We start from the raw sequence: 41,935 nt of genomic DNA, 5'->3' as shown, positions 1-41,935 counted from the left end.
GGGCGGGCGCGGCCGGGGCCGCCGGTGCCGGAGCCGGGGCGGGCTCCGGAGGCGCCTGGCCGCTCGCGGCGGCCGGCGCCGCCCCCGCGCCCTGGGCCGCGCCGGGCCGCCGGCGCGGGCGCCGCTGGGTGGACGCCGCCTTCTCGCCGTAGCCCACCAGCGGCTTCTCGCGCACCTCGGTGTCGGCGCCTGCGTCGGCGTCATCCTCGCCGGTGGCGACGCTGATGATGGCCGTGCCCACGTCCACCGTGCGCCCCTCGGGCACCAGCAGCTCGCGCACCGTCCCCGCCCACGGGCAGGGCAGCTCCACGGCCGCCTTGGCGGTCTCGACCTCGCAGATCACCTGGTTGACCGCGACCTCGTCGCCGGGCTTGACGTGCCACTGGAGGATCTCGGCGTCGACGAGCCCCTCGCCGACGTCGGGCAGCCGGAAGTGGCGCACGCCCGACTGCGCGGTGTTCGCTTGCGCTGTGTCTGCCTTGCTCACGTGTGCTCCCCGCCCCCTCAGAACGCGAACGCGCGGTCGACGCCGTCGAGAACCCGGTCGAGGTCGGGGAGGTAGTGCTCCTCCAGCCGCGACTGGGGGTAGGGCGTGTCGAACGCCCCGACCCGGATGACGGGTGCCTCCAGGTGGTAGAAGCACGACTCCGTGACGCGCGCGGCGATCTCGGCGCCCACACCGCCGCTGACCGGCGCCTCGTGCGTGATCACCAGCCGCCCGGTGCGCCGCACCGACTCGGTCACGGTGTCGTAGTCCACCGGCGAGATGGAGCGCAGGTCGATGACCTCGATGGAGTGGTCGTCGTCGGCCTCGGCCGCCTGGAGCGCGGTCTTGACCATCGGGCCGTAGGCCAGCAGCGTGACGTCGGTGCCCGGCCGGGCCACCCGCGCCGCGCCCATGGGGTAGGCCGACTCCAGCGCGGCGTCGGTGTCGACGTCGGCCTTGTCGTAGTAGCGCCGCTTGGGCTCGAAGAACACCACGGGGTCGGGCGAGGCGATGGCCTGCTGGATCATCCAGTAGGCGTCCACGGCGTTGGCCACCGTGATCACCCGCAGCCCGGCGGTGTGGGCGAAGTACGCCTCGGGCGACTCGCTGTGGTGCTCCACCGCGCCGATGCCGCCGCCGTAGGGGATGCGCAGCACGACCGGCATGCCCAGCGCGCCCGCCGAGCGGCGCCGCAGCTTGGCGAGCTGGGTGAAGGTCTGGTTGGTGGCCGGGAAGAAGAACCCGTCGAACTGGATCTCGCACACCGGGCGGTAGCCGCGCATGGCCAGGCCGATCGCGGTGCCCACGATCCCCGACTCCGCCAGCGGGGTGTCGATCACCCGGTCGGCGCCGAAGTCCTTGTAGAGCTGGTCGGTGACGCGGAAGACGCCGCCGAGCTTGCCGACGTCCTCGCCCATGACGAGCACCTTGGGGTCGGCCTCCATGGCGCGGCGCAGGCCGGCGTTGATGGCCTTTCCGATGGTCAGGTTGACGCTCATGTCACCGGCCTCCCTCGGCGCCGGCGTCCTCGAAGGACGCCAGGTAGTCGGCGAACTCGGCCCGCTGGAGGTCGAGTTGGGCATGGGGTTCGGCGTAGACCTCGTGGAAGATGTCCAGCGGGTCGGGGTCGGGCAGCGCCCGGCACTCGATGCGCACGCGCTCGCCGAGCTTGTCGGCCTCGGCGTCCACGGCGGCGAAGAAGTCGTCGTCGGCCACCCCGTTGGCGGCCATGTAGGCGCGCAGCCGCAGGATGGGGTCCTTGCGCTTCCACTCCTCCAGCTCGGCGGCCACCCGGTAGCGGGTGGGGTCGTCGTTGGTGGTGTGGGCGCCCATGCGGTAGGTGAACGCCTCGATGAGCATCGGGCCCTGGCCCTCGCGGGCGTGCTGGAGGGCGCGGCGGGTCACCGCCAGCGAGGCGAAGACGTCGTTGCCGTCGACGCGCACGCCCGGGAACCCGAACCCGGCGGCGCGCCGGTACAGCGGCACCCGGGACTGGCGCTCCAGCGGCTCGGAGATGGCCCACTGGTTGTTCTGGCAGAAGAACACCACGGGGGCGTTGTTGACGGCGGCGAAGTTGAACGCCTCGTTGGTGTCGCCCTGGCTGGTGGCGCCGTCGCCGAAGTAGACGATGACCGCGGTGCCGTCGTCGCCGCCGGTGGCGCCGTCGCGCTGGACGCCCATGGCGTAGCCGGTGGCGTGCAGGGTCTGGGAGCCGATGACGATGGTGTAGAGGTGCAGGCCGTGCTCGGCGGGGTCCCACCCGCCGTTGGTGACGCCGCGGAACATGCCCAGCAGCTCGCGGGGGTCGACCCCCCGCACCCAGGCCACGCCGTGTTCGCGGTAGGAGGGGAACGCCATGTCCTGGGGGCGCAGCGCGCGGGCCGAGCCGATCTGGGCGGCCTCCTGGCCCAGCAGCGACGCCCACAGGCCGAGTTCGCCCTGCCGCTGGAGGGCGACGGCCTCGGTGTCGACCCGGCGCACCAGGACGAGGTCGCGGTAGAGGCCGCGGACCTCCTCGGCGCCGAGGTCCAGCGGGTAGTCGGGGTGGTGCCGCAGCTCTCCCTCGGGGGTCAAGAGCTGGACGAGTTCGGGTTCGTCATGCGCGGTGTTGTCCGACACCTGTCGCTCCTCGGGTTCTCGGGGCCGATTTCGCGGGGTACCACTCCGTCGGCCGGACCTCTGCCGCTCACCCGGGGTAACGGGTTTCGAGTCGGCAGCCCTACCGACATCGTGACAGAACTCACCACGGACGGCGCAAGTGCTGCGGGCAACCTTTCGCCTGCCGACCATCATGTCCGAGAACGGGAAAAGCGCAACTACCAGGACTACCTAGCATTTTCAAGGGCGTCCGACGAAAAATTCGGACGACCGACGACCCGGTGCGCGGCACCGGCGGGCGGCGGCCCGGATCACCCGGGCGCGCACGGTCGGTCACGCGGAGTAGTCGAAGGTGGGGCGCTGAGGAGACCCGGCGGCCCAGCGGCGCGCGGCCGGGGCCGGTGCGGATGGGAAGCGGGGGTGCGGCCGCCGGGTGCGCGGGGCACCGGGCTCGGGCGGGCGGCCGGAGAGGGAGCGCGGCGGTCAGGCCGCCACGCGCATGCCGCGCTCGCGGGCGTAGTCGGCGAGCTGCTCGCGCAGTTGGCGCCGGGCGCGGTGGAGGCGCGACATGACGGTGCCCAGGGGTGTCCCCATGCGGGCGGCGACCTCCTTGTAGGTGAACCCCTCGACGTCGATCAGGTACACGACCAGGCGGAACTCCTCGGGGAGCTGGGCCAGGGCGTGGCGGATGGCGGAGTCGGGCAGGCGCTCCAGCACCTCCGACTCGGCCGAGCGCGAACCGGTGGAGGCGTGCGCGTCGGCGGCGGCCAACTGCCAGTCCTTGATCTCGTCGGTGGAGTCCTGTCGGGGCTCCCGCTGCTTCTTGCGGTAGCCGTTGATGAACGTGTTGGTCAGGATGCGGTACAGCCAGGCGCGCAGGTTGGTGCCGGCGCGGAACTGGTGGAAGTTGGCGAACGCCTTGGCGAAGGTCTCCTGGACGAGGTCCTCGGCGTCGGCCGAGTTGCGCGTCATCCGCAGCGCCGTGGGGTAGAGCTGATCGGCGTACGGGGTGACGGCGGTGACGAAGTCGAGCGACTCCGCGGGTTCGGAGGTTGCGGTGGACTCGTCGGCTTCGCGCATACGCTCCAGTTCGATGGTCGTCAAATTTCCCCCTTGGGACGACCGGCGATCGTTATCAACTTGGTAGACGCTTCAACAGGCGCTCCATGATGACAACGACCCGGGTGATACGTGTCACGAAACTACCGAATCGGGCTATGCGGCGGCTCAAGATGCGGTAAAAGCGCCTCCTTCCAGCGTAGACGCCGCGGCACCCTGCCCGCGCGGCGCACCGGGGTGCCGTACGCTTTTGCCTGCCCCTCCTCCACTAGCCCGGGGAGGCGGCTTCATTCGACTGCACCCCCAGCCGACCCTCGATCGCGCCCCGAAGCACACCCGAAGCACAGTGGAGGACCCGTGGCCCGCGTCGTCGTTGACGTCATGCTCAAGCCGGAGATCCTGGACCCCCAGGGCCAGGCCATCGCCGGGGCCTGCGGCCGCCTCGGGTTCACCGGTGTCAGCGAGGTCCGCCAGGGCAAGCGCTTCGAGGTCGAGGTCGACGGCGAGGTCGACGACGCCAAGCTCGCCGACGTCCGCCGCATGGCCGAGACCCTGCTCGCCAACCCCGTGATCGAGGACTTCTCCCTGCGGGTGGAGTGACCGCGGGGGCAGCCCTCGGGCGGTCCCGCCGCCGTGGACGCCCGCCCGCCGCGCCGGACCGCCGCCCACCGGGGGCGGTCGCCCTATGGAATCACCACGCCACGTGCCGCTTCCGGCCAACTCGCGGCCATGTCCGTTTCGCCGTGCCCGCCCCGGGAAGGCTCAGAACTGTGCCGAACGGTCGTGAGGGCTTCCGATGGACGTGACATTCTCGATTGCACTCCCCCGAGAGGCGTACACCGTCGCCGTGATGCGGGACTTCCTCGGCGAGGCGCTGCGCAGCAGCGGAATCTGCGCCGAGTGCAGGTTCGCCATCCTGCTCGCCGCCTCCGAGGCGTGCGCCAACGTGGTCGACCACGGCTTCCCGGCCGTGGGCTACCAGGTCGACGCCCGGCTGCTGCCCGACACCTGCGTCCTGGAGATCACCCATAGAGGACGCCGGTTCAACCCGTCTCGGGTGCCCCTGCCGGACCTGGAAGCGGAATCCGGCAGGGGCATTCTCTTGATGCGCCACCTCATGGAGGACGTCGCCATCTCCGGCGAACCCGACGGCACCACCCGGGTGCTGCTGCGCAAGCGGCTCGCCGAGTGCGCGGCCGCGCCGCCGGACCACGGCGAGTGCGTGGCGCCCCAGCCCGTCCTCCACTGACCCGGCCCGGGGCCGCCCGGGGGTCGCCTCGGGGCCGCCCCGGGGCCCGGCCCGCACGCCGGCGCCCCGGCGCGCCCGGAGCCGCCTGTGGACGGCGCGCGCCGAGCGCCGAGGTCAGCAGGTAACCTCAGGAGCGTCGCGCGCACATCCACGGCCACCGCCGCGCACCCGCCGCGACCTGCCGGCTCCCACCGACGACCATTTTCGGAGAGTGCCCATGACAGCCCGTGTGGGCGTCGTCACCTTCCCCGGCTCCCTCGACGACAGGGACGCCGCCCGCGCCGTCCGCATCGCCGGCGCCGAGCCCGTCGCGCTCTGGCACGACGACCCCGACCTCAAGGGCGTGGACGCCGTGGTGCTGCCCGGCGGCTTCTCCTACGGCGACTACCTCCGCTGCGGCGCCATCGCCCGGTTCTCCCCCATCATGGGCGAACTCGTGCCGGCCGCGCGCTCCGGAAACCTCCCGGTGCTGGGCATCTGCAACGGCTTCCAGATCCTGTGCGAGAGCCACCTGCTGCCCGGCGCCCTCACCCGCAACAAGTCCCTGCGGTTCATCAACCGCGACGTCACCCTGCGGGTGGAGTCCACCGCCACCGCCTGGACCAACCGCTACACCGACGGCGAGGAGATCCGGATCGTCCTCAAGAGCGGCGAGGGCTGCTACGTCGCCGACACCGCCACCCTGGACGAACTGGAGCGCACCGGCCGCGTCGTGGCGCGCTACGCCGAGCCCGCGCCCAACGGCTCCCGGCGCGAGATCGCCGGCGTCACCAACGAGCACGGCAACGTGGTCGGCCTCATGCCGCACCCCGAACACGCCGTCGAGGACCTGACCGGCCCCTCCACCGACGGACTCGGGTTCTTCACCTCCCTCCTCGCACACCTGGCCGACGGCGTGCCCGCGGCGGCGGGCGCCACCGGCTGACCACCGCCGCACCGCGCGAGACCTGGGGGACGCAAATGCGCATGTTGGGCCTGCTGCGCTCACGGACGACCATCCTCGTCGTGAGCGCCCTGCTGATCCTGGGGATGGTCGCCACCGGCGCGGTTGGGCTGGTCAACGCCCTGGGCTCGCCCGGCCCCTCCGCCGGGCAGGCCCCCTCGGCCCAGCCCGACTCCCCCATGCCGGCGCCCGCACTGGACGAACTCGGCGATGCGCCCCGGGGCGCCTCCTACACCGACTTCGGCGAGCAGTGCCCCGACGTGGAGTGCGTCCGGATCGTCGGTGTCGCCACCAAGGACGGCGAGGACACCGACGAGGCCGTCGAGAAGGTGTTCGGCCACCTCCTCGACCAGGGGTGGGCGCGCATCCTGCCCAACCAGGAGGCCGACCCCGACGACGTCCCCCTCGCCGAGAGCTACCTCACCAACGGCTCGGTGATGGTGACCGCCGCGCCCGTCGACGCCCCCGACACCACCGCCGGCCTGATGCTGATGCACGCCCAGGAGCCCGACTCCTGAGCCGACCCGCCCACCGCCGGCCGCGCACCGCAGCCCGCGAGCCCCGAACGGAAGACCCGATGCCCGACGCACCCCTGCCCGACACCGTCGCCACGGCCCAGAGCACGCCCGACACCCCGCAGCCCTACGCCGAACTCGGCATGGCCCAGGACGAGTACGCGCGGGTCCGGGAGATCCTGGGCCGCCGGCCCACCTCGGCGGAGCTGGCGATCTACTCGGTGATGTGGAGCGAGCACTGCTCCTACAAGAGTTCCAAGAAGCACCTGCGCCAGTTCGGCGAGAAGGCTCCGGCCAGCGACGCCCTGCTGGTGGGCATGGGCGAGAACGCGGGTGTGGTCGACGTCGGCGGCGGCCGGGCGGTCACCTTCAAGATCGAGTCGCACAACCACCCCTCCTACGTCGAGCCGCACCAGGGCGCGGCCACCGGCGTGGGCGGGATCGTCCGCGACATCCTCACCATGGGCGCCCGGCCCGTGGCGGTGATGGACGCGCTGCGCTTCGGCCCGCTGGACGCCCCCGACACCCGCCGGGTGCTGCCGGGCGTGGTCTCGGGCATCTCCTTCTACGGCAACTGCCTGGGGCTGCCCAACATCGGCGGCGAGATCGGGTTCGGCGCCGGGTACGCGGGCAACCCGCTGGTCAACGCCCTGTGCGTGGGCGTCATGCGGCACGAGGACATCAAGCTGGCCCAGGCGCCCGGTCCGGGCAACAAGGTCGTGCTGTTCGGCGCCACCACCGGCCCCGACGGGATCGGCGGGGCCTCGGTGCTGGCCAGCGCCACCTTCGACGACGAGAGCCACGCCAAGCGGCCCAGCGTCCAGGTGGGCGACCCGTTCATGGAGAAGCTGCTCATCGAGTGCAGCCTGGAGCTGTTCGCCGCCGACCTGGTGGTGGGCATCCAGGACCTCGGCGCGGCCGGGGTGTCGTGCGCCACCACCGAACTGGCGGCGGGCGGCACCGGCGGCATGCGGATCGAACTCGACAGGGTGCCGCTGCGCGACCCCCGGCTCACGCCGGAGGAGATCCTGATGAGCGAGTCCCAGGAGCGCATGATGGCGATCGTCGAGCCCGCCAAGCTCGACGCGTTCCTGGCCACCTGCCGCAAGTGGAACATTCTGGCCAGCGTCATCGGCGAGGTCACCGACGTCACGCCCGAGGAGGCCGAACGCGGCGGGCGGCTGGTCATGACCTGGCACGGCGAGACCGTGGTCGACATGCCGCCGCGCACCGCCTCCGACGAAGGCCCGGTCTACGACCGCCCCTACGCCCGCCCGGCCGACCAGGACGCCCTCCAGGCCGACACCCCCGACCGGCTGGAGCGGCCCAAGACCGACGACGACCTGCGCGAGCAGCTCCTGCGCGTGCTGGCGGCGCCGGGGGTGTGCGACCCCACCTGGGTCACCCAGCAGTACGACCGCTACGTCATGGGCAACACCGTGCTGGCCACCCCCGACGACGGCGGCATGATCCGGGTGGCCGAGGACGCCGACACCGGTATCGCGCTGGCCGTCGACGGCAACGGCCGCTACACCCGGCTGGACCCCTACGCGGGCACCCAGGCCGCCTACGCCGAGGCCTACCGCAACGTCGCCGCCACCGGCGCGCGGCCGCTGGCGGTCACCAACTGCCTCAACTTCGGCTCGCCCGAGGACCCCGCGGTGATGTGGCAGTTCGCGGAGTCCACCCGCGGCCTGGCCGACGCCTGCCAGACGCTGGGCACCCCGGTCACCGGCGGCAACGTCAGCTTCTACAACCAGACCGGCGACACCGCCATCAACCCCACCCCGGTCATCGGCGTGCTGGGGGTCATCGGCGACGTCCGCGACCGGCTGGCCACCGCGCTGCCCGCCGGGGCCGACGGCGCCCGCATCGTGCTGCTGGGCCGCACCGCCGAGGAGTTCGGCGGGTCGGTGTGGGCCGAGGTCGTGCACGGCCACCTGGGCGGGCTGCCGCCCAAGGTCGACCTCGCCGCCGAGGCCGCGCTGGGCGAACTCCTGGCCGAGGCCGCCGAGGCGGGCGTGCTGGCGGCGGCCCACGACCTCTCCGACGGCGGGCTGGGCGTGGCGGTGGCGGAGTCGGCGCTGCGCGGCGGCGTGGGCGCCACCCTGCACGTCACCGACGCGTTCACCGCGCTGTTCAGCGAGTCGGGCGCGCGGGCCGTGGTCGTGGTGCGGCCCGAGAGCGAGGACGCGTTCGCGGCGCTGTGCGAGCGGCACGGGGTTCCGGCCGCCGAGATCGGCACGGTCGGCGGCGAGGCCCTGACGGTGACCCACCCCGAGGGCGGGTTCAGCGTCAGCCTGGCGGAGCTGCGGACGGCCTATGAGTCCACCCTGCCCGCGGTCTTCGACGCGGAGTAGCCCGGCGCCCGCGCGCGGGGGGTGACCCGGGCGCGGGGCGGGCGGCGGGGAAAAGCGCGAGGCGCGCCGGTGCGGAGTCGTTCCGCACCGGCGCGCCCTCTTTTCGCCGTCCCTGCTCGCTCCCTGCTTACTCCCCCTGCCCGCCGCCGCGTTCGCGGTCGGGGTCGACCGCGCCGGGGTTGGTGGCGGGCTCGCCGTCGTCGGTGACGGTCGGTTCGGGCTCCAGTTCCTCGCGGACGCGGGTGGGTTTGCCCCCGCGCAGCACGCCCTCGATCTCGCGTTCCATCTGGTCGTCGAGCCGGGGTCCGTGCTTGTCGCTGCCGCGTTCCATGGTGCCCTCCCTCCTGGTCGGGGTGGCCCTCAGCGGTCCCTCCGCTGGGCGGTAGGTCGGTCCGTGGTGACCGCGACTACCCGCCGCCGCCTGGGGACAAACCCCCACCGCCCCCGCCCTGACCTGGCGGCGGTCGCGGCGCGTGGCCGCGCGGCCCGTGTCGGCAACCGGCCCGCATGGCACCGGCGGTGCCGGGGCAGTGGGCAGGGCCACGGGGGACCGGCGGGCCTCCGGCGCTGCCGGTGCGGAGACCGGCGGCCGGATCGGAAGGGGTCCGCCGCGCGGTGGGGGCGCACGCGGCGCCGCGCACCGCCCCCGGGGACGGGAACCGCCAGCAGCACCGGGAGGTGAGACGGGCCGCATGCGGTGCGGTCCGGCGGTCATGGATCTGCGCTTTCTGGAACGCCTCTACCGGGCGACCGGGCCGGTCGCCACGGTGTATTTGGACACCACCCGCGCGGGGGACGACCCGGCGCGGCGCATCGAGCACCGCTGGCGCGCGCTGCGGGCGCGGCTGGCCGACGACGGAGCCGACCCCGGCACGCTGCGCGCCCTGGACGCCGCCGCGGGCGGCCTGCCGAAGGTCCCCGGCCCCCAGGGGGAGGCGCTGTTCGCGGCGGGCGGGCGGCTGGTCGCCGCCTACACCCTGTCGCGGCCCCCCGAGCGCGACCGCGCCGCGTGGCTGCCGGTGGCCGACCCCGTCGACCTGGTCTGCGACCTCGACGACGGCGTGCCCTACGTGGTGGTGGCCGCCGACGGGGAGGGCGCCGACGTCTACGCCTACGCCGCCGACGGCGCTGTTGTGGAGGAGGAGCGCCACGCCGGGGACGCGCGCCGCCGCTCCGGCGACGCGGCGGCGGGCGGGCGGCGCTACCGGCACCGCGACCGCGCCGAGCGGGTGTGGTCGGCGAGCGCGGGGGACGTCGTGCGCGACGTGGAGGCGGCGGTGCGGCGGGTGCGCGCGGCGGCCGTGTTCGTCGGCGGGGACGAGCGGACGCTGGAGGCGCTGCGGGCGCGGCTGGACGCGGCGGCCGGGGCGCCGGTGATCGAGGTTGGCGGCAGGGGCGAGGGCAACGCGGTGGCGCGGCTGCGCGCGAGCGTGGAGGAGGGGCTGCGGCAGACCGCGGCGGCGCTGCGCGGCGGGGTGCTGGCGGAGTTCACCGAGGACCTGCACCGCGCGGAGCGCGCCGTGCAGGGGTTCGCCGACACCACCCGGGCGCTGCGGTCGGGGCGGGTGTCCCGGGTGCTGCTGGCGCCCCGGGGCGGGGCCGAACCGCTGCTGTGGGCCTCACGCACGGACCCGCTGGAGGTGGCGGAGCGGCGCGGGCGGCTGACCGACCCGAGCGAGGCGTTCACCGCCCCGGCGGGCGCGCTGCTGCTGCGGGCCGCCCAGGCCACCAGCGCGGCGTTCACCCGGCTACCCGATCCGGGCGAGGCCGCCGACGGGGTGGGCGCGTTCCTCCGGTTCGCGGCGGCGCCGCGCTGAGGCTGTGGGGGCGGGCGTCCGGTGGGTGATCGGCGGGATCGGCGGCGCCGGCGGGCGATCGGCGGCGGCCGGCCGGTGACCGGCGGGCGTCGGGCGGGCGGGTGCCGCGCGGCCGCTCCTACGATGGTGCGCGGCCGCGATACGCGGCGGCGCAACCGAGGTGAGGGAGCCCGGCGATGAAGCGGCGAGGACGGCTCAAGGGCGCGCTGGGCAGCCACGACCGACCGGCCAGCCCACTGGCGTTCCGCCTGGTGCTGGCGGTGTTCGGCGCCGGGGTGCTCGTGGTGGGCACCGTGCTGTCGGTGCTGCTGGGCGGCCCGCCGCCGCTGACCATCGTCCTGGCGGCCGGGACGGTCGCCTCGGGGTTCAACGTGTACTGGGTGTGGCAGCGCTGGCGACACGAGTGACCGCCCGGCCGCCCGCGGTTCTCCTCTCCAACCGCCCGACGGCGTCGGGAAGGCGCACGCCAGGCAGGTGCTCGACCTCTCGCAGTCGCGCGTCAGCGCCTCCCCGGTGCCGGATGGGAGACGTGTACTGGGCGCTGCGTCACCCAGGGTCGTGGTCCTCCTGACGAGCGGGGGACCGTCGCCTCCCGTGATCACCTGTCCGGTGGCGCCTTCCCTGCTCGTCACGGCCGGCACCGGTGGACCGGGATCGCCCAGGGCGCCTTCCGAACCCCGTGGCGGGCCGTGGCCCAACCGCCACCCGGTGCGGGGGCGCCCGGGTGCTCGGATAGCCTCGAAACGTGCTCCGAGTCCTGCTCACCCCGCGCATGCTGGCGTTTCACGCGCTGGTGGCGCTGGTGGTGCCCTCCTTCATCTGGCTGGGCTTCTGGCAGTGGGGCCGCGGGGAGGACAAGGCCGCGGCGGCCGCCCTCCAGGAGGCCAACATCGCCGCCGACCCCGTGCCGGTCCAGGAGCTGACCGCCCCCGGCGAGGACGTCCCGCCCGAGGACCGCTGGCGGCAGGTGACCGCCACCGGCACCTACGACACCGAGCACGAGCTGCTGGTGCGCAACCGCGACGGCTCCCGGGGCGTGGGCCTGCACGTGCTGACCCCGCTGGTCACCGACGACGGCCCCGCGCTGCTGGTCAACCGCGGCTGGATCGAGCAGCCGCCCTCGGCCACCGCCCGGCCCGAGGTCCCGCCCGCCCCCGAGGGCGAGGTCACGGTGACCGGCCGGCTCCAGTTCAGCGAGACCCCCGAGAACACCGGCATCCGCGTCCGCGACGGCCTGCCCGAGGGCCAGATCATGATCGTGGACGTCGACCGCATCGCCGAGGGCCTGCCCTATCCGGTCTACGGCGGCTACGCCGAGCTGACCGAGCAGAGTCCCGAGGGCGCCGACGCGCCCGAGCCGGTGGCCGCGCCCGAGGTCGACACCGGCATGAACCTCTCCTACGCGGTGCAGTGGTGGGTGTTCACGGTCATCGCGATCGTCGGCTGGATCATCCTCATGCGCCGCGAGGTCAAAGACGCCCGCGACGCCTCGGCCGGGCCGCCCGACACGCCGGGCTCTGGCGGCGGCGGCCCGGGGGCCGGGCCGGACGGAACGGACGGCACGGACGCCCCGGGCGGCGGCCCGGACGGCGAGGCGGCCGTCGAGGACGCGGACGCCGGGGCGGCCGCCGACGCGGCGCAGTCCGCTGCCCCCTCCGACGCGGCCGATGCCGCAGCTAACCCCGACCCCGCCGACACCCCCGGCGCCCGGCCGCACTCGGGCGCGCGCCGCTGAGCCCTCACGCCGTGCCGTGCGGGTTGTCCACGGCGTAGCGCCACACTCCATCGGGGCAGCGCCGCGCCACGTCGGTGGCCGTCCCCGCCAGCGCCACCTCCTCCCCCGCCGCCGTGGTGCCCTCGATCCGCCAGTCCACGATCAGCAGGGCCACGTCCCCACTGGCGTAGACGTGCCGGGGCGCGACCCGGATGGGCAGCCCCAGCGACAGGTGTCCGGCCAGACCGCCGGCCAGGTCGGCGCCGCGCACGGGCGCTCCCGGCTCGGGCACCAGCACCGCGCTCTCGGGGAACAGCTCCAGCACCCGGTCCGCGTCGCCGGAGTCGAACCGCTCGGCGAACGCGGCGGGCACCTCGTGCGGGGTGCGGGGCAGGGACGACGTCATGGGGTCTCCGTAAGGTGTCGGGTGGCTGATCGGGGTCGCGGCGCCGCCGCGCTCCGAAGTCCGCACGCTAGGAGGCGCCCTCGTGACTCACCAAACGGTTGGCCACGCGCCGCCGCCCGGCCTGCCCGGACCACCCGGTCTGCCCGGACCGTCCGGATCACCCGAATCGCCCGGCCTGCCCGCCCACCCGATGGCGGCGGTGCCGCGCCCGGCGCCCGGGTGCCCGGTCGAGACCGCGCTGGCCGCGCTGTCGGGCCGGTGGACCACCCTGGTCGTGCGCGAACTGCTGCGCGGCCGGGAGTCCTACACCGACCTGGCCCAGGCGCTGCCGGAGCTGTCGGCGAAGGTGCTCAGCGACCGGCTCGCCCAGTTGGTCGAGGCCGGCGTGGTGGTGCGGATCCGCCGCCCCGGCTGGCCGCCGCGCGTGCGCTACGTCCTCACCGAGCGCGGCCGCGCGCTGGGGCCGGTGCTCCAGGCGCTGTGGGACTGGGGCTCGCTGCCCGCTGAGGAGTAGCCGCGCCGCCCGGCCTCAAGGGCGGGGACGGCCGCGTCCGCCGCCCCCCATCGCGGAAGCCCCCGTTCCGCGACCCCGAGGACAATCGACCCATGGCCGACACCTCGGCGCGGCTGCTGCGCCTGCTCTCCCTCCTCCAGTCCGCCCCCGACTGGCCCGGACCGCGCCTGGCCGAGCGGCTGGGCGTGACCACGCGCACCGTCCGCAACGACGTCGAGCGGCTGCGCGGCCTGGGCTATCCGGTGCACGCGGCGCCCGGGGTCGGCGGGGGCTACCGGCTGGGCGCCGGGGCGCGGCTGCCGCCGCTGGTGCTGGACGACGCGGAGGCGGTGGCGGTGGCCGTGGGGCTGCGCACCGCCGCGTCGGGCCCCATCGCCGGGGTGGAGGAGACCGCGCTGCGCGCGCTGGCCAAGCTGGAGCAGGTGCTGCCGACGCGGCTGCGCCGCCAGGTCGAGGCCGTGCACACGGCCGTGGCCACGGCCGAGGCGCCGCCGCGCACGCCGCGCGTGGACGCCGAGGCGCTGCTGCGCATCGCCCGCGCCTGCCGCGACCACGAGCTGCTGCGCTTCGACTACAGCGGGCGCGGCGGCGCGCCCGGGGTGCGGGAGGTCGAGCCGCACCGGCTCGTGCACACCGGCGACCGCTGGTACCTGGCGGCCTGGGATCCGGCGCGCGGGGACTGGCGGACCTTCCGCGTCGACCGCATGGCACTGCGCACGCCCAACGGGCCGCGCTTCACCCCGCGCCCGGTGCCCGGCGGCGACGTGCTGGAGTTCGTGGAGGCGGGCCGCGCCGAGGCGCGGTGGCGGCGGCGCGCCACGGTCCTGCTGCACACCGGTATCGAGGCGCTGCACTGGATGACACCGGAGTGGGGCGTGGCCGAGGCGCGCGGCGAGCACACCGTGCTGCTGCACACCGGCGGCCACTCCTGGGACCTGGTGGCCGCCCGGATCGGCGCGCTGGGCGTGGACTTCGAGGTGGTCGAACCGCCGGACTTCACCGAGCACCTGCGGTCGATGTCCCGCCGCTACGCGCGGGCGGCCGGTGCGGCGGCGGACGGCGGGTGAGGCGGCGGCGGTACGGTCCGACGCCCGTGCCGGGCCGTCAGGAACCGGCGCCGGTGCCCACGGCCCGCTTGACCAGGGCGGTGATCGCCTCCTCGGCCTCCGGCGTCAGCTCGGTCACCGCGTAGGCGGTGGGCCACAGGCCGCTGGGGTCGTCCAGGCCCGCCTCGGTGGTGAACCCGAACGACGAGTAGCGCTCCTTGTCCACCCGGCCGCTGCGGAAGAAGCACACCACCTTGCCCTTGCGGGCGTAGGCGGGCTGCCCGTACCAGAGCTTGGGCGCCAGCTCCGGCGCGGTCGCGGTGACGATGGCGTGGAGGCGCTCGGCCACCGCGCGGTCGGGCTGCTCCATCTCGGCGATCTTGGCGAGCACGTCCAGCTCGTCGGCCGCGGCCTTGCCGCCGCGTGGGCGGGCCGCCTCCTTCTTCAGCTCCGCCGCGCGCTCCTTCATGGCGGCGCGCTCCTGCTCGGAGAATCCCTGCGGCATCGCGGCTCCTTTCCCCGTGGTGGTGGTTCTCCCCGCTGCTTTCACCCTCGTCCGGCATCCGGTGGGAGTCCTCGACACCGTAACCGCGCCAAGAACGCGGGCGCTTCTCGATTCCTGACCGACTCCTGACCGAAAACGGCGCCGGATCCGGTGGCCGCACTTTTGCCGCCTCGCGGTGGAGGTGGTCAGGAATCAAGAAGCGCACTCGCGGGGCTGCGCCTAGCGTTGGGGACATGAAGACGACCATTCACTACACCTTCCTTCCGCACACCGACGCCGAGGCCGCGCTCGCCTTTTACCGCGACACCCTCGGATTCGAGGTCCGCAACGACGTCGGTTACGAGGACATGCGCTGGATCACCGTGGGCCCGGTCGGCCAGCCCGAGACGTCCATCGTGCTGCAACCGCCGACCGCCGGCCCGGACCTCACCGAGGACGACCGCCGCAGCATCATGGAACTGGTCTCCAAGGGCGTGTTCGCCGCGATCACCCTGGGCACCGACGACCTCGACGGCCTGTTCAAGCGGGTCGAAGCCGCCGGCGCCACGGTGGTGCACGAGCCCACCGACCAGCCCTACGGCGTGCGCGACTGCGCCTTCCGCGACCCGGCGGGCAACCTCGTCCGCATCAACCAGCTCACCTGAGCGAAGGGGGCCGGGCCGCCGCCGAAGGCGTGCGCCCGGCGCGGCCACGGCCGCCCCGGACCGGTGCGCAGCGGTCCGGGCGGCCCGCCCGCCACATCCACAGCGGGCTCCTTTTCGCGGTACCGCGTGCGGGAAGTCGCGGCACGTCCGTTTTCCCCCGCACTTTCCGGTCGGTTGCGCGGGGTTTTCGCCCACGAGAAGCGAATAACGCGCGTGTCCCGATGGAATGCGGAGCACGCGGCCACAGCGCCGGACGCCGATCACCCGTGATCGGCCGTTTGGTGTTCCTTCCCTTTTCTTGGGAAAAGGCCGCCGGTCTTTCCGACGAGGCGCGATGGCGGACAGGTCTCCCCGGGCGCGACCGGCGGCGGCGCACAGCCCGTCGCCTTCCGGGTGCGGGGGCGCCGCCGCCCCCTTTAGGGTCGGATCGTCCACTGCCCGTGCCGCTCCGCCCCCGGGGGCGGTCGCGGGCATCACCCAGAGGAGTCCTCGTGGTCGACGTTCGATCGGCGGTCGCCGCCGACATCCCGGAACTGGTGCGGCTGCGCGCGCTGTTCGCCGAACGGCCCGATAGCGGGTGGGGGCCGCCGCCCGAGGGCGACGCCTGGCGCGAGCGCTGCGCCGAGTCCATCGCCGAGCAACTGTTCCGCGACACCATGCGGATCGCCGTGGTCGACGCCGACGCCGGTCGGCTGGCCGCCTGCGGGATGGGCGTGGTCGACCAGCGGCTGCCCATGCCGCACAACCCCGACGGCCGGGTCGGCATGGTCTTCGGGCTGGTCACCGACCCCGCCCACCGGCGGCGCGGCCACGCGCGGGCGATCATGGCCGAACTGCTGGCCTGGTTCGACGGACTGGGCGTGGAGCGGGTGAACCTCACCGCCACCCCCGAGGGCGACGGGATCTACCGCGACCTCGGGTTCGTCGACAACCCCGACCCGCTGCTCACCCGGTCCCGCTGATCCGGCCGCGCCGCCTGGCAGGATGGCGGCCATGAGCGACGACGTGGACGCCGGAGCCGCCGAGCGCGTGGCGCGCCGACCGGCGGGCGCCGACGAGAGCGCCCGCGCCAGCCGCGTGTGGTGGGAGCGGGCCGCCGACGACTACCAGGCCGAGCACGGCGGCTTCCTGCGCGACGCGGGCTTCGTGTGGGGCCCCGAGGGCCTGGACGAGGCCGACGCGGGCCTGCTCGGCCCGCTGGAGCGGCTGCGCGGCGCCCGCGTGCTGGAGATCGGCTGCGGGGCCGCGCAGTGCTCCCGCTGGCTGCGCGCCCAGGGCGTGGGCGAGGTGGTGGGGATCGACGTCTCGCACCGCCAACTCCAGCACGCCCGGCGCCTTGACGAGGAGACGGGCGTGCGGGTGCCCGCCGTCGAGGCCGACGCGCAGCGGCTGCCGTTCGCGGCGGGGTCCTTCGACGCGGTCTGCTCGGCCTACGGCGGCTTCCCGTTCGTGCCCGACGCGGCGGCGGCCCTCGCCGAGGCCGCGCGCGTGCTGCGGCCCGGCGGGCGGCTGGTGTTCTCCGTCAGCCACCCGCTGCGCTGGTGCTTCGCCGACGACCCCACCGAGCGCGGGCTGACCGTCGAGCACTCCTACTTCGACCGGCGCGCCTACGTGGAGGAGGACGACGCGGGCCGCGCCGTGTACGTGGAGCACCACCGCACGGTCGGCGACTGGGTGCGCGCCGTCACGGCCGCCGGCCTGGTGCTGCGCGACCTGGTCGAGCCGGAGTGGCCCGCCGGGCACGACCGGGTGTGGGGCGGCTGGAGCCCGCTGCGCGGCCGGCTGATGCCGGGCACCGCCGTGTTCGCGGCCGACAAGCCCTGACCCCGCCGCCGCCCGCCGCCACCGCCGTCCGCGTGCGGGCGCGCCGTGCCGCCCCGTCCCCGGGGCCGCCCGGTGGGCGCCGAACCCGCTCCCGCCACGCCGGTGCGGATATTGCGTTGTGCTCGAACCCAGGTCACCGCTAGGGTCGCCGCCGCCCTGACCATGCGCTCCGTCCCGTTCCGTCCTGACCCGTAGGAGACCCGCATGCCCGACACCGCGCCCGGCCAGGCGGCCGAGATCACCGAGATCCCCGTCGCCGGCCCCGAAGACGGTCCCTACGGCATCACCGCCGGGCCGGACGGCGCGCTGTGGGTGACCCTCGTGCACTCCGGCGAGATCGCCCGGGTGGAGCCCGCGGGCACGGTCGAGCGCTACGCGATGGGTCCGGGCACGCGGCCCAGCGTCATCACCGCCGGACCCGACGGGGCGCTGTGGTTCACTCTCAACGAGTCCGACGCCATCGGCCGGCTGCGCCCCGGCGGCGACCTCGCGGTCTTCGCCCTGCCCGGCTCCGGCGGCGGCCCGTTCGGCATCACCGCCGGGCCGGACGGCGCGCTGTGGTTCACCCTGCTCACCGGCGGGCGCATCGGCCGCATCACCGTGGACGGCGACATCACCGAGTTCCCGCCGGCGGCGGGGGACGCGCCCATGCCGTCGATGATCGCCGCCGGCGCCGACGGCGCCCTGTGGTTCACGCTCAACCAGGCCAACGCCATCGGCCGGATCACCCCCGAGGGCGCGACGAGCGTCCACCCGCTGCCCACCGAGGGGGCCGCGCCGGTCGGTATCACCGCCGGTGCCGACGGCGCCCTGTGGTTCGTGGAGATCGGCGCGGGCCAGGTCGGGCGGATCACCGTGGACGGCGAGGTCACCGAGTTCCCGCTGGCCGACCGCGCCGCCCGCCCGCACGCCATCGCCGCCGGACCGGGCGGGGCGTGCTGGTTCACCGAGTGGGGCGCCAACCGCGTCGGCCGCATCACCCCGGACGGCACCATGACCGGCTACGCGCTGCCCTCGCCCGCGTCCGAGCCGCACGGGATCGCGGCGGGGCCGGACGGCGCCGTGTACGCGGCCCTGGAGACGGGCGCGGTCGCGCGCCTGCTGCCCGCCTGAGGCCGCCGCCCGACGACTGACACCCGACCGACCGTCCGCCCGACCGGGTGCGTCTCAGCGGATACGTCCGCCCGGACGCGCCCGGCCGCCCCACGCCTTGAGGAGCACTGTGCCCGCGCCCGACCCCGCCCGCCTGCACCCCACCACCCGCCCGGACCTGGACAACGTGGTCTTCCTGCGCAACCAGGTGACCTCGGAGTTCGTCGAGATCGGGGAGTTCACCTACTACGACGACGAGGGCCGCCGCGAACCCTTCGAGCGCGCCAACGTCCTCTACAACTACGGCCCCCAGCGGCTGGTCATCGGCCGGTTCTGCGCGATCGGCCCCGGCGTGCGGTTCGTGATGCCCGGCGGCACCCACCCGATGGCCGGTCCGTCCACCTTCCCGTTCACCATGTTCGGCGGCGAGTGGAGCGACAACACGCTGGAGGCGTTCCTGGCGCTGCCGACCAAGGGCGACACCGTGGTCGGCAACGACGTGTGGATCGGCCGCGAGGCGGCGGTGCTGCCCGGCGTCACCATCGGCGACGGCGCGGTCGTGGGGGCCTACAGCGTGGTCACCGGCGACGTGGCGCCCTACACGACCGTGGGCGGCAACCCGGCCAAGCCCATCCGGGTCCGCTACGAGCCGCAGGAGGTGGACCTGCTGCGCCGCGTGGCCTGGTGGGACTGGCCGGTGGAGCTGATCACCCGCCACGCGGCCGACATCATGACCGGCACGCCCGAGCGCCTGGCCGAGATCGCCGCCGGCGCCGGTGTCGGGCACGCGGCGGCCGACGAACGGTAGCCGCACGGCCGGTCGGCCGGTCGGACGCCTGGCCGGCCGGTCGGGACCGCCGGGCGCGGACCGGCCGCCCCGGCCTCAGGCGGCCTCCCCGAGCAGCCGCTCGGTGGTGCCGCGCAGGTCGGCGGGCGCCACGCCCGCGTCGGTGAGCGCCCGCAGGGCGCCGGGGTCGCCGGCGCGCAGGACGCCCAGCAGCACGTGGCCGCCGGAGATCGCGGTGTCGCCCCGGTCCAGGGCGACGCGCAGCGACTCCTCCAGCGAGCGCTTGGCCGGACGGGTGAACGGGATGTGCCCCGCGCCCCGCGCCAGGCGGCCGAACAGCCCGCGCCGGGGCCGCGACGCGGCCCCGGCCCCGGCGGCCCCGTCGGCGGCGGTGCGCCGGACGGTGTCGCGCAGGGCGGCGAGGTCCGCACCGTGCTCGGCCAGGGCGCGGGCCGCAGGCCCCCTGTCCTCGGCCAGCAGCCCCAGCACCAGGTGCGCGGCGCCGATGCGGCCGTGGCCCAGCGAACGGGCCTCCTCCTGAGCGGAGACGACGGCCAGCCGGGCGTCCTTGGCGAATCGCTCGAACATGTCACTACCTCCGGGGGGTCGGGTGTCCCTATGGCTGTCAACTTATGTTGACGCCACTGGGTATGTCAACTTTAGTTGACGACCTCGGCGGACCGCGCCCCCCGAGCGCGCCCGCGCGTGCGAGGATCCGCAGATGCCGATCGACCCGATCGCCGCCGTCGACTGGGCGGCCATCCCCGCGCCGGAGGTCCCCACCACCTCCTGGGCCGCTGCCGGGCCGCCGCGCGGCCGGCGGCTGCCCGATCCCGTCGCGCCGCTCCGGGCGCTGGCCGCCGCACGCACCCGGACGCAGGCGGCCGACGCCCTGACGCGGCTGGAGAACACCTGTGTGCTGCACGGGCACATGCGCGCCGTCTTCCCCCCGGCGGTCGCCGCCGCCCCGTTCCTGCTGGAGACCGCCCAAGCCCCCGACACCCTCCCGGCGGCCCGCGACGCCGCCCTTGAGGTGCTCGGCGCGTTCTTGACCTGGGATCCCGTGGCCGGGTTCACCCGCGTCGGCGGCACGCCGCTGTGCTGCGCGGTCGCCGACCTGGTGCGCGCCCGGGGCGACCACCTGCGCGCGCTCGGCGCGGGCGGCCGGGAACTGCTGGAGGAGGCCGCCGCGCACTGGCGGTTCGAGGTCGCCGAGTCCTTCGCCGAGCCAGACCGGCTGATCGCGTTCGGCCCGCTGGCCGGAGCGCCCCCGGCGGCCGGGACCCGGGCGGAGGTCGGGTCCGAGGGACCGGTGTGCGCCGTGACGGTGGAGTACCCGCCGACGGAGGAGTCCGCCGACGCCTGCCTGCGCCTCGTGGGCGTGGCCGAGGCTCCCCCCGGTACGGTGCTCCGCCCCGCCGAGTGCGCCGAGCGGGTGCACTAGATCCACCCGGCCCCCGAACGGCGGCGGCCCCGGAGGGCCGTGGCGCTCCGGGGCCGGGTGGACGAAAGGCGGGCGGACGCGCGGACGCAAGGCCGCGCGGTCTGGCTAGTCCTCGGCCGGTTTCCGCAGGTGGTGGATCCACGCGGGCGGGATGTTGGCCAGCACGCGCTCGGTGCCGATCCCGTAGCGGTTCACCCACTCCTCCACGACCCAGCTCGACCGCGCCTGCCGCAGGTAGTCGGCGCGCGGCGCGATGACCGCCTTGACCTCCTTGGTGTAGAGGTAGCCGAAGAACGACAGGTGCCCGCCCGGACGCAGCACGGAGAAGTAGTACTCCATGATCTCGCGGACCTCTTCGGCGGTGAAGTTCGCGAAGGGCAGTCCGGAGACGATGACGTCGTACCGCCGGTCGGGCCCCATGTCGGTCACCGGCATCTGGTGCACGGTCACCCGGTCGGCCACGCGCGACAACTCGGGGTCGACGACCAGGAGTTCGGCCAGGTGGCCGGTGAACTCCGGATTGGTCTCGACCAGGTCGAGGGTGTCGCCGGGCCGCATGTGGGAGGCGATGGCGCGGGACACCGCGCCGGTGCCCGCGCCCGCCTCCATGACGGTCAGGGGCGCGGCGGGGTCGTCGCGCTCGTCGAGGAACCGGGCCAGCCGGTGCGCCAGCGCGGGGCTGCTGGGAGCGACCGCCCCCGTGGCGCGGAACGTGCGGATTGCCTGACGGATGAACAGCCCGGCGTCGCGCAGATGGGAGTCGAGACCGGCGGGCTGCGGGGGTTTCTGTGGCGCTGCCATGCCCAAACCGTAGTGCCTGCGGTGCTAAGCGCCCGGTTAGCGGCACGGGTGTGTGGCGTGGAACACTACGGTCCGCCGCCGTGGGCGCGTGATGAGGCGGGCGTTCCCGGTCATACGGAAGCGGACAGGAGCACCGTCGGGCGACCGCGCCGCCGACCGCCCCGGCGCCCCCGCCGCCGCGCGGCGGGTCGGCCGGGCCACCGGGTTCGGGGAGAGTGGGTCCGGGCCACCAGGTCCAGGCGGGCAGGCCGCCAGGTCGCGCGGCGCGGGCCGCGCGGCGCGGAAAAGGCACGGGGAAGTGGGGTTTTTCGTGAGTGAGTCCGAGAACCGGTCCGAGCACAGAGCCGACACCGGCACCGGGTCCGGCACCGAGCACACCGGCCGCGCGGCGGGCGGCGACCGGCCCGGCGGGCGGCACCGGCGCACCGCGCTGGTCACCGGCGCGTCGTCGGGCATCGGCGAGGAGTTCGCGCGCCGGCTCGCCGAACGCGGTTACGACCTCGTCCTGGTGGCGCGGCGCGCCGAACGCGTGGAGGCGCTGGCCGCCGAGCTGGCGGAGCGGTTCGCCGTGGGCGCCGCCGCGCTGCCCGCCGACCTCGCCGACCCCGCCGGCCTGGCGCACGTGGAGGAGCGGCTGCGCGCCGACGGCTCGGGCGGCGACGCGCCCGTGGACCTGCTGGTCAACAACGCGGGCCACGGCGGTGGCGGTGACTTCGCCGGGCAGGACGTGGCGGAGGTCGAGGCCATCCTCGACCTCAACGTGCGGGCGCAACTGCGCCTGGCGCGCGCGGTGCTGCCGGTGCAGCTCGCCCGCCGCCGCGGCGGCGCGGGCCGCGTCCCGCCGCTGGGAGTGATCAACGTCTCGTCCATGGCCGGGCAGCTCACCGCCGCGCCCGGGTCCTCGGTCTACGCCGCGAGCAAGGCGTTCCTCACCTCCTGGAGCCAGAGCGTGGCACTGGAGGCCGCCCCGCACGGGGTGCACGTGACGGCGGTGCTGCCGGGGTTCGTGCGCACCGACATGACCCGGAGCCTCCAGGACAGCGGGCGGCTGCCCGAGCCCGCGTTCGTGCCCAAGGACCGGGTGGTGCTGGAGGCGCTGCGCGGGTGGGCCGCCGGACGGGCGGTGGTGGTGCCCGGCCCGGTCTACGGCGCCGCCGACCGGCTGCTGCGCCTGGTGCCGCGCGGCCTCTACCGGACGGTGGCGCGCCGGGCCGGCGCCAAGCGGGTGCTGCGCGAGCTGGACTGACCCGCGACCGAATCCCCGACCGGCCCCTCCCGTCCGAGCCCTCTCCGCGTCCCGGCCCCAACCCCCTGCGCGCGGGCCGTCCCCGCCCGGCGGCCCGCGCGTCACCGGCTGTTCGCGCGGCGCGGGGCGCGAGCGGGTGCCGCTCGGGCCTACCCTGGTAGGGCACGCCAGGCCCGAGGAAAGTGACCATGAAGACCTTCGATGAGCTGTTCGCCGAGCTGTCCGAGAAGGCGCGCTCCCGTCCCGAGGGCTCGGGCACGGTCGCGGCCCTGGACGCCGGCGTCCACGCCATCGGAAAGAAGGTCGTCGAAGAGGCCGCCGAGGTCTGGATGGCCGCCGAGTACGAGTCCGACGACTCCGCCGCCGAGGAGATCTCCCAGCTCCTGTACCACCTCCAGGTCCTGATGCTGGCGCGCGGGCTGCGCCTGGAGGACGTCTACCGGCATCTGTAGCCGGTCCGGGCGCCCGCCCGCGCTCCGGCACCGGCTCCGCCGACGTCCGCGTCCGCAGCCACGACACTCCGAGGACTGTGCACCCATGCCCGACATGCTCCGAATCGCCGTGCCCAACAAGGGCCAGCTCGCCGAGCCCGCCAGCGCCATGCTGCGCGAGGCCGGCTACCGCCAGCGCAAGGACTCCCGCGACCTCGTGCTGGTCGACCCCGACAACGACACCGAGTTCTTCTTCCTGCGACCCAAGGACATCGCCGTCTACGTCGGCGAGGGGATCCTCCAGGCCGGGATCACCGGCCGCGACATGCTCCTGGACTCCGGCGCGCCGGTCGAGGAGGTGCTGCCGCTGGGGTTCGGCGGCTCCACCTTCCGCTTCGCGGCGCGCGACGGCGCCGCAATGACGGTCGAGGACCTGCGCGGCAAGCGCATCGCCACCTCCTTCGAGGGGCTGCTGGAGCGCTACCTGGCCGAGCGCGGGATCGACGCGCGCATCATCCACCTCGACGGCGCCGTCGAAAGCTCCATCCAGTTGGGCGTGGCCGACGCCGTGGCCGACGTGGTCTCCACCGGCACCACGCTGCGCAACGCCGGCCTGGAGCTGTTCGGCGAGCCCATCCTGACCTCCGAGGCGGTGGTGATCCGCCGCACCGGCGCCGCCGAGGACCCCAAGATCGAGCAACTGCTGCGCCGCCTGCGCGGCGTCCTGGTCGCCCGCGACTACGTGATGATGGACTACGACGTCCACGCCGAGAAGCTGGACGACGCGGTCGCCCTGACCCCCGGCATGGAGGGCCCCACCGTCTCGCCACTGCACCGCGAGGGCTGGGTGGCGGTGCGCGCCATGGTGCCGCGCGCCACGGCCCAGCGGATCATGGACGATTTGTGGGAGCTGGGCGCCCGCGCCATCCTCGTCACCGACATCTACGCCTGCCGGCTGTAGGCGATCGGCCGGGGTGCGCCCGACGCGGGCGCGCCCCGGCCCCCGCCCGGCGCGCCGTCCGCTGAGCGCCGCCCGGTATGCCGCGCGCCGTCCGGTTCCGGCCGCGTAAAACGCTCGTGCGCGCGCCGCCGCGGCAGCATCATGGAAGGCGGACCCCGCGCCCCCGCACGGATCCGGTGCGCCCGCACCTCCCCGAGGGGAACCGTCCGCGCGCCGCCGTGGTCCAACCCAGCGGTAGGCAGCCGCCCCGCCCCGCGCTGCCCGCGTGCCGACCCGACCGAGCCATGGTGGTGCTGCGTTGAGCGACGGAGTCATCGATCCCAGTGCGATCCCGATCCCCCGGGTCAACCCGGAGGACCTGCGGACCGCCGGCGACGCGCTGAAGAACGACGGCACCGAGATCCAGGGTGTCGGCAACGACATCAAGAGCGAGTGGGACCGGCTCGACGGCATCTACATCGCGCCGGAGTCGGGCGTGCTGCTGTCGGCCCTCAACCAGGTGCCGACCCAGGGCGACGAGTTCAACACCGCCGTCGCGGTGGTGGGCGGTGCGCTGCTGACCTTCGCCGACCGCGCCGAGGAGATCAAGGGCCGTCTGGAGACCTTGAAGGCCGACGCCCAGGAGTTCCGCGACGAGATCGACGGCGACGACGACTGGCGCGAGGACGAGGACAAGGTCAACCGGCACAACAACCTGAACAACGACGTGCTCGCGGCCCTCAACGACTACATGGCCGCGGAACGCGACTGCGCCAACGAGATCACCCGGCACTTCGGCGGCACCACGTTCGTGGCCACCGACCCCGGCGGCGAGACCGGCCTGGGGCGCAACCAGCAGGCGTACGGCTACACCGAGGTCCCCGAGAACGTCGAGACGCCCTGGGCGACGCCGCAGCAGTATGACGCGCCCTGGTATGAGGACGTGTGGAACGGTGTGGCGGACTTCGGTGTGGGCATCGCCGAGGACCTGGGCGCGATGGTGGGTCTGTACGGCGAGGACGGCTGGGGCGTCAGCTCCTGGAGCGAGTGGGGCAACAACCTCAAGGACAACTGGGGCGACACGCTGGCCGGCCTGGGCAGCCTGGTCGGCGTCTACGGCGAGAACGGCTGGGGCGTGGGGTCCTTCGGCGAGTGGTGGGGCAACTTCTCCAGCGGGTGGACGGAGTTCGCCCACGCCATCGTGCCCTGGCGGGAGTGGGGCGACCGGCCGGGCTATGTGATCACGCAGAGCGCGCTGAACGTCGGCAGCATGTTCCTGGGCGGGGCGGGTGTCTTCAAGGGGCTGGCGCGCGGATCCCGCGCCGTCGGCGGCGGGGGCGACAACCCCGACGCCCCCGACACCGACAGCCCCGACACCCCCTCGCGCATCGACGCCGACTCCATGCCCGGCCTGGACGGGCTCGGCGACCGCCCCTCCACCACCGGCCTCCAGGAAGCCCTGGACGGCCTGGAGATCGACCCGTCCCGCCTGGACGGCCTCGACAACGCCCTGGACGACGCCGCCGGCTTCGCCGACCGCACCAGCCCGGTGGACCCGGCGGGCAACGACATCCCCGGGGGCGGCGGCACCTCGCCGCAGGGCGGCTTCCAGCCCACGGCGCTGAACAGCACCTACGACGCGCCCGACACCACCCCGGCGCTCGACGTCGACACCCCTTCGCGCCTGACCGGCGACTTCGACACCCCGGCCGACACCACCGGCTCCGGCACCACCACCCCGGTCGAGACCACCGGCCCGCCGCCGCGCGGCGGCCTGGACGACTCCCCCGGCCTCGACACCACGCCCGACCCCGACACCGCGCCGGGCGACCGGCCCACCCCGCTGGGCGACACCGACACGCCCGACACCGACCCCGTCGACACCGACCCGATCGACACCGGCGCCGACCCCGACACCTCGCGCGGCGACGACGACTCCGACGGCCCGGGCGACCAGGACGACACCGCGCCCTACGAGCGGCCCCGCCCGCGCCTGGGCGGCAGCGAGGGGCCCGGCCCGGCCTTCGACTCCGACGGCGCCGACTCCGGCGACTCCGCTCCCCCTTCGGGCGAGGACGCCCCGCGCCCCGATCCCGTGGACGACCCGCCCCTGGAGGACACGTACAAGCCGCCCGTCGGGGACCGCGCCGACCGCGGCTTCTACGACGACCACGCCCAGCACGTGCGGGTGGGCTACACCGACAGCAACGGCTACTACTACGACGACCAGGGCCGGGTCTACGTGCAGGAGCCGGACTCCCTCAACGCCCTGCGCGGCTACCAGGAGATCCGCGCGGCCGAGGGCGACACCGCGCAGATCAGCCAGAACACCGGCATCGACCAGGGCCTGCTCGACCGGGTCAAGCAGCACCTGTTCTTCCGCGAGCACGTGGTGGCCACCGACCCCAACAACCACCGGGTGGGGCTCTTCAGCCCGCTCAACCACATCGCCGACCTGTGGCGGGGCGCCACCGACGGCCCCCTGTCCGAAGACGACGCCCTGAGGTTCCGGCGGCTCATCATGCACGAGGGCGCGGAGAGCGGACTGATGGAGAACGGCATCCCCTTCCGCTCCACCCACCCCGGCTACTACGACCACCGGGAGTACCCGGCGGCCGGCCCGCAGCACTTCGGCGCGCACGACCTCGCCTTCGGCGAGCACGGCGACATGTGGACGATCATCGACCGCATCGGAATCCGCCGTCCAAACTTCGAGTTGAACGACGACCTGTCGAACATCGACGACTACGTCGACCACGTCCTGAGGGAGTTGGGCAAGAAGTGAGTGATCCGGTAACCGCGCTCGCCGACCGGGTCGCCGGGTTCACCTTCCGGCACGACCCGGCCCGGCAGGGGTCGCAGACCGCCCTGCTGGAGGAGTACCTGCGGCGCGCGGCGCACTGGCAGGAGCGGGTGCCCGACGCCGGGCTGTTCGGCGACTTCGCCGCGGCGCTCGACCCCGCCGTGCGCGCCGACCCCGCCCTGGTGGAGCGGGTGCGGGCGGCGGTGCCCGCCGACCAGAGCGCCCTGGTGCGCGACACGTGCCTGAACGCGCTGCACTTCCGGGCGCTTGAGGCCGCCGGCCGCCGCCCGGCCGACCTGCCCGACCCGTTCGAGCCGCTGCTGCTGATGTACGAGCGGGGCGACGGCTTCCACTCCACGCAGGGCTACTACCAGGTGGGCGCCTCGGGGGTGAAGAAGCGCCGGCCGCCCGAGTACCGGGCGCTGCCGCCCCGGCTCCCCGACCTGGAGCCGGCCACACTGCGGGCGCTGGACGCCGCCTACGCCGAGCGTCGGCGGGAGCGCACGCCCCGCCCGCCCCTGCGCCCGGCCCGCCCCGACCAGCACGGCCGCACCGGCGGCCGGGGGCCGACACCGTAGTACCGCGCACCCGCGAGAATGGGGCCGAACGGAGACGGGACCGGGCGGGCGGCGAGGGGGCAGCGGTGGCGCGGGACGCGATCGCCGAGGTGATCGGGCGGGTGACCGGCGAGACCGGGGGCGACCTCGTGCTGCGGCGGGTGGGCGCCCATCTGGAGATCATCGACAACGGGGTGTTCCTGATGGACACCCGCGACGGCGCCTCCGAGCGCGAGATGGTGCGCGCCTGCCTGGCCGGGCTGCCCGCCGACCGCTCCGGGGTCGCGGTGCTCATCGGCGGCCTGGGGGTGGGGTTCTCCGCGCGCGAGGCGCTGGACGACCCCCGCGTGGCGCACGTGCGGGTGGTCGAACTCGAACCCGCGATCGTGGAGTGGCACCGCGGCCCGCTGGGCGCGGCCTCCGGCCACCCGCTGGCCGACCCCCGCTGCGAGGTGGTGTGCGCCGACCTGGTGGCCTGGACGGCGCGCGCGGCGGCGGCCGGCGGACCGCGCTTCGACGCCGTCTGCCTGGACATCGACAACGGCCCCGACTGGACGGTCACCGAGGGCAACGCCCGGCTCTACCGGCCCGAGGCCCTGGAGCGGCTGCGCGCCCTGCTGCGGCCCGGGGGCGCCCTGGCGTTCTGGAGCGCCATGCGGGCGCCCGCGTTCGCCGATCTGCTGCGCGAGCGGTTCGGCGCGGTCGAGGCCATCGAGGTCCCGGCCCGCCGGGGCGAGCCCGACGTGGTCTACCTGGTGCGCGCCGACCCCGCCCCGGCGGGTGCCGACCCCGCGTGAGGGCCGCGCCCGCGCGCCGGGACGGGACGCCAGACGCGGGGAGCGAAAGGCCGGGCGGGGGCGGGACCGGCGCGGCGGCTACCGCACGGGCACCCGCAGCCCCTCCACGCCGGCGGAGAACGTCACCTGCGGCCGGTAGCCCAGCTCGGTGCGGGCGCGGGTGATGTCGTAGGTGCGGTCGCGCCCCATGATCGCGACCAGCCAGTTGTACAGCGGCGGCGGGGTGGGGCGGCGCAGCAGCCGCCAGGTGAGGTCCAGGACGCCGGCGAGGGGCGCGGCCACGGCCAGCGGGAAGCTGCGCGCGTCGCTGACGTCGGCGCCCATGGCGCCCAGCACCGGGGTGAAGAAGTCCCGGATCGGCAGCGGGGCGCCGTCGGTGACGTAGTACACGCCCCGGTCTCGGCCCCGGTCCAGGGCGGCCGCCGTCGCGGTCGCGAGGTTCTCGACGTGGACGAAGTCCATGACGTGGCGCCCGTCGTCGATCCAGGCGAACCCGCCGTCGGCGGCCGACTCCGCCGTCTCGCGCAGGGTCGTCATGCCGCTGCCCCAGATGAACGGGGGGCGCAGGGTGACCAGCGCCATCCCGGGGGTGGGGGTGCGCGCCAGCGCCCGCTCGGTCGTCAGCTTGACCCGGCCGTAGGCGATCATCGGCCGGCCGGTCGGCGTGGTCTCGTCCACGACCACGGGCCGGGGGCGCCCGTCGGTCGACACGGCGGCGGCGCTGATGAGCACGAACCGCTTGACGCCGGCGGCGGAGGCGGCGGTGAACAGGGCGACGGTCGGCCGGTGGTTGTCGCGCTCGAAGCCGGCGTCGGGTCCCCAGAACGCCATGCGGGCGGCCGCGTGGATCACCGCCTCGCTCCCGTCCAGGGCGGCGAGCCAGTCCCGCGCCGGCCGCGCACCCCCGGCGGGCGCGCCGGCGGGGTCGACCAGGTCGGCGAGGTCGCCGCGCACGGGCGTGGCCCCGGCCCGCTCCACGCGCCGCGCGGCCTCGGGGCTGCGGGCCAGCGCCCGCACGGCGTGGCCGTCGGCGAGCAGCCGGGTGATGATGTGCTGTCCGACGAAACCGCTGCCGCCGGTGAGGAAGACGTCCATGCCAGCTCCCCTTGCCGTCGGATCGCCGCCGGACGGCACTCGTGGGTCGGATCCGGTGCGTAGGGGGAGCGCGTGCTCCCCCGTGCCACCGGGTGTGGCTCCGATGGTGCGCCCGGCGCGCGGCCCGGAGAAGACACCGGTCTTCCTGGTACAGCCGGTACCACGCACGGCCGCCGGGCGTGGGGGAGGATGGATTCCGTGAACGAACTCGGGGTGGCGCTGCGGGCGTGGCGGGACCGGCTCGACCCCGCCGCCGTCGGGCTGCCGCACCATTCCCCGCGCCGGGTCGCCGGCCTGCGGCGGGGCGAACTCGCGCAGCTTGCCGGGATCTCCGCCGAGTACGTGGTGCGCCTGGAGCAGGGCCGGGCCACCGCCCCCTCGGCGCAGGTGTGCTCGGCGCTCGCCCGCGCGCTGCGGCTGTCCGACGACGAGCAGGCCCACCTGCTGCGCCTGGCCGGCCACGCCGAGGACCCCGACCGCGTCCCGCGCCTGGTGCCCGGCAGCGTGCACCGGATCGTGGAGCGGCTCGCCGACAGCCCGGTGGCGGTGTGCGACGCCGCCTGGCAGATGCTGCACTGGAACCCGCTGTTCGCGGCGGTCTTCGGCGATCCCACGCGCTGGCGCGAGGACGAGCGCAACGCGCTGCTCTTCCAGTTCGAGAACCAGGCCACCCGGATGCGCCAGACCCCCGCCCAGCGGGACGGGTTCGAGGAGTCGCTGGTCGCCGACCTGCGCGCCACCACCAGCCGCTACCCCCGCGACCCCGACGTCAGGGCGCTGGTGGCCCGGTTGAGCCGGGGTCAGCGGTTCCGGGAGCTGTGGGAGCGCAGGGCGGTGGGCGGCCACGAGGGCACGCACAAGACCGTGGTGCACCCGGACGTGGGGAACATCGACGTGGAGTCCAACGTGCTCACCACCCAGGGCACGGACCTGCGCCTGGTGGTGGACTCCCCGCGCGACGAGGACTCCCGCGGCAAGCTGGACCTGCTGGCCGCCATCGGCATCCAGCAGATGACCCCGCCCCGCTGAGCGGGCACCGTCCCGCCCGGCCGGCCGGGCGGGACGGGCGGAACGCACGAGGGGCGCGCCGGAACCGGCGCGCCCCTCGCGGGGTTCGTGGGGACGGTCACTCGGCCGCCGGGCCCTCCGCTCCGCTCTGCTGCTTGGCGATCTCCTTGCGGACCTCGTCCATGTCCAGCTCGCGGGCCTGGCGGATCAGGTCCTCCAGGCTCTCCTGGGGCAGCGCGCCGGGCTGGGCGTAGATGACGATCTCGTCGCGCACGACCATCAGGGTCGGGATCGACTGGATGTCGAAGCTGGCGGCCAGCTCCTGCTGGTCCTCGGTGTCGACCTTGGCGAACAGGAGATCGCCGTGCTTCTCCGAAGCCTGCTCGTAGACCGGGGCGAACTGCCGGCACGGACCGCACCAGGACGCCCAGAAGTCGATGAGGACGAAGTCGTTCTGGCTCAGCGTGTCGTTGAAGTTGTCCTTGGTGAGTTCGATGGTGGGCACGAAGTCTCCTGTGACGGGTCGGCTGCTTTTTCCTCCTAGAGCGGTCGTGCCCGCGAAATCATTCCGCAAGCATCGCGCGGGCAGCGAACGCCGCTCGTCGGGCCTGTCTACCAGGCGCCGCTCCCCGCCCGGACCGGTTTCCCGACAAATCCCCTGGTTGCTACCTGTTTGGGAGGAATTCGCGGACGTCACTACTGTCGGAAGGGACAGCACGGCTTACCAGCGGGGGAGGACGGGATGGCCGGCCGGCCCACCACCGAAGGAGCACCCGACATCGCAGACCACACGCGGCACGCCGACGGGACCGACCGGGCAGACCGGGCAGCCGGCGCCGACTCCGGCGGCCCGCCCGGCTCCGAGCCCGACTACCGCTTCACGCTGGCCAACGAGCGCACCTTCCTCGCCTGGATCCGCACCGCGCTCGCGCTGATCGCCGGCGCCGTCGCGGTGCTGCACCTGGTGCCGCTGGACTGGCACACGGGGGTGAGGCTGGCGGTGGGGTTCTCCCTCACCGGGCTCGCGGTGGTCATCACCGTCTACGCGCCGCTGCGCTGGATCCGCGTGCAGAAGGCCATGCGGCGCGACCAGCCGCTGCCGATGAGCGCGCTGCCGGTGATCACCGCCGTCGGGGTCGCGCTGGTCTGCGCGGCGGTGCTGCTGGGGAACTACTGGTCATGAGCCACCCCGGCCCGCGCGACTCCGGGCTCCAGCCCGAGCGCACCCTGCTCGCCTGGCAGCGCACGGTCATCGTGTTCGTCGCCGTGGCCCTGCTCTACCTGCGCGACCCGTTCGAGGACCCGGCGGCGGGCGGCGGCGTGGACCCGCTGTACCGGCTGGCCGCCGTGCTGGCGGTGGTCGCGGCGGTGGGGGTCCTCATCGCGCACCTGCGGCGGCGCTGGCGGGCCACGGCGCACGGCCTGCACGACGACGCCACGGGCAACCCGCCCGCGCCGGTGGCCCGGCCCTGGGCGCTGGTGCTGCTGAGCGCCGCCACGGCCGCGCTGGCGCTGGTGGTGGCCGCCGGGGCGGTCCTGGCCTAGAACCGGGCCCCGGCCAGGGGTGGTCCCGGATCAGGGGGCGCGGGCGCGCGGGCCGGGCGGCCGCTCTCCGGGGCGCAGAGGTGGAAGAGCGGCGGTCCCGGCAGGGGGCCGGACAGCGGGAGTCCGGCCCGATGGCGTCGGCGTCAGGCGACGGCGGCGCGTGGGGCGGGCAGGTCGCCCGCTCCGGCGCGGTGGTGCTCCACGATGGACAGGATGATGTCGTCGAGGCGGCGCGTGGGCGCGTACCCGATCAGCTCGGCCGCCAGCGAGGTGTCGGGCATGCGGCGGCGCATGTCCTCATACCCCTCGCCGTACGCCTCCTCGTAGGGCACGAACCGCAGTTCGCTGGTGGAGCCGGTCAGGGCGATCACCCGCGCGGCCAGCTCCACGATGGAGACCTCCTCCAGGCCGCCGAGGTTGACCGCCCGGTTGTGGGCGGCCGGGGTGTCCAGCAGCAGCGGCAGCGCCGGAACGACGTCGAAGACCGAGCCGAAGCAGCGCCGCTGGGTGCCCTCGCCGTGGACGGTGATCGGCTCACCGTTCAGCGCCTGCTCCACGAACCGGGGCACCACCATGCCGTAGCGGCCGGTCTGGCGGGGGCCGACGATGTTGAAGAAGCGGGTGATCACGCACGGCAGGCCGGAGTCGCCGCCGTGGACGTAGGCGACGAGTTCGTCCAGGCCCTTGGCGGCGGCATAGGACCACCGGCTCTTCAGCGCCGAGCCGAGGACGCGGTCGGCGTCCTCGGTGAGGCCGTCGGCGTCGTTCTTGCCGTAGACCTCGCTGGTGGAGGCCACCAGGTAGCGCGCGCCGCGGCGCACGGCCGCCTCGACCACGTTCTCGGTGCCGTGCAGGTTGACCCGCAGCGACTCCAGCGGCTTGTCCACAATGGTGTGGACGCCGACGGCGGCGGCGAGGTGGAAGACGGTGTCGGCCTCGGCCACGACCGCGCCGACCAGCGCCTTGTCGAGGATGGAGCCCTTCACCAGTTCGAACTTGGGATTACCGCTGAGCTGTTCGAGGTTGGACTCGGACCCGGTCGAGAGGTCGTCCAGGGCGATGACCTCGTGCCCCTGGGCGATCAGGTGGTCGCACAGGTGCGACCCGATGAATCCGGCTCCGCCGGTCACAACGGCCTTCAACGTGACTTCCCCTCCTGAAGGGTGCTGCATGGATGTGCTGGTGGGCGGGGTGGCGACCCGGAACGGGGCTCAGGTCAGCCAGCGCATCGCGTGGTAGCCCTCGGCGAAGGCGACCCCGCCCTGCATCCCGCGCAGCACGGCCAGGCTGCGCAGTGTCAGCTCCGACCGCGTGTGCGGGTGATCGTGGACCTGGCTGCCGTAGAGGCGCATGCCGGCGAGCTTGGCCTCGACGTCGGCCTCGGTCAGCTCCACCAGCGCGTTGGGGGCGCACACGGCCTGGTCGCGCCACTGGTCGGCGGCCTCCTCGTAGGCCAGCACCAGGCCGGGGTGGTGGCGGCGCCCGGCGTTCGAGGGTCGCAGGGCGGTGAGCACCGCCTCGGCGGCGGCCTGGTGGTCCTGGTTGTAGCTGGTGCGGTGCGGGGCGAGCACCACGGTGGGCTCGACGGCGGCGATGGAGATCGGGCTGGCCTTCTCGATGGTGTTGGCCAACTCGAACCGGGGCAGCGCGTCCAGCCGCAGGTGGAACTCGTCGCCGGGGTAGGCGATGTGCCAGTCGTCCCAGCGGAAGTAGTCGGCGACCTCCTTGACCTCGGCCACGCGCTCGGTGGCGGTGGAGAACCCCTTGGCGGAGACGTCGGCGGTGTCGCCGACGGTGAGGAACTGGACGTAGACCTGGGCGCCGGCGGCCTTGGCCTTGTGCATGAGACCGCCGCAGCCGAGGGTCTCGTCGTCGGGGTGGGGGGCGATGACCAGGAGGCGCTGCTGGGACCAGTCGAACATGAAGCGGCGTCCTTTTCGCGTTGGGGGACACGGAAACGGGCACGGCGCGACGCGGTCGCGCCGGCCCCGGCGGGTGCGGGATGCGGGGTGCGGATGAGGGCACGGTGCGGATGAGGGCACGGTGCGGATGAGGGCACGGAGTGCGGTGGCGGCAGCGGCGGCGGGGCGCCGGGGGCGCGGCGGGTGCGGCCGGCCGGGTGCGGGGCGCGGGCCGGCGCGGCGGCGCCGGGGCGCTAGCCGCTGCCGGAGGCGGCGCGGGCTTCGCGCAGCAGCCGCAGGCCGGCCACCGGGCCGACGTTGACCAGCAGGTCCAGGGCGGCCATGCGCGGCAGGAAGTCGGCGCCGGCGCGGTTGTGCTGGGGATAGCGGGGGTGGCGGAAGTCCTGCCACTCCACCGCGACGCCGTGGCGGCGGAAGACGTCGGTGTCGACGTAGCCGCGGGCGCCGTCGCCGGAGAGCATGGTGGTGGCCCCCACCTTCGCGGCGATCTGGGCGAGCAGTTCGCTCTTGTGGCCGGGGAACTCGCCGAGTTCGCTCGACAGCACGACCGGGGTGCGGATTCCGAAGGCGTCGAGGGCGAAGCGGGTGGTGGCCATGGCGAGGTCGGCCAGGCGGTCCCATTCGGCGGTGTAGGGGCGCAGAATGCCCTCGCGGAACCGTGTCCAGAATGGGGCGCCCCGGTAGCAGTGTTCGTCAAGCGTTCTTCGGTGCTTTTCTCGCCACGGTTGTTCGTTGTTGATGGTTTTGTCCAGTATTCGTGCGTCCCGGGTGCCGTGTATTACCGGAACGGTGAGCAGGACGGGACCGTTCTTGGCGGCGACGTAGTTGCGGTTCTGCCACCCCCGGCGCTCGTATTGCACGTGGTCGAGAACGACGAACAGGTCGCTGCGATCGGCCTTGTCGATGAGGCCGAGCCAGGGCAGGTAGTGCGGCTGGTGCATGGCGACGCGCACTGCGGTTCCTCTCCGGGGCGGGACCGGCACGGAAGGTGGCGGTCGTGCGTGCGGATTCCGCGGCGTCGGCCCTGCTCGCAGGGTGGGCCGGACCGCCTGGGGTGACGGTGGGGTTCTGTTGTGGTCGCGCCGCGGATCCGGTCGGGGACGGCCCGGTTCGCGCGCAGCGGTTGAAAGGCCCGAGGAATACGAAGAAACTACGTACGTGAGGGGGTAGTACCGGCTCCTCCCGGTATTGCATCAACGGCGCCCCCGCTTGGCAAGTCCATGCAAACGATTCGGGTGGCCTGGTTAGGTCGCCGAGTTCTGTCAACTCCCGGCATAGCGGAAACGTCACGTAATAGCGAGCGCTGTAGCCGCAGCCGATTAGCGTCGGCCCGAAACCCCCTCACAGGAGGACCCCCGTGCGTACCGCCCGTTTCATCGGAAGCTGGCTGGCGGCCGCGATCGCCCTGGCCCTGGCGGTGACCCTTTTCGTGCAGTGGATCGGGTTCGTGCTCGACTCCGGCGGCGCGAACTCCCCCATGCCGCTGCTGCTGGTGGTGGCCTTCGGCGCCAACCTGCTGGCCTGGAGCGTGGTCGGCCTGGTCCGGCTGGGCGACGACTCCGTGCGCGCCCTCATCTCGCGCCGGACGCCGGCCCGGGCCCCGGCGCACTCCGCGCGCGGCGGGGGCGGGCGCCCGGCCGAGGGCGCCGGGGCCCGGCGCGCACCGGTGCGCGCGCACGCCGCCGCCGGGGCCGCCGCCCTCCACGGCGCCGGCGGCGCCGGGGCGGCGGGGATCGCGGCGCCGGGCGGACCGGCCGACCCCCCTGCCGATGCCTACGCCGACCCCACCGCCGACACCGCGCCGCTGCCGCTCGCGCCTTCCGGGGGCGGCAACGCGGGCGGGACCGGTGGCGGCGCGGGCCGCCGGCGCACCGACCCCGACCAGATCTCGCTCGCCGTGGTGATCCCCGCCCACAACGAGGAACCGGTCATCGACTCCGCCATCACCTCGGCACTGCGGCTGTTCAACCGGTGGGACATCTACGTGGTCTCCGACAGCTCCCACGACGCCACCGCCGACATCGCCGCCGAGACCGGCGTGAACGTCCTGGAACTGCTGACCAACCGCGGCAAGGCCGGCGCGATCGAGGCGGTCATCGAGGAATTTGAGCTGACCGAAAACTATGACGGAGTGGTCATCCTCGACGCCGACACCGAACTCGACGCCGGCTACGTGGCCGGGGCGCGCAGGCAGCTCAGCGATCCGACCGTGGCGGCGGTGGCCGGTTTCGTGGTCGCCGAGTGGAAGCCGAAGCAACGCACCGTCATCGGACGCCTGGTTTCGGCGTACCGCGACCGCCTCTACTGGCTGCTCCAGTACCTCCTGCGCTACGGCCAGACCTGGCGGCACACCAGCGTCGCGCCGATCGTCCCGGGGTTCGCCAGCGTCTACCGCAGCGGCGTCCTGCGCCAGATCGACATCAACCCCAAGGGGCTGGTGATCGAGGACTACAACATGACCTTCGAGGTCCACCACAAGCGGCTCGGCCGGATCTCCATGAGCCCCGACACCCGCGCCTACTGCCAGGACCCCTTCACCCTGGGCGACTACGTCAAGCAGGTGCGGCGCTGGACCCTCGGCTTCTGGCAGACGGTGCGCCGCCACGGGGTGTGGCCCAGCCTGTTCTGGTTCTCGCTGTTCTTCTACATCCTGGAGGTGGTGGTCGTCTCGGTGCTGCTGCTGGCCACCCTCGCCATCGGCGCCCTCGCGGTACTGCCGCCCCTCACCGGAGGCGCCGTGCTGGAGCTGGACGCCTACGCCGCCGCCTACACCGCGGTCACCGCCGTCCTGCCGCTGACCACGATCGCCGTGGGCCTGTTCGTGCCCGACTACATCCTCACCTGCGTCCTGGCCACGGCGCGCCGCCGGCCGAGCTACCTGGTCTACGGCCTGTTCTTCCTGCCGATGCGGGTCATCGACTCCTACCTGACCCTGCGCACCCTGCCGATGGCCTGGACCGCCAAGTCCGACGGCCGCTGGAAGAGCCCCACCCGGGTGGCGCTGAAGAAGTAGCGGCGCGGGGCGGCCGGAGTCACCGCGCCAGGGCCTGCTCTTCCCGCCCCACGGCCGGTGGACGAGCTTCACCCGGGCGGGCGCCCAAGAAGCGGCGGTGGGCCGCCGCACCCCTCCCGACCTGCGCGGGGGCGGTGTGGCACGCCCCGCGGCACGGGTGCTCACCACGGCGTTTAGGCTCGGGAGCAGGGCCGTTCCCGCACCCGCGCGGCGCCCGCCGCGCGCCGCGCCGGCGGCCCGGTTCCACCACCCATGACCCCCGGGCGCGGCCCCCGCACCGCGCGGGGTCCGGGACGCCCGCGCCGCGCCGCCGACGCGGCGGGCCGCCCCGCGCCGCGCCCGCCCGACCGACGAGGTGTCCCCGTGGACAACAACCGCCTGCCGTTCCTGCTGTACCGGATCCTCGCCTACGTGACCGGTGTGTTCCTGATCCTGCTCACGTTCGTGTCGATGCCCGCCAAGTACCTCATCGGCGAGACCGCGCGGTTCTCGCTGGTGTCGGCGCCGGCGGGCACGGAGGCGTTCTTCGGCGACGACTCCGTGCTCATGCCGATCGTGGCCATCCCGCACGGCTACATCTACATGGCCTACGTGCTGGTGGTGCTGTGGCTGGCCCTGGGGCGGCGCTGGAGCGCCGCGCGCACCGTGGGCGTGGCGCTGGCCGGGACCATCCCCTTCGCCGGGCTGATCATCGAGCACCGGCTGACCAAGGCGGAGAAGGCCGGAAAGACGGGGAAGGCCGGCGGCGCCGGCACCGCCGCGGCGGGCGCGCCCGCTCAGGAGGTCCGCGCCACCGAGGCGTCCTGAGGACCGGCCGCGCCGACCGCGTCGGCGTCGTCCGGCCCGGTGCCGGAGGACGGCGGGTCCCCGCCGTCCCCGTCCCCATCGCCGTCCCCGGGACCTGCGCCGCCGCCCGGTCCGCCGCCGGCGGCGCGGTCGCGCGCGTCCTGGAGTTCGCGGCGCATCAGTGAGATCCAGAACACCACCACGGCGCCGCCGAACACCACCCACTGCGCGGCGTAGCTCACGTTGCGCCAGTTCCACACGATGCCCTGCGGGGGCTCGGGCGGCGGGATCTCGCGGAGTCGCGCGGTGCCGGGGGTGTCGGCGGGCTCCTGGGCGCCGCGGATGACATAGCCCTCGTACAAGCGGTAGGGCCACTCGTTGACCAGCACCGAGGGCGCGATCCGGGCGGCGTAGCCCTCGGGGGTCTCCATGGGGACGTAGCCGTCCTCGGCCTTGTCGGGCGGCATCAGCCAGCCGGTCACGGTGACCTCGCCCTCGGGCGGGGCGGGCAGCCGGTCGAGGGAGTCGGCCGCGGACTCGGGGATCCAGCCGAGGCTGACGGTGAGCGCGGTGTCGTCGGCGGTGACCAGCGGCGCGATCACGTAGTAGCCGCGGTCGCCCTCGGGCGAGAGGGCCGGCGCCAGCAGGCGGGCGTCGGCGTCGTAGACCCCGGTGGCGGTGACGGCCTGGTTGCCCTCGGCCTCGGGCATGTACTCGCCGGGCCGCAGCACCTCGCCCACGGGCCGGGCCGCCGCCAACTCCTCCACGGGGTTGGTCACGGCGTCGCGCTCGGGCTCCTGGGCCCGGACGAACTGCCAGTAGCCCGCGCCAAGGCACACGACGACGGCCAGGACCGCCAGCACATGCAGCCCGATCCATCGCGGGGTCACCAACACGGAACGCACCCCCCCAGGCTATGCGCGCCCCGCACACCCCCTCACCGGCCCCCCGCAACCGCCCCGCCCCGGCGCGCCCCGGCCCTTTGGGGCGCAACAGAACCGGAAATGGTGATCACTTTAAGTAATTCGCCGTGACTGAGGGTTGTTCGCCCTGGTGGGGCTCGGTAGTCTCTGAACCAGAGCGGGAGGGAAGCCCACCGGCACCCCCACCCGCCCACAACACAGACCTTTCCCAGGTCGCGACTCCAGGGGGGAGGAGTCAGCGACCGTTCCCAGCGAGGGCCGCCACCGTGATTTTGAGGGGGGACACGGAGGCGGCCCTCGCGCTTTCCCGCGTGAGGCCCGGCGCGGCCAAGCGGAACGCCCTCCCGGAGAGACCTCCCCGCCCAGCCCCACAGCCGATCGGTTCCCTCCCGGCCCGCCCCCAACGATCACGGTCTGCGAGCGATGGGAGCCCCGGCCCACCCGGTGGCGGCGACCACCTCCCGCGCGGTGTCCACGACGAGCCGTTCGTCCGTTGCCACGCGCACGGTCCCCGCGGGCGCCGACCGTCCCGTTACGCCCGGCGCTGAAACGGCTTCGGCGGGCGGGTGCGGTGGGGCGGGGCGTCGTAGAGTTCGGGGCAGTGGTGTGCCGAGCGGTGCGGGAGGACCTCATGCGCGAAGACGGCGGACACGGCGGCCCCGAGCCCGCCCGTGGTGCGGGCGAACCCCTGATGCGGGACCTGGTCGGCGCCGCTCTGCGGCGGGCGCGGCTGGAGCAGGGCCGGACCCTCCAGGACGTCGCCGAGGCGGCGCAGGTGTCGCTGCCCTACCTCTCCGAGATCGAGCGGGGGCGCAAGGAGCCCTCCTCCGAGGTGCTGGCCGCCGTGTACCGCGCCCTCGGGCTCCAGTTGGTCGACCTCGTCGGCGACCTCCACATGCGGCTGCGCCTGGCCGCCGCGCCCGCCCCGCTCGGGGCGGGGCGGGCGGGCCGCCCGGGGCCGGTGCCCCGCACCGCGCCCCGCGCCATGGCGCTGGCGGCCTGAGCACCGGCCTCGGGGACGGGTCGCCACGGCCGAACGCGGGCGTCTCGGGCCGCGGTGGGCTGGAGGCCGACCCCGGTCTCAGGCCGCCGCCGCGCGGGGCAGCTCCCTGCTGGTGACCAGGCCGTCGACCAGGCCGTACTCCTTGGCCTGCTCAGCGGTGAAGATCTTGTCCCGGTCGGTGTCCTCCCGCAGGCGCTCAACGCTCTGCCCGGTGTGCTGGGACAGGATCTCCTCGATCTCCGCGCGCACCCGCAGCACCTCGGCCGCGTGGATCTCCAGGTCGGCGGCCTCGCCCTGGCCCTCGCTGGAGGGCTGGTGCAGCAGCACCCGCGAGTGGCGCAGGGCCATGCGCTTGCCCGGCGCGCCCGCCGCCAGCAGGACCGCCGCCGCCGAGGCCGCCTGGCCCATGCACACGGTGGCCACGTCGGCGCGCACGAACTGCATGGTGTCGTAGATGGCCGTCAGCGCCGAGGTCGAGCCGCCCGGCGAGTTGATGTAGAGGTGGATGTCGCGGTCGCTGTTCTCGTGGTCCAGGTGCAGCAGTTGCGCCATGACCACGTTGGCGACCCCGTCGTCGATCGCGGTGCCCAGGAAGACGATGCGCTCCGACAGCAGCCGGCTGAAGACGTCGTAGGAGCGCTCCCCGGTGGGCGTGCGCTCCACCACGTAGGGGACGGTGTACTGGCTCATGCCCGCTCCCCTCCCGCCGCGCCGACACCGGCGGGGGTGCCGAACCCGAACCGGTCGGCGGTGTCGCCGCCCAGTTCGGCGACGCTCTCCACCACCCGGTCCACGAACCCGTACTCGCGGGCCTCCTCGGCGGTGAACCACCGGTCGCGCCGCTGGTCCTCGGCGATGCGCTCCACCGGCTGGCCGGTGTGCTCGGCGGTCAGCTCCTGGAGCCGGCGCTTGGTGTAGGCGAGGTTCTCCGCCTGGATCGCGATGTCGGCGGCCGTGCCGCCCATGCCGCCGGAGGGCTGGTGCATCATGATGCGGGAGTTGGGCAGGGCGAAGCGCTTGCCCCGGGTGCCCGTGCACAGCAGGAACTGGCCCATGCTGCCGGCGAAGCCCATCACCAGCGTCGCCACGTCGTTGGGGATGAACCGCATGGTGTCGTAGACCGCCATGCCGGCGGTGACCGAGCCGCCCGGGCTGTTGATGATCAGCGTGATGTCGCGCTTGGGGTCCTCCTCCGACAGCAGCAGCAGTTGCCCGCAGATTCGGTTGGCGATCGCGTCGTCCACCTGCGCGCCCAGCACCACCATGCGCCCGTGCAGCAGCCGGTGGGCGATCTGGTCCTCGAAGGGCGCGGCGGCCGCCTCGGCGGCCTGCGCCATGGCCCGCGCCGGGCGCGGCCCGGTGCCCAAAGCCGTTGTGAACACATCTCCTCCTCGGGGTGCGGCCCGCCGGCGCCGCCCGATCCGGCGCCGGCCGGGCCGGTCGATCCCCAGCCTGGGCGCCGGAGGGGGCCGGGGGCGAGCGATTCTGCCGGTCGGAGATCTGCTCAGGGCAGACCCGCGAAGCCATAACCCGTTCTGATGCCGCGTTGACCGGCTGTTTGGGTGCTTTCTCCTAGATTCGCAATGGCGGTGCGTTATTGGGCTGTTTCGTTGTGTAGTGCCCGGAGTGCCGTTTTCCGCGTCAGGGGCCGCCGCGCCCGCGCCTGTCTGCTGAGGGCATCATCGGATGGACAAGTCGTTCTGGTCGTCGTCCGCTGTGCGGATGGCCTACCTCGCCGCCATAGCCGGGGTCCTCGTCGCCGTCATGGTGCTGCCGCTCGTCGGCGGGCTCGCGCTCACCGTGCGCGACGGCGCCAGCGGGTTCCTGAACCTGCCCGCCGACATCCACCGGCTGCGCCCGGCCCAGCCCACGCGGCTGGTGGACGTCAACGGCACCACCATCGCCGAGATCGGCGACAAGCGGCGCGACCCGGTGCCGATCGAGGACATCGCGCCGGTGATGGTCGACGCGATCGTGGCCATCGAGGACGAGCGGTTCCACGAGCACAGCGGGGTGGACTTCCGCTCGGTGTTCCGCGCCGCCGTGCGCACCGCGCAGGGCAGCACCCAGGGCGGCTCCACGCTCACCCAGCAGTACGTCAAGAACGTGCTGGTGGAGTCGGCGGGCACCGCCAAGGAGGCCGCCGCCGCGCGCGAGGTCACCCTGAGCAGGAAGGTCCGCGAACTGCGCTATGCCCTCGGCGCCGAGGAGCGGATGTCCAAGCGGGACATCCTGGAGGGCTACCTGAACATCTCCTACTTCGGCAACAGCGTCTACGGGGTCGAGGGCGCCGCCCGGCGCTACTTCTCGGTGTCGGCCAAGGACCTGCGCCTGGAGCAGGCCGCGCTGCTGGCGGGCCTGGTCAAGGGTCCGGCGCTCTACGACCCCCTCACCCGGCCCGAGGAGGCGCGCGACCGCCGCGACACCGTCCTGGACAGCATGGCCCGCACCGGCGCCGTGAGCGAGCAGGAGGCGCGCGCGGCCCAGCGCCGCGACCTCGGCCTGGACCTGTCCCCGCCGCCCACCCCGCCCGGCTGCCACACCAGCGACTACCCCTTCTTC

46 protein-coding genes (1 of these 46 running past the window's edge) are annotated in these 41,935 nt (G+C 74.4%); 29 read left to right on the top strand and 17 right to left on the bottom strand.

Features of this window, described 5'->3' with window-relative positions; genetic code table 11:
- The 4 genes from LG943_RS16585 to LG943_RS16570 all read right to left on the bottom strand — a co-directional run.
- The coding region (locus LG943_RS16585) for a biotin/lipoyl-containing protein (protein WP_333486381.1) at positions 1–487 on the bottom strand (487 nt) is incomplete at its 3' end.
- A gap of 17 nt (positions 488–504) precedes the next feature.
- Positions 505–1,485: an alpha-ketoacid dehydrogenase subunit beta gene (locus LG943_RS16580; protein ID WP_270073189.1), complete on the bottom strand. Its 981-nt coding sequence runs from the start codon at positions 1,483–1,485 to the stop codon at positions 505–507.
- 1 nt (position 1,486) lies between these two features.
- The gene (pdhA, locus tag LG943_RS16575) at positions 1,487–2,605 is read right to left on the bottom strand and encodes a pyruvate dehydrogenase (acetyl-transferring) E1 component subunit alpha (RefSeq protein ID WP_270073188.1); all 1,119 of its coding nucleotides are present in this window, start codon (positions 2,603–2,605) and stop codon (positions 1,487–1,489) included.
- A gap of 462 nt (positions 2,606–3,067) precedes the next feature.
- Entirely contained in the window at positions 3,068–3,688 is a 621-nt protein-coding gene (locus LG943_RS16570; protein WP_408648599.1) for a sigma-70 family RNA polymerase sigma factor, read from the bottom strand.
- A 312-nt stretch (positions 3,689–4,000) separates the two neighbouring features.
- On the opposite strand from LG943_RS16570, the gene purS reads away from it, so the two are divergent.
- The 5 genes from purS (at position 4,001) to purL (ending at position 8,710) form a co-directional block, all read left to right on the top strand.
- Positions 4,001–4,243, top strand: coding sequence for a phosphoribosylformylglycinamidine synthase subunit PurS (purS, locus tag LG943_RS16565; protein ID WP_179768013.1), 243 nt, complete (start codon positions 4,001–4,003; stop codon positions 4,241–4,243).
- A gap of 196 nt (positions 4,244–4,439) precedes the next feature.
- Positions 4,440–4,892 (top strand): ATP-binding protein, encoded by a 453-nt coding sequence (locus LG943_RS16560; protein ID WP_333486380.1) that lies wholly within the window; start codon positions 4,440–4,442, stop codon positions 4,890–4,892.
- A gap of 217 nt (positions 4,893–5,109) precedes the next feature.
- The gene (gene purQ, locus LG943_RS16555) at positions 5,110–5,817 is read left to right on the top strand and encodes a phosphoribosylformylglycinamidine synthase subunit PurQ (protein WP_270073186.1); all 708 of its coding nucleotides are present in this window, start codon (positions 5,110–5,112) and stop codon (positions 5,815–5,817) included.
- 35 nt (positions 5,818–5,852) lie between these two features.
- A complete protein-coding gene (locus LG943_RS16550; RefSeq protein ID WP_270073185.1) occupies positions 5,853–6,353 on the top strand; it encodes a hypothetical protein in 501 nt (166 codons plus the stop codon).
- A 59-nt stretch (positions 6,354–6,412) separates the two neighbouring features.
- On the top strand, positions 6,413–8,710 hold the full coding sequence (purL, locus tag LG943_RS16545; RefSeq protein ID WP_270073184.1) for a phosphoribosylformylglycinamidine synthase subunit PurL: 2,298 nt from the start codon (positions 6,413–6,415) through the stop codon (positions 8,708–8,710).
- Between the two features lie 127 nt (positions 8,711–8,837).
- On the opposite strand, the gene LG943_RS16540 is transcribed toward purL, so the two are convergent.
- Positions 8,838–9,041 carry a hypothetical protein gene (locus LG943_RS16540; RefSeq protein WP_270073183.1) on the bottom strand — a complete coding sequence of 68 codons (204 nt, stop codon included), beginning with the start codon at positions 9,039–9,041 and terminating at the stop codon, positions 8,838–8,840.
- A gap of 382 nt (positions 9,042–9,423) precedes the next feature.
- Between LG943_RS16540 and LG943_RS16535 the strand changes: the two genes are divergently transcribed.
- The 3 genes from LG943_RS16535 to LG943_RS16525 all read left to right on the top strand — a co-directional run bounded on the left by LG943_RS16535 (position 9,424) and on the right by LG943_RS16525 (position 12,262).
- A complete protein-coding gene (locus tag LG943_RS16535) occupies positions 9,424–10,527 on the top strand; it encodes a baeRF2 domain-containing protein (protein ID WP_270073182.1) in 1,104 nt (367 codons plus the stop codon).
- A 176-nt stretch (positions 10,528–10,703) separates the two neighbouring features.
- Positions 10,704–10,934, top strand: coding sequence for a hypothetical protein (locus LG943_RS16530; RefSeq protein ID WP_270073181.1), 231 nt, complete (start codon positions 10,704–10,706; stop codon positions 10,932–10,934).
- A gap of 338 nt (positions 10,935–11,272) precedes the next feature.
- Positions 11,273–12,262, top strand: a complete 990-nt coding sequence (locus LG943_RS16525; RefSeq protein ID WP_333486379.1) for an SURF1 family cytochrome oxidase biogenesis protein — start codon at positions 11,273–11,275, stop codon at positions 12,260–12,262.
- A 4-nt stretch (positions 12,263–12,266) separates the two neighbouring features.
- On the opposite strand, the gene LG943_RS16520 is transcribed toward LG943_RS16525, so the two are convergent.
- Positions 12,267–12,647, bottom strand: a complete 381-nt coding sequence (locus tag LG943_RS16520; protein WP_270073180.1) for a YybH family protein — start codon at positions 12,645–12,647, stop codon at positions 12,267–12,269.
- An 82-nt stretch (positions 12,648–12,729) separates the two neighbouring features.
- On the opposite strand from LG943_RS16520, the gene LG943_RS16515 reads away from it, so the two are divergent.
- Positions 12,730–13,161, top strand: a complete 432-nt coding sequence (locus LG943_RS16515) for a winged helix-turn-helix transcriptional regulator (RefSeq protein WP_270073179.1) — start codon at positions 12,730–12,732, stop codon at positions 13,159–13,161.
- 92 nt (positions 13,162–13,253) lie between these two features.
- On the top strand, positions 13,254–14,228 hold the full coding sequence (locus LG943_RS16510; RefSeq protein ID WP_270073178.1) for a helix-turn-helix transcriptional regulator: 975 nt from the start codon (positions 13,254–13,256) through the stop codon (positions 14,226–14,228).
- 37 nt (positions 14,229–14,265) lie between these two features.
- On the opposite strand, the gene LG943_RS16505 is transcribed toward LG943_RS16510, so the two are convergent.
- The gene (locus tag LG943_RS16505) at positions 14,266–14,712 is read right to left on the bottom strand and encodes a DUF1801 domain-containing protein (protein ID WP_270073177.1); all 447 of its coding nucleotides are present in this window, start codon (positions 14,710–14,712) and stop codon (positions 14,266–14,268) included.
- A 233-nt stretch (positions 14,713–14,945) separates the two neighbouring features.
- On the opposite strand from LG943_RS16505, the gene LG943_RS16500 reads away from it, so the two are divergent.
- The 5 genes from LG943_RS16500 (at position 14,946) to LG943_RS16480 (ending at position 19,080) form a co-directional block, all read left to right on the top strand.
- Entirely contained in the window at positions 14,946–15,356 is a 411-nt protein-coding gene (locus LG943_RS16500) for a VOC family protein (RefSeq protein ID WP_270073176.1), read from the top strand.
- Between the two features lie 491 nt (positions 15,357–15,847).
- On the top strand, positions 15,848–16,318 hold the full coding sequence (locus LG943_RS16495) for a GNAT family N-acetyltransferase (RefSeq protein WP_270073175.1): 471 nt from the start codon (positions 15,848–15,850) through the stop codon (positions 16,316–16,318).
- A gap of 31 nt (positions 16,319–16,349) precedes the next feature.
- Positions 16,350–17,180 carry a class I SAM-dependent methyltransferase gene (locus LG943_RS16490; RefSeq protein ID WP_270073174.1) on the top strand — a complete coding sequence of 277 codons (831 nt, stop codon included), beginning with the start codon at positions 16,350–16,352 and terminating at the stop codon, positions 17,178–17,180.
- A 204-nt stretch (positions 17,181–17,384) separates the two neighbouring features.
- On the top strand, positions 17,385–18,293 hold the full coding sequence (locus tag LG943_RS16485) for a Vgb family protein (RefSeq protein ID WP_270073173.1): 909 nt from the start codon (positions 17,385–17,387) through the stop codon (positions 18,291–18,293).
- 109 nt (positions 18,294–18,402) lie between these two features.
- Entirely contained in the window at positions 18,403–19,080 is a 678-nt protein-coding gene (locus tag LG943_RS16480) for a CatB-related O-acetyltransferase (protein WP_270073172.1), read from the top strand.
- 75 nt (positions 19,081–19,155) lie between these two features.
- Here the strand turns inward: LG943_RS16480 and LG943_RS16475 are convergent, their stop codons facing one another.
- Positions 19,156–19,647, bottom strand: coding sequence for a Clp protease N-terminal domain-containing protein (locus LG943_RS16475; RefSeq protein WP_270073171.1), 492 nt, complete (start codon positions 19,645–19,647; stop codon positions 19,156–19,158).
- A 133-nt stretch (positions 19,648–19,780) separates the two neighbouring features.
- Between LG943_RS16475 and LG943_RS16470 the strand changes: the two genes are divergently transcribed.
- Positions 19,781–20,503, top strand: a complete 723-nt coding sequence (locus LG943_RS16470; protein WP_270073170.1) for a hypothetical protein — start codon at positions 19,781–19,783, stop codon at positions 20,501–20,503.
- Positions 20,504–20,608: 105 nt separating this feature from the next.
- Here LG943_RS16470 and LG943_RS16465 read toward each other — a convergent pair whose 3' ends face one another.
- Positions 20,609–21,304 carry a class I SAM-dependent methyltransferase gene (locus LG943_RS16465; protein WP_270073169.1) on the bottom strand — a complete coding sequence of 232 codons (696 nt, stop codon included), beginning with the start codon at positions 21,302–21,304 and terminating at the stop codon, positions 20,609–20,611.
- Between the two features lie 430 nt (positions 21,305–21,734).
- Here LG943_RS16465 and LG943_RS16460 point away from each other — a divergent pair, with 430 nt between their 5' ends.
- From LG943_RS16460 to LG943_RS16435, 6 genes are all read left to right on the top strand, one after another.
- Positions 21,735–22,550, top strand: a complete 816-nt coding sequence (locus LG943_RS16460; protein WP_270073194.1) for an SDR family NAD(P)-dependent oxidoreductase — start codon at positions 21,735–21,737, stop codon at positions 22,548–22,550.
- 188 nt (positions 22,551–22,738) lie between these two features.
- Positions 22,739–23,002, top strand: coding sequence for a phosphoribosyl-ATP diphosphatase (locus LG943_RS16455; protein ID WP_270073168.1), 264 nt, complete (start codon positions 22,739–22,741; stop codon positions 23,000–23,002).
- A gap of 85 nt (positions 23,003–23,087) precedes the next feature.
- Positions 23,088–23,942: an ATP phosphoribosyltransferase gene (hisG, locus tag LG943_RS16450; protein WP_270073167.1), complete on the top strand. Its 855-nt coding sequence runs from the start codon at positions 23,088–23,090 to the stop codon at positions 23,940–23,942.
- A gap of 298 nt (positions 23,943–24,240) precedes the next feature.
- Positions 24,241–26,706, top strand: coding sequence for a hypothetical protein (locus LG943_RS16445; protein WP_270073166.1), 2,466 nt, complete (start codon positions 24,241–24,243; stop codon positions 26,704–26,706).
- A complete protein-coding gene (locus LG943_RS16440; RefSeq protein ID WP_270073165.1) occupies positions 26,703–27,302 on the top strand; it encodes a hypothetical protein in 600 nt (199 codons plus the stop codon). Before LG943_RS16445 ends, LG943_RS16440 begins: the two co-directional genes overlap by 4 nt.
- 65 nt (positions 27,303–27,367) lie before the next feature.
- The gene (locus tag LG943_RS16435) at positions 27,368–28,078 is read left to right on the top strand and encodes a spermine/spermidine synthase domain-containing protein (RefSeq protein ID WP_270073164.1); all 711 of its coding nucleotides are present in this window, start codon (positions 27,368–27,370) and stop codon (positions 28,076–28,078) included.
- 78 nt (positions 28,079–28,156) lie between these two features.
- Here the strand turns inward: LG943_RS16435 and LG943_RS16430 are convergent, their stop codons facing one another.
- Positions 28,157–29,173, bottom strand: a complete 1,017-nt coding sequence (locus LG943_RS16430) for an NAD-dependent epimerase/dehydratase family protein (RefSeq protein ID WP_270073163.1) — start codon at positions 29,171–29,173, stop codon at positions 28,157–28,159.
- Between the two features lie 198 nt (positions 29,174–29,371).
- On the opposite strand from LG943_RS16430, the gene LG943_RS16425 reads away from it, so the two are divergent.
- Positions 29,372–30,202 (top strand): helix-turn-helix transcriptional regulator, encoded by an 831-nt coding sequence (locus LG943_RS16425; protein WP_270073162.1) that lies wholly within the window; start codon positions 29,372–29,374, stop codon positions 30,200–30,202.
- A gap of 97 nt (positions 30,203–30,299) precedes the next feature.
- On the opposite strand, the gene trxA is transcribed toward LG943_RS16425, so the two are convergent.
- Positions 30,300–30,686 carry a thioredoxin gene (gene trxA, locus LG943_RS16420; RefSeq protein ID WP_270073161.1) on the bottom strand — a complete coding sequence of 129 codons (387 nt, stop codon included), beginning with the start codon at positions 30,684–30,686 and terminating at the stop codon, positions 30,300–30,302.
- A gap of 237 nt (positions 30,687–30,923) precedes the next feature.
- On the opposite strand from trxA, the gene LG943_RS16415 reads away from it, so the two are divergent.
- Both LG943_RS16415 and LG943_RS16410 read left to right on the top strand, forming a co-directional pair.
- Positions 30,924–31,364, top strand: a complete 441-nt coding sequence (locus LG943_RS16415) for a YidH family protein (protein ID WP_270073160.1) — start codon at positions 30,924–30,926, stop codon at positions 31,362–31,364.
- Complete coding sequence (locus LG943_RS16410; protein ID WP_270073159.1) at positions 31,361–31,726, top strand: DUF202 domain-containing protein; 366 nt, start codon at positions 31,361–31,363, stop codon at positions 31,724–31,726. Before LG943_RS16415 ends, LG943_RS16410 begins: the two co-directional genes overlap by 4 nt.
- A 143-nt stretch (positions 31,727–31,869) precedes the next feature.
- Here the strand turns inward: LG943_RS16410 and LG943_RS16405 are convergent, their stop codons facing one another.
- From LG943_RS16405 to LG943_RS16395, 3 genes are all read right to left on the bottom strand, one after another.
- Positions 31,870–32,868: an NAD-dependent epimerase/dehydratase family protein gene (locus tag LG943_RS16405; RefSeq protein WP_270073158.1), complete on the bottom strand. Its 999-nt coding sequence runs from the start codon at positions 32,866–32,868 to the stop codon at positions 31,870–31,872.
- Positions 32,869–32,937: 69 nt separating this feature from the next.
- Positions 32,938–33,648 carry a PIG-L deacetylase family protein gene (locus LG943_RS16400; RefSeq protein ID WP_270073157.1) on the bottom strand — a complete coding sequence of 237 codons (711 nt, stop codon included), beginning with the start codon at positions 33,646–33,648 and terminating at the stop codon, positions 32,938–32,940.
- Between the two features lie 233 nt (positions 33,649–33,881).
- Positions 33,882–34,601, bottom strand: coding sequence for a WbqC family protein (locus LG943_RS16395; protein ID WP_270073156.1), 720 nt, complete (start codon positions 34,599–34,601; stop codon positions 33,882–33,884).
- Positions 34,602–35,005: 404 nt separating this feature from the next.
- On the opposite strand from LG943_RS16395, the gene LG943_RS16390 reads away from it, so the two are divergent.
- Together LG943_RS16390 and LG943_RS16385 are read left to right on the top strand one after the other, a co-directional pair.
- Positions 35,006–36,661, top strand: coding sequence for a glycosyltransferase (locus tag LG943_RS16390; protein ID WP_270073155.1), 1,656 nt, complete (start codon positions 35,006–35,008; stop codon positions 36,659–36,661).
- 363 nt (positions 36,662–37,024) lie between these two features.
- Positions 37,025–37,468, top strand: coding sequence for a DUF3817 domain-containing protein (locus LG943_RS16385; protein WP_270073154.1), 444 nt, complete (start codon positions 37,025–37,027; stop codon positions 37,466–37,468).
- On the opposite strand, the gene LG943_RS16380 is transcribed toward LG943_RS16385, so the two are convergent.
- Positions 37,438–38,352 carry an SURF1 family protein gene (locus tag LG943_RS16380; protein WP_270073153.1) on the bottom strand — a complete coding sequence of 305 codons (915 nt, stop codon included), beginning with the start codon at positions 38,350–38,352 and terminating at the stop codon, positions 37,438–37,440. The genes LG943_RS16385 and LG943_RS16380 overlap by 31 nt on opposite strands.
- 649 nt (positions 38,353–39,001) lie before the next feature.
- Between LG943_RS16380 and LG943_RS16375 the strand changes: the two genes are divergently transcribed.
- Complete coding sequence (locus tag LG943_RS16375) at positions 39,002–39,373, top strand: helix-turn-helix domain-containing protein (protein ID WP_270073152.1); 372 nt, start codon at positions 39,002–39,004, stop codon at positions 39,371–39,373.
- Between the two features lie 78 nt (positions 39,374–39,451).
- Here the strand turns inward: LG943_RS16375 and LG943_RS16370 are convergent, their stop codons facing one another.
- The gene (locus LG943_RS16370; protein WP_270073151.1) at positions 39,452–40,063 is read right to left on the bottom strand and encodes an ATP-dependent Clp protease proteolytic subunit; all 612 of its coding nucleotides are present in this window, start codon (positions 40,061–40,063) and stop codon (positions 39,452–39,454) included.
- Positions 40,060–40,710: a ClpP family protease gene (locus LG943_RS16365; RefSeq protein WP_270073193.1), complete on the bottom strand. Its 651-nt coding sequence runs from the start codon at positions 40,708–40,710 to the stop codon at positions 40,060–40,062. Before LG943_RS16365 ends, LG943_RS16370 begins: the two co-directional genes overlap by 4 nt.
- Positions 40,711–41,059: 349 nt before the next feature.
- On the opposite strand from LG943_RS16365, the gene LG943_RS16360 reads away from it, so the two are divergent.
- Positions 41,060–41,935, top strand: the 5' portion of a protein-coding gene (locus tag LG943_RS16360; protein ID WP_270073150.1) for a transglycosylase domain-containing protein. 1,440 nt of this gene lie beyond the right edge of the window; only the first 876 of its 2,316 coding nucleotides appear in the window; it begins with the start codon at positions 41,060–41,062; its stop codon lies off the right edge, out of view.

Source organism: Streptomonospora mangrovi (genome assembly GCF_027604915.1).
Taxonomy (GTDB): Bacteria; Actinomycetota; Actinomycetes; order Streptosporangiales; family Streptosporangiaceae; genus Streptomonospora; species Streptomonospora mangrovi.
This window is presented reverse-complemented; position numbering and strand designations above follow the sequence as displayed.

Coding starts and splice junctions, on each gene's coding strand:
- LG943_RS16580 (WP_270073189.1), bottom strand. CDS start 1,485: ATGAGCGTCAACCTGACCATCGGAAAGGCCATCAACGCCGGCCTGCGC.
- LG943_RS16560 (WP_333486380.1), top strand. CDS start 4,440: ATGGACGTGACATTCTCGATTGCACTCCCCCGAGAGGCGTACACCGTC.
- purQ (WP_270073186.1), top strand. CDS start 5,110: ATGACAGCCCGTGTGGGCGTCGTCACCTTCCCCGGCTCCCTCGACGAC.
- LG943_RS16550 (WP_270073185.1), top strand. CDS start 5,853: ATGCGCATGTTGGGCCTGCTGCGCTCACGGACGACCATCCTCGTCGTG.
- purL (WP_270073184.1), top strand. CDS start 6,413: ATGCCCGACGCACCCCTGCCCGACACCGTCGCCACGGCCCAGAGCACG.
- LG943_RS16540 (WP_270073183.1), bottom strand. CDS start 9,041: ATGGAACGCGGCAGCGACAAGCACGGACCCCGGCTCGACGACCAGATG.
- LG943_RS16535 (WP_270073182.1), top strand. CDS start 9,424: ATGGATCTGCGCTTTCTGGAACGCCTCTACCGGGCGACCGGGCCGGTC.
- LG943_RS16530 (WP_270073181.1), top strand. CDS start 10,704: ATGAAGCGGCGAGGACGGCTCAAGGGCGCGCTGGGCAGCCACGACCGA.
- LG943_RS16520 (WP_270073180.1), bottom strand. CDS start 12,647: ATGACGTCGTCCCTGCCCCGCACCCCGCACGAGGTGCCCGCCGCGTTC.
- LG943_RS16510 (WP_270073178.1), top strand. CDS start 13,254: ATGGCCGACACCTCGGCGCGGCTGCTGCGCCTGCTCTCCCTCCTCCAG.
- LG943_RS16505 (WP_270073177.1), bottom strand. CDS start 14,712: ATGCCGCAGGGATTCTCCGAGCAGGAGCGCGCCGCCATGAAGGAGCGC.
- LG943_RS16500 (WP_270073176.1), top strand. CDS start 14,946: ATGAAGACGACCATTCACTACACCTTCCTTCCGCACACCGACGCCGAG.
- LG943_RS16490 (WP_270073174.1), top strand. CDS start 16,350: ATGAGCGACGACGTGGACGCCGGAGCCGCCGAGCGCGTGGCGCGCCGA.
- LG943_RS16485 (WP_270073173.1), top strand. CDS start 17,385: ATGCCCGACACCGCGCCCGGCCAGGCGGCCGAGATCACCGAGATCCCC.
- LG943_RS16475 (WP_270073171.1), bottom strand. CDS start 19,647: ATGTTCGAGCGATTCGCCAAGGACGCCCGGCTGGCCGTCGTCTCCGCT.
- LG943_RS16470 (WP_270073170.1), top strand. CDS start 19,781: ATGCCGATCGACCCGATCGCCGCCGTCGACTGGGCGGCCATCCCCGCG.
- LG943_RS16465 (WP_270073169.1), bottom strand. CDS start 21,304: ATGGCAGCGCCACAGAAACCCCCGCAGCCCGCCGGTCTCGACTCCCAT.
- LG943_RS16455 (WP_270073168.1), top strand. CDS start 22,739: ATGAAGACCTTCGATGAGCTGTTCGCCGAGCTGTCCGAGAAGGCGCGC.
- hisG (WP_270073167.1), top strand. CDS start 23,088: ATGCCCGACATGCTCCGAATCGCCGTGCCCAACAAGGGCCAGCTCGCC.
- LG943_RS16430 (WP_270073163.1), bottom strand. CDS start 29,173: ATGGACGTCTTCCTCACCGGCGGCAGCGGTTTCGTCGGACAGCACATC.
- LG943_RS16415 (WP_270073160.1), top strand. CDS start 30,924: ATGGCCGGCCGGCCCACCACCGAAGGAGCACCCGACATCGCAGACCAC.
- LG943_RS16410 (WP_270073159.1), top strand. CDS start 31,361: ATGAGCCACCCCGGCCCGCGCGACTCCGGGCTCCAGCCCGAGCGCACC.
- LG943_RS16400 (WP_270073157.1), bottom strand. CDS start 33,648: ATGTTCGACTGGTCCCAGCAGCGCCTCCTGGTCATCGCCCCCCACCCC.
- LG943_RS16375 (WP_270073152.1), top strand. CDS start 39,002: ATGCGCGAAGACGGCGGACACGGCGGCCCCGAGCCCGCCCGTGGTGCG.
- LG943_RS16370 (WP_270073151.1), bottom strand. CDS start 40,063: ATGAGCCAGTACACCGTCCCCTACGTGGTGGAGCGCACGCCCACCGGG.
- LG943_RS16365 (WP_270073193.1), bottom strand. CDS start 40,710: ATGGCGCAGGCCGCCGAGGCGGCCGCCGCGCCCTTCGAGGACCAGATC.